Below are 57,671 nucleotides of genomic sequence, written 5' to 3'. Positions count from 1 at the left end.
CTCCCGACAAGGTTGAGGTTATTGCTGAAATAGACGACCATATTAAAATTCCTCAAGGAGCTGTGTTCAGCATCGCTGCGGACGGCATCATGGGCGAAAAATACGTGAACGTAGCGCCGCCGCAAAAAATGGGGCAGGGCTTTATTGCCGAAGGCAGTACGATTAAAGGTCTGCCCGGCGGCGGTATGGACGAGTTCTTTGCTAATTCCGGCGATTTAGTCGGCCGTCTGGAAAATATCGCTGTCGCGTTTGAAAATATCTTCGGCGATAAGGAAGTACAGGAGTCCATGAAGGACGGCTTTAGAAATATGCGCGATATCAGCGAGAATATGAATACCTTTACTAAGGTAATGGCCGACGTCGCCGTGGCTAACCAGCAGGATATCAGCCGCATGATACAGCAGATGAGCGAGTTAAGCCAGCATATGAACGGCACGGTTTCGCATATTGAAAGCATTATGGACGGCGTGGATAATAACGGTCAGACAGGGCGTAATATAGCCGCGATTGTCGCTAATATAGAGCAGACCAGCGAACGCATGGAAAACATTGTGCAGATGCTGGAATCTGTTGCGCAGGACCCGGTAACACAGCAGTCCTTAAAGGACACGTTGGTTAACGTCAAGGAAACCAGCGCTAAGGCTAATAAAATTTTAGGTACGCTGACGGAGGCAGAAGTTTCGGCAGATGCAGGCTATGCGGCCAAGGGCGGCGATTGGCGCGGGAATTTAGGCGTAACGCTGCGGCCCAGCGACGAGGCCTTTTTGTATATGGGCGGCTATGATATCGGCGACGCTAATAAATTTGACTTTATTGTCGGACGGCAGCTGGGCCATGCCGGAGTAAGCATGGGCGCTATGCAGGGGGAGTTCGGCGTGGGCCTGAGCTACGACTTGAGCCGCGATTTTAAGCTGTATTCCCAGCTTTACGATTTTGACGACGCCAAGGTGCGCGTGGGCGGCGAGCTGCGCTTGACAGACAGCTTTTCCCTGTACGGCGAGACCATGGATGTGCGCGGCAGCAAGCGCGATACCTATATGGGCGTAAGAACTTATTTTTAAGCTTGCAGCAGTAGAGGCGCATACTGTGGAGGTTTACAGAAATTTCATTTGACATTTTAGAAGAAAAAAAATATAATTTCTTTATACTGACTGGTTGGTCAGAATGAAATGGAGGTTTATCGATGAGTGGACATAAATTAAGTAAACGATTGCTGACTCTGTCGGCTGCCGTATCTTTGCTGCTGTGCCAATCAGCTTTTGCCGGTGAAACCGTGGAGCTGAATTTGCAGGACGCCATGGAGCGCGCCTTTAATACCAACCCCGCGATTACTATCTCCGGGTATGAACGCGACAGCGCACGCGCTAATTACAACGCCGCCCGCCAAAGCCGCGGTATTACCATCAGCGCTAATCACAGTACTCAGCGCAGCGGTTACGACGATAATGTTGTAAGAAAAACGAACCCCGACGGCTTTTGGACAGGTGAATATTATAAAGCCATTGGCAATACTCATTCTAATAGCTTGACGGCTTCTATTCCTATTTACACTGGCGGCAAGTTGAGCGGTACAGTTAAACAGGCTAAGGCTAACTACCTGTATACGGTAGAAGGCGTGCAAAAGGCTTACAACGATATGCGTTCTACCGTAACCAACGGTTATTTCGATATGCTGCAGGCCGGCAATATGCAGGACTTGGGACGCGAGTCCGTGGAGCAGCTGGCCGACCATCTGAAAAACGTCGAAGCGCAATATGAAGTCGGCGTTGTCGCTAAGGTCGACGTGCTGCGCAGCCAGGTAGAGCTGGCCAACGCCAAGCAGACCTTGATTCAGTACGAAAATAATTATCAAATCGCCGAAGCTAATCTGAATAAAATCGTGGGCTTGCCCATGGATACCCAGCTCAAGCTGGATAATATTTTAGTCTATACGCCTTACGATAAGGATTTGGAGGCTTGCTTGAATTATGCGTCCGAACACCGTCCGGAGCTGGAGCAGGCTAAGCAGAATGTAGAAGCCGCTAAAGGCGCGCTGCGCGTAGCCATTTCCGGTCATATGCCGCAAGTTACAGCCAGCGCCAGCCAAAACTGGAACAATACTAATTGGCCTGGTGATGAAAACGGTAACTGGGACGTTAGACTGAATGTCAACTGGAATTTATTCGATACCGGCGTGACCAATTCCAGGATTCACGGTGCAGAGGCTGATTTGGCTAAGGCTCATGAAACCTATCGCGATAAAGTTGATTCTGTAAATTTGGACGTGCGTACTAATTATTTAAGCCTGCGCGAAGCTGAAAAGCGTATCGACGCTACGCATCTGGCAGTTGACCAGGCTGATGAGGATTACCGTATCGCTCAGCTGCGTTACATGAACGGCGTGGGCACCAACACCGACGTGCTGGACGCGCAGGTGGCTTTGACCACGGCTAAGACAAACTATTTGCAGGCCTTGTATGATTACAATACCTCCAAGACCTCTCTGGAAACCGCTATCGGCGTACCTATGGCGTTCCCGACAAAAATCAGCGTAGAGGCTCCTAAGACTGAGCAAGCTGAAGCAGGCGCTGAAAAGGCGGCAGAATAAATATCTTTGAATATGCAACTGATAACCGGCAAGGAAGCTGCTTTGCCGGTTATTTTTTTGCGTTTATTCGCCTATTTGTGAAATAATTGGAAATAAAGAGGAAGAATAGCCGTAATGTCGAAATAATAAAAGTCTAGCTATAGGCTTAGCGAAAATTTTGCTTACGTTCAGGCAGGCTGTACAGTGGTTGTCTGAAACGGTACTTTTGGAGGATTTACGGCTGGTGAAGTATAGATGAAAAAATATTTCAGATTCCTAGGTTTTTTAATAGTGCTGCTCAGCGCAGGCTATATTTTTCTGGTGCATACGGTTATGCCCTCCTATTTGCGGCAGCTGGTGCCGCAGGCGGAGGCTATGGCCGACGATTATATCAACGGCAGCGTGTCCATCGGCGAGCTGACCTGGAACGGCGGCCTGAGCGCAGAGATAGACAATGTTGTGATAAGGGACGCTAACGGCAGCACGGTAGCCGAGCTGCCGCGTACCATTGTGCATTTGCGCCCATGGCTGGCGCTGGATAAGGGCGCGCGAGCCGTAAGCAAAATAGAGCTGATGCGTCCGAAGGCTTATTTGGCGATGAATGACAACGAGCAATGGAATATGCAGCATTTGCTCAAGCCTTCTGATTCCGACGAAACGCCCTTTTATGGCCTATTGGAAATTACCGGCGGCAGCCTGCGGGTAGCGACGCCTGAGGGTCAATGGGATTTTGGCGTGGAGGGCACGCTGAACGGCGGCGCTAATCCGAAATTTGGCGTTGATATGCAGCTGACCAGCGGTACGGACAGGTTGGGCGTTAGCGGTTTGCTGACTTCCAAGGGCGAAGGCCGCTTGCAGGTGAAGGGCGATAAGCTGGCGCTGGCGGCTTATGGCGCTTTGGCGAAACGCTACGCCGGGTTGGATAATTTGCAGGGCGGACTGGGCAAGCTAGCCGTTTTGTATGTCAATGAAAACGGCGGGCAGAGCTTTTCTGGCGAGGTGGCTTTAGCTGGGCTGCAAGCCGAAATACTGGCGGCGAACGAAAAGCATAAGGTAGCGCTGAACGGTTTGCTGCGCGCTCGTGATAATGTGGTGCAGGTCAATGGCCTTGACGTGGGCGTGGACGGGCAAAAGCTGCGCCTGGAGGGTGAGGCCGACCTGAGCGATATCGAAGCGCCTCGGGGCGAGGGCGTAGTGACGGCGGACAGCTTGGCTTATGGCAGCTACGAGGCTGCTAAGCTGCGCTTGCCCTTCCGCGCCGATAAAGAAAATATTATTTTAGACGGCTTCCAAGCGGAATATGGCGGCGGCAGCATAAGGGCTAACGGCGCTTACAGCATTAAGGAGCAGGTGCTGACAGCCGACGTTCAGCTGCAAAATGTAACCCATCATCTGCCTGACCGGCCTGCGGACGACGTTCACGTCAACGCCAAGCTGGCGGTGCTGGGCAAGGCTTTGCAGGATAAGGTGGAGCTGCACGCTGCGGCGGATACCTTTGATTTGCGTTGGCGCAGTCTGACGATTAACAAAATGGCTTTGGACGGCGCGCTGGACGAAGCCGGTTTAAAAATAGACCATTTCAGCGCTTTTGCCGGCAATAACGGCAGTCTGGCGGTCAGCGGCAGCGTGGCGAAGGACGGCACGGTGGCTTTGCAGGGACGCATGGCCGATTTCCCCATAAATCCTTTGCTGGATATCGCGGCGGGGCAGGAAGCCAGCGGCCTGTGCTCCACGGGCTTTGCCATCGGCGGCAAGCTGACGGCTCCGGAATTTTCCGGTATGGTACAGCTAACGCAGGCTGAATTTTTGAAGCAGAAGATTGACGAGGCTCACGGCTTTATCAGCTTGAAGGACAATGTGCTGACGATTAAAAATCTGGTGGCAAATATGGAACAGGGCAAGCATTTCCTGGACGGCAGCATAGATTTGCGCGGCGAGGAGCCTGCCTTCGAGCTGTCCTTGGAAACTCAGGGCGTGCGCATCGAGCCCATTATGCAGCTTTTGGCGCCGGATGCTTCGGTAACGGGCAATTTGGATAATATTATGCAGCTCAGCGGCACGGTCAGCCATCCGTCCGTGTATGGCGAGGTTCACGCTACGGACGGCAGTGCGGCCAAGCAGCTGTTTAACAGCGTATCGGGGCGCTATATTTATGAGGACGGCAGGCTGGAGCTGCACAATTTCCTTATCCAGGCCTTCCTGGCCAGCATTAAGCTGGATGGCGTAATGACGGCAGATCAGCGTCTGGATTTTAATATGGACGCTAAGAATGTGGATTTGGCCCATTTGCCCATTAAAGATGAAACTGTGGATTTAGACGGCTTGCTGGACGCCAAGGGCCATTTAGGCGGCGTGCTGAACAGTCCTACCTTTAACGGCGATATTGCCAGCGAAAAAATTTACATTAACGGCGAGGTGCTGTCCGAGCTGCAAGGTACGCTGGACAGCAACGCTAAAGAAAAAAATATTTTTCAGGTATCCTTTAAGCAGCCTTATAAGGACGACCCGCTTAACTATGGCATTTACAGCGCCGATATCAATATCGATACTGTGCAGCGCTTTGTACAGGGTAAGGTGCTGATGGCATGGGGCGATATTGGCGGTTTGCTGCGTATGGCGCGGCAGGATTATGATATTAACGGCCAGATGCAGGGCGAGCTGAGCTTTAACCCGCAGGGCAAGGGCAGCGGTATTACCATTGCCGTTAATGCCGACGACGTTAAAATACATGAGCTGAATTATGCCCATATGAATTTTAACGGCCATCTGCAAAATGGTATTGTAAGTTTTGATAACGTCAAGCTGCAGGAGCAAAAGGATGTCAGCGACCGTGGCCTGATTGTTGCCGACGGACGCATAGATTTGCGCAAGAAAGGCATGGATATGGCGTTGTCCTCCGTCAAGGCTAACCCGGCGATTGTGACGGCGGTAATGAAGGACCCGCCGGAGATTAAGGGCGAAATGGATATGACGGTGAAGCTGGGCGGCACTATCGACGAGCCTCAGGGAACAGGCTCTTTGGAAATCGCCGACGGCTCTGTGGCCGGAGTCAGCATAGACCGGTTAACCGCTATGCTGTCGCTGAATAATGATAATATCCATTTGCAGCAATTTTCTGCCGTTAAGGACGCCTACGGCGTTAAGGCCGAGGGCGATATTCCTTTGGATTTGTTCCGCTCGCGGGAGCAGCGCCGCAATCCTCACGCGCAGATGAATATTATTGCGGATTTGAACGAGGCGCGTATGGGAATTTTACCGGCCATGACCAAAATGGTGGAATGGGGCGTGGGCGATACCCAGGGACAGGTACGTTTAGCCGGTACCTTGGAGGAGCCCTTGCTCTTTGGCTCTTTGAAGATTACCGAAGGCGCGGTAAAACTGAAATATATAGATACGGTGCTGGAAAATATTAACCTGGACGTTGATTTTAACGGTAATACGGTGCTGCTGCGCGACCTTTCCACTAAATTAGGCAAGGGTACGCTGGCTGCCGAGGGCAGCTACGCGCTGAATACGTCCATGGATACAGGCTACAGCCTGCATATTATGGCTAAGAATGCGGAAATTGCCTCCCAGATATTTACCGGAAGCATTAACAGCGACGTGACTATCGAGCCGCAAAAATACCGCGACTTTAGTAAGCCGCGCAGCAATAACGCGCCGCCTCCCATGGCTTATCGTCCTTTGGTTAAGGGCAGCGTGCTTTTGGACGACGTGTTGGTAAATATGCCGACTATTCCGGAGCTGGGCGAGGGCGAAAGCAATATCGGACTTGATATGCGCGTGGATTTAGGGCGCAGAATTCATTTGTATAACAGCTATTTATACGATATTTGGCTGGGCGGCGGCATTCAGATTAAAGGCAGCAGCAAGTATCCGCTAATCGACGGAACGATTCGGGCGGAGAAGGGCAGCGTTACTTATCTGCGTACCGACTTTAAGCTGAATAAGGCAAGCCTGAACTGGATTGAACCGGGAAGCTTCCTGCCCAATGTTAATCTGGAAAGCACGGCTCGCTTCAGCCGTTATAATATCTTTATGAAGATTAACGGACCTGTGGAAAATATGGATTTGCAGCTGCAGAGCGATCCGCCCATGGAGCGCAATACCATTATCAGAATGCTGACGCTGCAGCGCGATACGGCAGGCAGCAACGAGGTCACGTCCGAGGACATGAATAACCTGATGACCGTGGGCCTGCAAATGACGGTGCTGGGCGACGTGGAAACATGGGTTAAGCAAACGCTGGGCTTGGACCAGTTCCGCATTTATACGGGCAAGGTGCGTTCCGGTATCGGCTTTGAAAGCTCTAAAGACCGCAATCAGGAGCTTACGCCGGACGAGCGCAACCAGTACAATGTATTGGTAAGTAAATATCTGAACGATAAATTGATGATAGGTTACACAACCAGCTTTGACGCTCTTGACAGAAGTGTTTTCGGGCAGTACGATATTAGCAGGCATTTTAATATTACTTACTCCCGCAGCTACGATATGTCGGATACGGAAGATTGGTACGGCTTGGAATATAAAATCAGCTTTTAATTTTGCTTGATAACCAGTAAGAGGGGAGGTGGAAGCATGCTGCAAAGCTATTTGGATGAGCTGCGCAAAACGCCGCTGCTGGAGCCGCAGGAGGAACGCGCTTTGTGGGAGCGTTCAGCGGCGGGCGATTTTGCGGCGCACCAGCGCTTGATGACGGCTTATCAGCCGTTGGTTTTTAAGCTGGCTGTCGGCTTTAAGCTGCCGGAGGCAGAAACGCTGGAGCTTATCCAGGAAGGTATGGTTGGCCTGCTGGAGGCAGCGGAAAATTACGATTATAAGCGTCAGGTAGCCTTCAGCCTGTTTGCTACCTACCGTATTAAAGGCAGTATGGTGGATTATCTGCGCCGCAGCTCGGACAAGGGACTGCTGTATCTGGACAGCGATATCGGTCAGGGCTTTACTTTAAGCGACGCGCTGCCGTCGGCGCTGGCTTCGCCTACGGAGCTGGCTGAGCGTAAGCTGCTGCAGGAAAAAGTGGCTCAGGCTATGGACCGCCTGCCTGCTAAGGAACAGCAGGTGCTGCAGGGTATGTATCTGGAGGACAGGCCCGCGCAGGCCGTGGCCGAGGCTATAGATGTCAGTCTGGGGCATGTGTACCGTCTGCAGAAGCAGGGAGTGCGCCGTATTCGCGGCATGCTTTCCCGTTTTATGCACGATTTTAATAAGGAATAATTTATTTATAAGTGCATTTATTGAGTAAACAGAAGTATTTCAGCGTAAATCGCTTTAAAACAGGAAAAATCTGCGAAAACGAGCCGTAAAAATATAAGCGGCGCAGATGATTATTGTAAGTATAGTTATTTAGCTTATTTTATTCCGGCAGAAAGGGGTTTTACTATGGAGCGCTCAAGCCGTTCGCTGTTTCAGCGTATCCGCTGCGTTAAAAGCAGCTTGGATAATGCGGAACGCAGCTTTTTGGACAATAAGGATATTCGCGGCGAGCTTGACCTGATGCTGGCGGAAGCCGAGCTGAAAAACCTGCGCCGGAAAAAGGACGTTCCCTGGAGCTGGAACCGCCATCTTTTGGCGGCCTGTGCCGCAGTGCTGCTAGTGCTGACGGGCTTCGGCGGCTGGTATTGCGCCAAGGACCATTATTTACAGCGCAGAGCCGTGGCGGCTCCGGCAGAAGCACATACGGCAGCTTCTGCGGTTGTGCCGGTACGGCAGGCAGCGCCTGTCAAGGCGGTTGTTGTGGAAAAAATAGTTAAGCAGGATATTCCTGCTCAGGCGGCAGCGTCTGAAAAGCAGCAGGTTAATATATCTAAAGCCGATATGCACAGACTGGTACAGTCGGCACGATTAGAGTTGAGCAACTCTAAATGAAGCGCAAGGAGGATAATCCATTGATGAAAAGAACCCTACGGCAGCCTTTGAGGGTGGGCTTGGCAGCAATGCTGCTGGGCTTGCCGGTTTATGCTGATGATATACAAATTGCGGAGGCTGCGACTCCGCCAGCCGTGCTGGAGTCTGCTGCAGAAACGGACTCCGTGGAAACAGCCTACGCTGCTGCGGCGCGTGAAAACGCTGCCCAGACTGCGGCTGCAGCCGGCGCTCAGAAGGATACAGCGCCTGCCGACGCAGCTGCGGCAGCTCCCGCAGACGAGCCCGAGGCTGCTGCCGTGTCGGCGGAATCTGACGCGCAAAAGGCGCAGGAGCCTGAGAAGCAAGCAGAGCCTGCAGCCGAAGCTGTGCAGGAGCCTGCGGCAGAAGCAGCTGCCGTTCAGGAGCAGAAGCAAGAAGAAAACAGGCTGGAGCCGTATGTGGGCAAAACCATTACCAAGCAGATAATCGAAGGCAACGCTACCGTTCCCGAAGAGGAGGTTTTAGCGGTGCTGAAGACTAAACCCGGTATGGAATTTACGGAAGCCGGACTGACGGAGGACTTGAGCGCCATTTACGATATGGGCTGGTTCTACGATCTGCATCCGGAATTTAAAGCTGTGCCGGAGGGCGTGCAGGTTATTTACCATGTGCTGGAAAACCCCGTGTATAAGTCCGTTAAGGTGCAGGGCAATACGGTTATCGACAGCAAAAAGGTGGACGCCTGCTTTGACCTGGAGCAGGGCAAGGTCGCCAATTTGAAGCAAATCAATAAAAGCGTGCAGAGGCTGGAGGAGGAATACCGTTCCAACGGCTATATTCTGGCGCGCGTAACGGACGTGCATATGGAGCAGGACGGTACGCTGAACGTGACTGTCAACGAGGGCATTGTTGAGGACTTCAAGGTAAAGGGCAATGTAAAATGTAAGGATTACGTCATTACCCGCGAAATGAAGCTGAAAAAGGGTAAGCCCTTTAACGCCAAGGATGCTCGCCGCAGTATGCAGCGCGTGTACAACCTGGGCTATTTTGAAGACGTTAATATTAAGCTGAACCCCGGCCGCGAGCCTAATTCCGTAGAGGTAGAAATTTCGGTAGTGGAAATGAATACCGGTACTTTCGGCATTGGCGCAGGCTACAGCAACGCCGACGGCTTTGTCGGTATGATTTCCATTGGCGATAAGAACTTCCGCGGCACCGGCGATAAAATCAATATCCGTTGGGAGTTTGGCGGCGAGGATAACAAGAACTATGATTTCAGCTATACCCGTCCGTGGATTGACAATAAGGAAACCAGCGCTACGCTGAATTTGTACGATATTACTAACGAATACGCCGACTATGATATTCATGGCGACGAAATTGCGCGTTATGATAAAAAGCGCCGCGGCCAGGAAATTACTTTCAGCCGCAAAACCAATAACGAGTATGTAAGCAATTACGTTACTCTGAAAAACCGCGAGGATATTTATAAGGGCGAAGCTGACGGCTACGAAGACGATAAAGACCAATATTATGAGGACCAGTTTAACGAAAGCGGTAAATTCGAAGAAAGCTGGATGCCGCCAACTGCCGAAGAACGCCGTAAGGAAAACTTCGGTACGACGCGCAGTATTACGCTGGGGCGCGTTTTCGATTCCCGCGATAATATTTACGACCCCCACGAGGGCAAACGTATCGGCTACAGCTTAGAGTGGGCCGGCGGTCTGGGCGGCGATTTTGACTTTACTAAATTTACCGCCGACTACCGCTACTATTACCGTGCTGGCGGCGAAAGCGTTTGGGCTTTGAACCTGGGCGCAGGCTATGCCGACGGCGATATGCCGCTGAGCCAGCGCTTCTCCATGGGCGGCAGCGATACCCTGCGCGGCTACGAGGACGATCAGTTCCGCGGCAACAGCATGGTTAAGGCCACGCTGGAATACCGCTTCCCCATTGTCAAAAAGGTACAGGGCGTACTCTTTACCGATAACGGTTACGCTTGGGATAAACGCCATGAGGATGAATTTGATTTCGGCCTGATTAAGAACAGCTACGGCGTGGGCCTGCGCATCAATTCTCCTTTGGGCCCTGTTAAACTGGATTATGGCTACGGTGAGGACGGCGGCAAGTTCCACTTTAGCTTTGGCGGACAGTTCTAAGCTGTGGGGCGATGGCTGTAATGAAGCTGAATACAATTTTAATCCTTGCTGCAATGACATGCTTGCCATTGCAGCAAGCTTTTTCTGCGCAAATTGAAAATGTCAGCGTGCAGGTGGTGGACGTTAACGGCGGCACCAGCCAGATCCTGCTGGATAAAATGAGCGGCAGTATGCAGGTGGTCGCCGACCAGCTTTTTTTGGACAAGGACGTTGCTAAAGTAGCCGCCGCCGGAGAGGATTATAAACGCTTGCTGACGGAAATAGGCGACCGTGTTTTTACGGGCTACGAGCTGAGCGAGGTGCGGCTGCAGCCGGGCGCGCATACTGAGATTGTGCTTTATGCCAGGCCCTGGAACAGGATTATCAGCCAGCCGACAGTGGATCTGCAGTTTTCCGGCGTGGAGCCGCAGACAGCGGAGCTGCTGCAGCAGCGGATACCGTCGCTCAAGCGGGAGCTGGAGCAGGCCATCAGCGGCGCGTCCGAGGACGCAGGCGATTGGGCCGGCGGCGTGCTGCGTAAAATGGCGCGGCAGCAGGTAGAAGAACGGCTGCCGGAATTTAAGGCGGCTGTGGACGTGGTGCAGGATAGGCAAAGTACCGTAGTGCAGGTGGTTATTTATCCCGTAGGGCAGCTGGTGAGCAATATTAAATACGAGCTGCGCAGCGAAGCCATTCCTAATATTCTGCTTATGGAGCTGAAATATAAGTACCTGTCTGAATGCGACAGGCTGCGGGGGCTGCCGGTAGCTTATGTGCAGGCCCACAAGGCCGAGCTGGAGCAAATGCTGACGGATAAGCTGCTGGCGGAAACGGCAGTGCAGAAATTTCATTTACAGCCGTCGGTACGGCTCACGCCGGGCGCTAATCTTGGCGTGAATATTATGATTAATTCGGACGATTATAAGCTGTGGTTCGAGGGTTACGGCGATATTGGCCGCGATAGCGATAACCTTTCCGGCAAGGCGCATATAGGCAAGTTTATTTCGCCGCGGGACGAGGCTTTCGGCGAAGCGGAGGTTATTCTGGACGACGTAGAGTGGCGCTTCGGCGCAGGCTATGCCCGCTATTGGGGTAAAAGCGTGTGGAGCTATATGCGGCGGATGCCCATAGGCGATAACGATTACCGGCTGGAATATAATTTAAGCCCCAAGTGGCGCTTGCGTGCTGAGCATTTTTCGGGAGACGACCGCAATGAATTTGGTGTGCGGTACCGCATTCACGAATTCCTGAGCGCCGAGTACGTCTATGGCGGCGATGAATTTTATTTACGAATTATAGGAAATCTGTAGCAATTCTTGAAAGAATGGTTGCAGACTGCTATAATAAACTATATATGTGTATCTATCTAAATTTTTATTAAAGAAAGTAGGGATTCTGATTATGATGCAGCAATTGCGTAATCCTAAAAATGTAAAACTGGTGTCTCTCTTTGTAGCGGCCATCTTTGTTTTAGGCTGCTTTGCTTTGTCCTTGACTCAAAGCGGCTTTGGCAAAACTGCTTCCGCAGCGTCCAGCGAATCGGCTATCGGCGTGGTAAATTATCAGATGCTGATTTCGCAAAGCCCCGACCTGAAAGGCGTGGACGACGCTATGAAGACGGAAATCGAGAATGCGCAAAAGGATTTTGACGAAAAAAGCAAGGAAATGAACGAGGCCGAAAAGAGACGCTATTATACCCAGATTCAGGAGCGTTTGCAAAATAAGCAGAAGGAGCTTATGGACCCGGTGATTAAAAGCATCGAAGCAACGATTAAAAAAGTAGCCGATAAGAAGGGCTTGTCCGTTGTTGTGGAAAAGAGTACCGTAGTTTACGGCGGCGTGGATATTACGGATGAGGTAGCCAAGGCTTTGCAGTCCGGTAAATAAGGCTTTAGCGCCTTATAAAGATGTTTCTATTTGAGCCGTAGGGCAGATTATCGTGTTGTCGGCATGAGGAGGTTGTCATGGTTGGGAAACGGCTGGGGAAGATAGCCGCTGTAGCAGCAGCGGCCCTGCTGATTTCAGCTTGCGGCGTCAGTAGTTTGGGACAGCAGGATAAGATCGCCGTGGTTAACTGGGAGAGAGCTTTCAGCGAGCATCCGCAATACGGCAAGCTTAAGCAGGGCGAGGGCGTGCTCAAGGATTTGCTGGGAAAACGGCAGGGACAGGAAAAGCTGGCGCAGGCGCAAATGGGCAGCTTGAATAAGCTGCGCAATTTGCGGCAGCTCAGCGAGCACAGCTATTTGACTGCTGACTTTAATACCAGGATGGTAGAGCAGCGGGAAATAGAAAATAAAAAGCTGCAAAGCTTTATCGCCGCAGCCGAGAAGGAAGCGGCAGAGCAGCTGGCTCCGCGGAAAAAGGAAATCGAGGACAGCTATCAGCTGAAAATTTTTAATCTGCGGGCCCTGCTGGAATCCATCAGGCTCAAGCGCGACGAGCGTCAGGCGTTGGAAAAGGAGCTGCAGGAAATGCAGCTGGAACGCGGCCGCCGTATTATGGAGCTGGAGCGGGAACAGCGCGCTTTGGTGGACGCTAAGGTGCGGCCTTACGTGGCGCAGATGCAGCAGCGTATGGCGCAGGCTGCAGAAGCTTACCGCAGCAAAATGCAGTCGCAGCTGTCGGATAAGGACGCCCGGGACAAGGAGCTGATGAGCGCCGCTCCCAAAGCGCTGCAGAACGCATTGGCGATTATGGACCGCGAGATTGCCAAGCAGCAGGATAAGAACGACCGGCTCAAGCAGCAGATTAATAAGGATATTGAAAGTCAGGCTGTGCGTTTGGCCCACGAACGCGGCTATACCATAGTATTTAATCAATATAAGGTTAATCTCAAGGCCGAAGATATAACGGACCTTGTGATCAGAAATCTGAATAAACAATAAAGCAAAGAATATGATAAGCGAGGTTTTGAACATGAAAAAAATAATTGCAGGCTTGCTGGTTGCAGTCTCTATGCTGACCTTTGGCTGCAGCGGCCGCAACGCGGAATTTGGCGTGGTTGATATGAAGCAGGTGGAAACGGAAGCTCCCGTAGTTAAAAACACTAAGGAAGACGTAACCAAGCAGATGACCGACTTAAAGGCGCAAATGGATAAGGATATGGAAGGCAAGAACGGCGAAGAAGCCGCCAAGATTGCCGAGGATTACGGCGCTAAGGCCAAGCTGATTCAAAGCGAGGCACAGAATAAGCTGAAGGCCAGCCTGGATACCGCTCTTAATCAGGTAGCTAAGGAAAAGAATTTAGGCGCTATTATGATTAAAGAAGCCGTTCCTCAAGGCGGCACCGACGTTACTAAAGAAGTCATTGCCAAAATGCAATAAAGCGCACCCTGAGCGGGCGGGTTGGCCCGTCCGCTTTTCGTGTTCAGTAAAATATTTTGCTGGCGCGATGTATTTGATGGAGGTTTGAAATGGAGAAGAGTGTACAAGAATTAGCAAAATTTTTACATGGCACAGTGGAGCATGATAATCCGGAGCTGAAGATTACCGGCGTAAACGGTTTGGTAGAAGCCGGCCCGCAGGATATATCTTTTGCCGTACCGCCCCATGTGGAGCATTGCCATTTAAGCAAGGCCGGCGTTATGGTGCTCAGTCCTGCTGACCCGGAACTGGACGGGCGTCCTGTTATTCGCGTGGAAAATCCCCGCGCCGCTTTTGCCGCACTGCTGGAACTGTTCCGCCCGCAGGAGGATGTGGAGCGCGTAATCAGCCCTTTGGCCTATGTTTCTCCGAAGGCTAAGATCGGCAGCAACGTGGCTGTGCAGCCCTTTGCCGTCGTAGAGGACGGAGCTGAGATTGGCGACGGCTGTGTGCTTTATCCTCACGCCTATGTGGGCAAGCGCGTAAAAATGGGCAAGGATTGTACGCTTTATCCTAATACCACTGTGCGTGAGGACTGCGTGCTGGGCGACCGCGTAATTTTGCAGTCCGGCGCCGTTATCGGCGGCGACGGCTTTGGCTATATTACCCAAAACGGCAAGCACAGCAAGGTGCTGCAGACCGGTAACGTAATTTTGCAGGACGATGTGGAAATCGGCAGCAATACCTGTATTGACCGGGCTACGGTGGACAGCACTATCGTAGGCAAGGGCACTAAAATCGATAATCTGGTACACTTGGGGCACAACGATATTCTGGGCGAGAATTGCCTGGTAGTGGCTCACGTGGGCATTTCCGGCAGCGTAACCGTGGGCAATAATGTTACCTTCGCCGGACAGGTCGGTACGGTTGGACATATTACCATCGGCAATAACTGCGTCTTTGGCGGCAGAACGGGCATTACCAACGACGTGCCCGATAATTCCGTGATGGGAGGCTTCCCTGCCATGCCCATGAAGGAATGGCTGCGCCAGGAGGCCAATGTGCGCAAGGTGGGAGATATGTTCAAGCGCCTTAAAGCTCTGGAAAAGGAATTGGCGCAATTGAAAAAATAAACGATGGCCGGCGCGCAAGCAAGTGCCAGGAGCATAGCAGCAGTGCGCGCCGAGCGTGAGGTAAAGTGTTTGGTTATTATACTGTAAAATTTTTCAGCAAATTGATGTGTATTCTGCCTGCCTGCCTGCGGAATTTATTCGCAGCCTTTCTGGGCAGGGTGGCCGTTTTGGTGGTGCCCTGCTGGCGTTTGCAGATGGCGGCTGCCAACGTGCAGGAATGCTTGGGCGTGGACGCTAAAAGAGCGCGGCAGATAGCCGAGGACAGCCTGCATCGTTTTGGGCGTATGGTGGTCGAGGTGCTGCGTTTTCCATTGCTCAATAAAGACAATATTCATGAGCTGGTGCAGGTTGAAGGGCTGGAATATCTGGAACGGGCCTACGCCGAGGATAAGGGCGTTATTATGTGTACGGGCCATTACGGCAACTGGGAGCTTTTGGGCGCTACGGTAGCGCTGCACGGCTATCCCATGCTGTCCATTACCCGCAAGCAGAACAATAGCTATATGGATAAGGCTATTAACGAGTTCCGCCAGATGGTGGGACAGAAGGTAACGTATAACCGCGGCGGTCACGGCTTGCTGGCTATCAGCAGAATGCTTAAGGAAAAGCATCTGTTGGGCGTGCTGTACGATCAGGATACTAACGACGACGGCGTGGAAATCGAGCTGTTCGGCAAGCGCTCCATTATACCCTTGGGAGCTGCGGCTTTGTCCCGTATTTACGGCTCGCCGATTTTGCCTATCTTTTTGCATAATAACGACGACGGTACCTGCACGGCTAAAATCTATCCGCCGCTGTACACGCCGCGGACTAAGGATAAGCAGCAGGATTTTTACGATGTTACTAAAAAGCTGGTGGACGTTTTAGAGCAGGAGATCACAGCCCATCCGGAAATGTGGTTTTGGGTGCATGATCGCTGGAAGGACGGCAAGCAGCGATTTGGCAGGAAAAAATAAATGATAATAAGGAGGATGAAGATGTCCGAGCAAAATAAAGCAAGGCAGCATACCATCGCCAAAGAGGTTTCCTATTCGGGAATCGGGCTTCATTCCGGCAAGGATGTGCTGATGACCTTTAAGCCGGCTGCCGCCGGTGCAGGCATTATTTTTGTGCGCACCGACCTTCCGGGGCGTCCGGAAATCAAAGCGCTTGCAGAAAACGTCAGCTCCACGGTGAAGGCTACCACTTTGAGCGCTAACGGCGCCGAGGTTTTTACGGTCGAGCATTTGATGAGCGCCTTAGCCATGATGGCTATCGATAATATTTATATTGAAATGTCTTCCCCTGAACCGCCGGTAACGGACGGCAGCGCCAAGGTTTTCTGCGAGCTGCTGGAGAAGGCCGGCCTGCAGGAGCAGGAGGCGGAGCGCGAGGTTTATGCCGTAGATAAAGCGTTTACAGTATACGACGGGGACCGTTACATCGCCGTGCTGCCCTATGACGGCTACAGAATTTCCTTTACCTCTATTAATAAGCATCCTATGCTGGGCACCCAGTATTTTGATATTCTTTTGGATAAGGAAAGCTATAAAAAGGAAATTATGCCTGCCCGCACAGTGGCCTTTACCCATGAGCTGGAAATGCTGCGCAAAATGGGCTTGGGCCTGGGTGGTTCCTTGGAAAATGTGGTTGTTTTTGACGAGAATAAGATTCTTTCCGTGCCGCGTTTTGAGGACGAGCTGATTCGTCATAAAATCCTTGATGTGATTGGCGACCTGTATCTTTTAGGCCCCATTAAGGCGCATGTTATCGCCGTAAAAACTGGGCACGCCTTTAATTCGCAAATCGCTAAGCAGATTCAGGCTTATAGAACAAAGGAGGAGTAAATCATGACCGTTCTGGATATTAACGAAATAAAAAAGATTCTGCCCCATCGTTATCCTATGCTGCTGGTGGACCGTATTTTGGAGATAGAGCCGATGAAACGCGCTGTAGGTATCAAAAATATTACGGCTAACGAAATGCAGTTTTTAGGTCATTTCCCCAATGAGCCCATTATGCCCGGCGTATTGCTGATTGAAGCTATGGCGCAGGTTGGCGGCGTAGCTATGCTGTATCCCGAAGAAAACCGCGGCAAAATCGCCGTTTTTGCTAAAATTGATAATGTGCGCTTCCGCAAGCAGGTAGTGCCCGGCGATCAGGTTGTAACTACCGCCGAGGTAACGAAGATTATGCGCGGGAATATGGGCATTATCCATTGCGAGGGTAAGGTGGACGGCAAGGTGGCCTGCGAATGCGACTGCACTTTTGCTATCATGGACCCGAAAAATTAAAACGCGAGAAAATTATCAAACAAGCAGAAATAAGTAGTATAAACGAGCTAGACGGCTTATTTCAGATTAAATTAAGGATAAATGCTGTTTTTACCCTGTGAAAAAAGTTTGTCGGCTGTGATTATAGTATTATATTTGAATTTAATTGTTTGATTAATTTTTTGGGAGTGAAGATAATGAGTTCGATAATAATGCCTGAGAGCGGAATCCATGAAACAGCAATTATCCATCCGAATGCAGTTATTGGGAAGGACGTAAAGGTAGGACCTTATGCCGTTATAGATGAGGATACCGTTATTGGCGACGGATGTGTGATTGGCGCTCATGTTACGATTCATAAATATACTACCGTGGGTAAAAACAACAGATTTTTCCCCGGCTGCTCGATTGGCGCCGTACCGCAGGATTTGAAATTTGTCGGCGAGCAAACGCGGACGATTATTGGCGACGGCGGTACCTTCCGTGAATGCTGTACCGTCAACAGAGCCTGCGGCGAAGGCAACGAAACGCGCATCGGCAATAATATTCTGATGATGGCTTATACTCATGTGGCTCATAACTGCATCGTTGGCAATAACGTAATTATGTCCAACGTAGCTACGCTGGCAGGCCACGTTATTGTGGAGGATCGCGCCGTTATCGGCGGTTTGGCGGCTGTGCACCAGTTCTGCAAAATCGGCCGCAACGCTATGGTAGGCGGCATGGCTCGCGCCTCCCAGGATATTCCGCCGTTTATGATTGTAGCCGGCGACCCGGCCTTTGTTTCCGGTTTGAACAGCGTGGGTCTGGCCCGCGCAGGTATGCCGCAGGAGGAACGCAGCGAGCTGAAAAAGGCTTTCCGCATTCTGTACCGCAGCGGCCTGCCCTTGCAGGAGGCTATTGCTACCATGGAAGCGGAGCTTAACAGCTGCGAGCCGATAGAGCATTTGATGCGCTTCCTGCGCACTGTGGAGCGCGGTATTATCCGCACCCGCAAGGGCTGATGGTCATGGAAGTTTTAGGCGTACTTTCCGGCATTGGGCATCTGCCGGTGGAGGTGGCGCGGTCTGCCAAGAGCCTGGGCTATGAGGTTGTAGCCGTAGGCGTGGTTCCCGGCATCGACGAGGAGCTGGCGGATAGCGTTGACTTTTATTACGATATCAATATCGGTAAAATAGGTAAAATTATTTCCACGCTGAAAAAGCATAAAGTTACCCGCGTGACCATGATCGGCAAGGTGACGAAGGAGGTTCTGTATAAGGCAGGCGCTATCGTTCCCGATCTGCGGGCTATTAAAATTTTAGCCAGCGTGCCCGACCGCAAGGACGATACTATTATGAACGCTATCGTTAAGGAGCTGGAGGGCGAGGGCATCGAGGTTATGGATCAGACAGTGCTGATCAAGCCGCTGCTGCCGCAGCCCGGCGTGCTGACTAAGCGCAAGCCTACGGAGGCAGAGCTGGCCGATATGGAATTCGGCTTTGAAATGGCAAAGGCTATCGGCGGGCTGGACATTGGTCAGACTGTGGTGGTTAAAAACCGCGCAGTGATGGCGGTGGAGGCTATCGAAGGCACGGATGCCTGCATTCTGCGCGGCGGCTATTTAGGCAAGGGCGGCGTTATTGTGGCTAAGGCTGCTAAGCCGTCCCAGGATCAGCGCTTCGATATTCCCGGATTCGGCACCAAAACCATGGAGTCCATGATTTACGCGGGAGCTACCGGCATTGTCATTGAAGCCGGCAATACTCTGGTTGTGGAGCGTGAAAAGGTCATTTCTTTGGCTGATAAGCACAATATTACTATTCTGGTTAAATAAATATCGTAAAAATTTCGCATTTCTTAGCGGTTGGCAGCTTATGTCAGCCGCTTTTTGTGTTATAATATATACTGAATATGTGTAGGTTGTAACGAGGAGTTATTATGGCGAAAATTCTCATATCCGCCGGTGAAGCCTCCGGCGATATTCATGCAGCGGCAGTTACCGCTGCCATAAAAAGTATAGACAGCGAAGCGCAGATCTTTGGCATGGGCGGCGACGCTTTGCGTGCAGCGGGCGGCGAGGTGCTGTTCGACATTAAGGACCACGGCGTCATGGGCTTTGTGGAGGTTATCCGCAAGCTGCCGGATTTGTTCAAGCTGCGCAGCGACTTCGGCAGGGTTATGGACGAGTGCAAGCCAGATTGTCTTGTGATAGTCGATTACCCCGGCTTTAATATGAAGCTGGCGAAGCTGGCCCACGATAAGGGCATACCGGTAGTATCTTATATCGCGCCCTCGGCCTGGGCCTGGAATAAGGGCCGCGCCAAGAACGTAGCTAAGCTCGTGGATAAGGTGGCTTGTATTTTTCCCTTTGAATACGACGTATATAAAGAAGCCGGAGCGCCCGTGGAATTTGTCGGGCATCCGCTGCTGGATATAGTGCAGCCTGCTATGACGCGGGAGGAAGCGGCGGCCTGGGCCGGGAAGGAGCCGGGCAAAAGGTTGGTGCTGCTCATGCCGGGCAGCAGGCTGATGGAGATTGAAAAAATGCTGCCTACGCTGCTGGCAGGAGCTAGGATTTTGCAGAAGCAAATGCCGGAGGTACAGTTTGCTATGCCGCGGGCCGGAACAATTCCTTTGGAGCTGCTGCAGAGTAAGATTAAGGAATCCGGTTTGGAGGTTAAAATAACGGAAGGGCATAACTACGATTTATTCAGCGTTGCCGATTTGGCGCTGGCAACCAGCGGTACCGTTACCTTGGAGGCGGCCTTGTGCGGCCTGCCCAGCGTTATTGTCTACCGCACTTCGGCGCTGAACGCGTTTATCGCCCGTTTGGTCATCAACATACCCAATATCGGTTTGCCCAATATTGTGGCAGGCAGGCAGATTCTGCCGGAGCTGCTGCAGGATGATTTTACGCCCGCTAAGCTGGCGGCAGCGGCAGCAGAGCTGCTGGCGCCGGGACGCCGACCGCAGCTGGACGCTGATTTAGCCTATATGAAGCGGCGCTTAGGCGAGCCCGGCGCTGTAGGACGCGTAGCCCAACTAATTTTAAGAATAGCTGAGGAGAAGAAATGAATTTATATTTTCGCGCATTGCAATATATACGCCCCTATATATTCCGCGGCTTGTGCGCCGCTGTCTGCACCGCTATCGCGGCGGGCGGCACGGCATATTTGCCATGGATTATTAAAGATATGGTCGACCAGGTGCTTAAGGAAAAAAACACCGAGATGCTCAATTATATCGTGGTCAGCATTATCGTGGTCTTTGTTATCCGCGGCTTCGCCTATTATGGGCAAAGCTATTTGATGAACTACGTAGGCCAGCGTGTGATTATCGATATCCGTAAAGCTGTTTTTGAAAAATTACAGCGCTTGAGCCTGACCTTTTACGATAAAAACAAAACCGGTACCATTATGAGCTATGTAACCAACGACGTTAGCGCTTTACAGTCCGCTATGGTGGAAAACGTGGTGGAAATGGTAACGGAAAGCGTTATTCTTATTGCGTCCATCGTGATGATGGTTTATCTGGACTGGCGCTTGTTTTTAGTTACCTTCAGTACCTTTCCTGTCGTGCTGCTGTTTATCGATTGGTTTGGTAAAAGGATACGTAAATCGGGCAGCCGCATCCAGGAGGCCACGGCGGATATTACGTCAGTCCTGCAGGAAACGGTTTCTTCGGCCAGAGTTATTAAGTCCTTTGTTCGTGAAAGTTACGAAGTGGGGCGTTTTGAACGCGAAAACCTCAATAACTTCCGCGCTAATATGAAATATGCGCAGTTGTCGGCCACGCTGACGCCGACCATCGAGTTTGTGGCGGCTGTAGGCGTAACCATTATTTTGTGGTACGGCGGCAACAGCGTTATTGACGGCAAGATTACGGCAGGCAGCCTAGTTGCCTTTTTGACTTACGCTGTTAATATTTCCAATCCGATTAAGCGCTTGAGCCGCGTTATCGGCAATATCCAAAAAGCGCTGGCCGCAGCGCAGCGCGTTTTTGACGTGCTGGATTTGCCGGAAACTATTAAAAACGCGCCGGACGCTAAGGCGCTGCCCATGGTAAAGGGTAACGTAAGCTTTAACGATGTTACCTTCGCTTATAATCCCGGCGAGGTAGTATTGAAACATGTCAGCTTTGACGTAAAGCCGGGCGAAATGATTGCGTTTGTCGGTCCTTCGGGCGCAGGCAAGTCTACGGTTGCCAGCCTGCTGCCGCGTTTTTACGATGTAACGGAAGGCAGTATTACTATAGACGGGCACGATATCCGCAGTGTGACGCTCAGTTCCCTGCGCGAGCAGGTAGGCATTGTGCCGCAGGAAACGGTGCTGTTTAACGGCAGTGTGTACGATAATATTTTATACGGACGCCTGGACGCTACTAAGGAAGAAATTGAGGCTGCGGCCAAGGCGGCTAACGCTCATAATTTTATTATGGAATTGCCGGACGGGTATGAAACTATGCTGGGCGACCGCGGCGTCAATATTTCCGGCGGGCAGCGCCAGCGTATTTCCATCGCGCGGGCTATTTTGAAAAACCCGCAAATCCTTATTTTGGACGAAGCAACCTCCGCCTTGGATACGGAAAGCGAGCGCGTAGTGCAGGAGGCGCTGGACAGGCTGATGGTGGGTAGGACATCCTTCGTTATCGCTCATCGTTTGTCCACGATAAAGAACGCCGATAAAATTATGGTTTTGGAAAAAGGCTGCCTGGCGGAAGTGGGCACGCACGACGAGCTCATGGCTAAGGACGGCTTGTACGCCCATCTTTATAAAATCCAGTATCGCAGCAAAGAAGCCGATTAAGGCGAAAAGAGGTTAGTACATGTATCTTCTGTATAATATTCTTATTTTAATAGTGCTGGTAATTTTTGTAATACCTTACTATACCTATCGCCTGTTTACGGAAAAGGGCTTTGCGCTGCGCTTCAAGCAGCAGGTCTTTGGCCGCATCAATAGCGAGGAGATAGCCAAGGTAATGCGCAAGGACTGCGTGTGGATTCACGGCGCGTCCGTAGGAGAAATTGTCGCTACCAGCCCCTTGGTTAAGCAAATACGCAAGGAAATGCCGGACAGGCCGGTTTTAGTATCCGCTTTTACTGTGGGCGGCTATAATATGGCTAAGCAAATCATTCCCGAAGCGGACGCTATTATTTACTTCCCCTTGGATTTGCCCTTTGTGGCCGAATCCTTGGTGAAGCGTATTCATCCCGGTGTATTTATGCCGGTAGAAACGGAGCTGTGGCCTAATTTCCTGCGGGCTATCCGTGAGCGTCACATTCCTGTAATGATGGTCAACGGACGTATTTCGGAAAAATCCGTGAAAAACTACAGATATCTTTACGGCATTTGGGACGATATGCTGAACACTGTCAGCCGTTTCTGCATGCAGTCCAGCATTGACGCCGATTATATCGCGCATTTGGGCGCAGACCGCAAAAAAATCTTCGTTACCGGCAATACAAAATTTGACCAGACCTATGCGGAGGTAACTCCTGAGGATTTGGAAAAATATCGTTTGGAGTTGGGGCTGAAAGAGGATTATCCTGTGATTGTGGCAGGCTCTACTCACCCTGGTGAGGAGAAGGTTCTGCTGGAATCCTTTAAGGCTGTGCGTGAAACCTATCCCCATGCCCGTCTGGTAATCGCCCCACGTAAAACGGCTCGCGCCGACGAAATTGCCAAGCTGGCGGCGCATTACGGCTATGAAGCAGGCTATCGCTCTAAAATGCTGGAGCAGCAGGGCGAGCGAGCAGAATATCCGCTGCTGCTTATCGATACTATCGGCGAGCTGGGTCGCATTTATGCCGTGGGCGATGTGATCTTTGTCGGCGGCTCCTTCAGTAACACCGGCGGTCATAACGTGCTGGAGCCTGCGGCTCATGCCAAGCCGATTTTGGTAGGCCCCAGTATGCAAAACTTTAAGGATTCCTACGCTTTGCTCAGCAAGGTAAAGGCCTGCAAAATGGTGCACAGTCAGGCGGAGTTGACCAGCGAAATGCTGGATATTCTGCAGAACGGCGAGCGCCGGGCGCAAATGGGTGCGGCCTCCCTGCAGGTCATCAAAGAAAACCGCGGCGCTGATGTGCGCAGCATCCGCTACTTAAAGGAGCTGCTGGACCTGACGGCCGTGCCGGCGCGGGAATACGCCGTTTATCCTGTCAATACCCGCAATCTTACGGACGAGGGCGGCGCGCGGCTGCGTCACGGCGATGCGGTAATCCAATATATTTATCAGATTGCTTACGGGCCGGAAACGCCTTTCATGGGCTGGCTGCTGCTGGCCGTGCTGCGGGGCATGTCTTATTTGTATGAATTCGGCGTGTGCTGTAAGCTGAATATGTATGAATCCGGCTTATTAAAGAGGGAAAAGCTGAACTGCTGCGTAATTTCCATTGGTAATATTACTGTCGGCGGTACGGGCAAAACCCCCACGGCGCAGAAGGTTGCGGCGCTTATTAAGGACATGGGCTACCGCGTTGTTATCCTGAACCGTGGCTATCGTTCTCACTGGGGCAAGGAGCTGGGCGTCGTATCCGACGGCAATAAAATATTTATGACGGCTTATGAGGCAGGCGACGAGGCCTACCTGATGGCGAAAACATTGCCGGGTATTCCGGTTATTATCGGTAAAAACCGCGCCGTTACCGGCCGTTACGCCGTGAATAAGCTGAAGGCCGAGGTTATCATCATGGACGACGGCTATCAGCATTGGCAGCTGGAGCGCAATCTTGATATGGTATTAGTGGACACTTTGAATATGTTCGGTAACGGCTGCGTACTGCCGCGCGGCACCTTGCGTGAGCCTTTGCAAAACTTAGCTCGCGGCGACCTGTTCCTGCTGACTAAGACGGACCAGAGCAGCAAGCTGAGCCGCATACAGCTGCGCAATATTATCGCCAAGTACAACGCCGAGGCTCCGGTAGTAGAGAGCGTGCATCATCCGAAAAACTTTGTGGAAATCGCCGATTGGTATAAGGGCATTTCCGAAAATATTAAGGATTTGGACGAGCTGCGCGGCAAGGATGTTATGGTCTTTTCCGCTATCGGCAATCCGTCCTCCTTTGAACAAACGCTGTCCAGCATCGGCCTGAATATTTTGGAGTCGGTGCGTTATCCCGACCACCACGATTACGGTATGCTGGAAATGCAGTACATTAACGAACGCGCCAGCAGCTTGAAAGCTGTGGCCATGATTGCTACGGCGAAGGACGCCGTTAAGATTCCTACCGAATTTATTTATTCAACCCGCGAAATACCGCTGTATATCCTGAACATGGATATCTGCATTACCGAGGGTATGGATAAGTTCAAAGAATATATTAATAATGCCATTAAAAAGGAGCTTGATAAATAATGAAGGTGTTATGTGTCATTCCCGCCCGTTACGCTTCGACCCGGCTGCCGGGCAAGCCCTTGTCTTTGATTGCCGGTAAGCCGATGATTCAGCGCGTTTATGAGCGCGCTTGTCAGGCCACGCTGCCGGACGAGGTAGTGGTGGCTACGGATAACGAGCTGGTGCAAAAGGCTGTGGAAAGCTTCGGCGGTAAGGTTATGATGACCTCTCCCGACCATCCAAGCGGTACCGACCGTTTGGCCGAGGTGGTGCTGAGCTATCCTGACGCCGACGTTATCGTTAATGTACAGGGTGACGAGCCCATGCTGCCGCCGGAGGTCATCGACCGTTTAGCGGAAGCTTTTGCTGATGAAAATTTGCAGATGGCAACCTTGAAAACTGTTATGCGCGAGGAGGAATATGATAATCCGGCCGCCGTTAAGGTTGTTACCGATTTAAACGGCTATGCGCTGTATTTTTCTCGCAGCCTGCTGCCCTATCCCCGCAAAAAGCCGGAGGATTTCAAGGTCTTTAAGCATGTGGGCGTTTACGCCTACCGCCGCAGCTTTTTGCTGAAATATGCCGCCTTGACGCCGACGCCGCTGGAAAGAGCGGAAAGCCTGGAGCAGCTGCGCGCGTTGGAAAACGGTTATAAAATTAAGGTTTTGGAAAGCGATTTTCAAGGTATCGGCGTAGATACGCCGGAGGATTTGGCGGCAGTCAACGAGCTGTTTGCTAAAATGAATAAATAAAGGAGGCTGACTATGCAGATAGTTAAAGTTGGAAATTATGAGGTAGGACAGGGTCATCCTCTGATGCTGATGGCCGGCCCCTGCGTTTTGGAGGGCTACGAGCGCAGCCTGACGATTGGCCGGCGCACGAAGGCTATTTGTGCTAAGCTGGGGATTCCCTATGTGTTTAAGGCTTCATTTGATAAAGCCAACCGTTCTTCCTATGCCTCCTTTCGCGGGCCCGGCATTGACGAAGGCTTGAAAATTTTAGCGCAGATTAAGGCAGATTTGGGCGTACCTGTGGTTACGGATATCCACGAGCCCTGGCAGGCAGAAAAGGCCGCCGAGGTGGCTGATATTCTGCAAATTCCGGCTTTCCTGTGCCGTCAGACCGATTTGGTATGGGCCGCTGCGAAAACCGGCAGAACAATCAACGTAAAAAAGGGGCAGTTCCTTGCGCCTTGGGATATGAAGAATGTCGTAAAAAAGGTGGAGGAAGCAGGCAATCGTAATTTGCTGCTGACGGAACGCGGCGCCAGCTTCGGCTATAATACGCTGGTGACGGATATGCGCGGTCTGGCAATTATGCGCGAGCTGGGCTATCCTGTAGTAATGGACGCTACCCATAGCGTACAAATTCCCGGCGGCCAGGGCACGTCCAGCGGCGGTCAGAGCCAGTATGTGCCCCATATGGCGCGGGCCGCTGCGGCAGTTGGCATCGATGCGCTGTTCCTGGAGGTACACGATAATCCGGCGGAGGCTTTGTCCGACGGACCCAATATGGTGCGTTTGGACGCTTTGGAAAAGCTGCTGGCCGACGTTCTCGCTATTGATAAAATTGTGCGCGGTTAAGCTGTAGAAAGGTGGCGGCAGATATGGAAGCAATGCTGGAGCATGCGCAGGAGGTTCTGCGCATGGAAGCGGAGGCCGTGCTGGAGCTAGTGCCTCGGATAGATAAAAACTTTGCAGCGGCAGTAAGCCTGATTTTGGAGTGTCAGGGCCGCACGGTAATTACCGGTATGGGCAAAAGCGGCTTGATTGGCCGCAAGATGGCGGCTACGCTGGCCAGCACCGGCACGCCGTCCTTTTACCTGCACCCTGCCGAAGGCATTCACGGCGATTTGGGCATGGTAACCTGTCACGATGTGGTTATCGCTCTGTCCAACAGCGGCGAGACGGGCGAGGTGCTTAATATTCTGCCGTCCCTGCGCCGTATTGGCGCGAAAATCATCGCTATGGTGGGCAATGCCAATTCCACGTTGGGACGCAATGCGGACGTTATTTTAAATGTGGGCGTTACTAAAGAGGCCTGCCCCTTAGGGTTGGCGCCTACCAGCAGCACGACGGCGGCGCTGGCCTATGGCGACGCTTTAGCCTTGGCGCTGCTGCAAAAGCATAATTTTACGGCCAGCCAGTTTGCTATTTTCCATCCGGGCGGCAGCCTGGGACGCAAGCTGCTGCTGACCGTAGGCAATATTATGCATAAGGGTGAAGAAAACCCCACGGTTTTGGCCGATACGAAGGTGCAGGACGCGCTCTTTGTCATTACGGACAAGGGCTTGGGCGCTGTGTCCGTGGTGGACGAAAACGGTATTATGCAGGGCGTGCTGACGGACGGAGATATCCGCCGCGGGCTCAGCAAGGGCGTGGGCTTCTTGCAGCGTCCGGTTAAGGAGCTGATGACGGCTAATCCTAAAACTATTACGCAGGATAAGCTGGCGGCGCAGGCGTTGCATCTTATGGAAAGCAACCGCCCCAAGCCGATTACGGTGCTGCCGGTTATCGACGAGCAGCGTAAGGTTATCGGTCTGCTGCATATGACCGACCTGGTAAGGCAGGGAGTGGTATAATGGCTGAGCAGGCACAACGGCAGGCTTGGTATCAGGATGGGCTGGGCGCAGAGCATGATTATTTGGCGACATTGAAGCCGCGGCTGGCAAAGCTGCGGCTGCTGGCTCTGGACGTGGACGGCGTACTGACCGACGGTACTATCAATATAGGAGCTAATGGCGAAGTCTTTAAAGGCTTTAACGCCAAGGATGGTCTGGGCATCAGCTGCGCGCTGCGCAGCGGCCTGCAGGTAGCTATTGTTACTGGACGAAAAAGTGAAATTATTCACCGCCGCGCAGAGGAGCTGGGCATTACACTGCTATGCGAGGGCGTGAAGGATAAGTATGCAGCTTTAAGCCAGCTGCGGCAATTCTTGAACCTGCGGCAGGAGCAGGTCGCTTATATGGGGGACGATTTGAACGATTTGCCGGCTTTTAAAGCGGCAGGGCTGAGCCTTGCTCCCCATGACGGCGTTAACGAGGTTTGCGCTGCCGCCGACTATATTACATTGGCTTTTGGCGGCAACGGCGCAGTTCGTGAAGCGGCAGAGCTGATTCTGCGGGCGCAGGGGAAATGGCAATCTTTGGTGGCGGCTTATCTGCATGCCGGACAAGGAGATCGACAATAATGTGGTTGTATTATTTACTGAAAACGATAAGTACGGTAGTGTCCTGGCTGCCCTATAAAGCGGTAGTGGTAATTGGCAAGGGTATGGGCCATTTGTACCATAAGATTGCGAAAAAGCAGCGGCTGCGCGCGGAAGCGACGATTCGCGAATGTCTGGGCTACAGCGAGGAGCAGTCCCAGACCACGATTAAGTCATTGTTCATCAAGCTGGGCATTACCTTTATGGAAATTTTATATATGCCGGCTCTGAATCGTGATAATATCCGTGGCTTAGTAACATTTGACCGGCCTGAGGTGCTGTGGGATGCAGTGCATGAGGGGCACGGCGTGGTTATGCTGGCCTGCCATATGGATAACTGGGAATGGCTGGGAGCAGGCCTGGCGCTGAACGGCTTTCCGCTGAGCGCGGTGGAAAAGCCCCAGCCCAACAGAGTGTACAGCGATTTTATGAACGAGCTGCGCACCGGTGTGGGGCAGGAAATTTTTTCACGCGGTACCAGCGAAATACTGGGCTGTGCCCGCGCTATGAAAAAGGGCCGCATGCTGGGGCTGATTGCCGACCAGGACGGCGGCTACGACGGAATTTTCGTACCCTTTTTGGGCAAGATGGCTTCTACGCCTACGGGCCCCGCTTATTTTGCCCGCAAGTTTAAAGCGCCGATTATTCCTATCTTTATTATTCGTAAGCCTGACGGCTATGGGCATCAGGCTATCGTCCGCGACCCGATTCGCTATAAATTTACCGGCGACCAAAAGGCCGACGATTATAACGTAACCTTGAAGATGACCCAGGAGGTCGAAAAAATCATTAAGGAATACCCCGATAACTGGATTTGGTTCCAGCACCGCTGGAATACGCCGTATACGCCGCCGGAGGAGGAAAAGGAAGCAGATGAAAAATAAAAAGATAGTCCTGTCCATTGCTGCAGGCATCCTCATCGCCGGTGCTGTAATCGCCTGGCTGATGCTGGGCGGCGAAAAGCCCGTGAGCGTTAAGGTGGGCGACGGCGTTAGCGCGCAGCTGAACGCTTCTTTGAAAAACAGCGTCCTGCAGCGGGAAAAGGACGGCAAAAAGCTGTGGCAGTTTACGGTAGAAGAGGTAGTCAACGATAAGCAAAAAAATATGGCGTACCTTAAAGGCATCAAGGGCAAGGTTTTCCGCAGTGACGGTAGCTATTTGGACATTGCAGCGGAAAAGGGCTATGCCGAAATCAATAAAAATGATTTTGCTTTGGAGGGAAATGTTAAGGCCGTGCTGAATACTGGCGGCGAGCTTTACGCAGATAAAATTGTCTGGAGACAGTCGCAGGAGCTGATAACCGGCGAAGGGCATGTAAAAATGCTGAAGGATGCTTGGACTGCTACTGCGGATAAGGCGGTAACTACCAGTGCGTTTAAAAGTGTAAAGCTTAAAGGAAATGCTAAAGTTGTGAAAGGCGGCGAATAAGATGAATTATACTAAGAAAATTTTGCTGACGGCTGCTGCCGCGCTGTTGACGCTGGGGCTGAGCGCTACCTGCCTGGCTGCTGCGGATAATTTCAGCGTGCAGGCCGACGAGCTGGAATATAATTTGCAGACCGGCGAGGGCGAGGCCAAGGGTCATGTGGTTTTACTGCAAAACGGCGGCAAGGCTACGGCTGATTATGCTAAATTTAACAGTAAAACGAAAAGCGGCACATTGATAGGCAACGTTATTGCCGACCGTGAGGATGCGCATATTGTCTGCAATGAATTTATCGCTCATAATGAAAACGATCTTTCCGCTGTAGGCGGCGCAGTTATTACTAAAGCGGGCAAGAGCCTCAGCGCCGATAGAGTGGATTATTATAAGGAGCGTCAGTTTGCGGAAACTATTGGCAGCTGGGCGCGCTTGACCGATGTTGACGGTAGCGTAATGAATGCGGCTAAAATAGATTACGATATGGCGCAGGGCGTAGCCAACGCTTACGGCGGCGTTGATATTGACAGCCCGGCCCGCGACCTGAAGGCTTCTTCTGACAGTGCAGTTTATAAAACGGATAACAGCGGTTATGTGGAGCTTATTGGCAACGCCAAGGCTATGCAGAACGGTAATTCTGTAGCCGGAGATAAGCTGCGTCTGACCAATACCAATGTAGCCGTTGCCGACGGCAATGTAAAAATTCATTACATTCCGGAAAAGCAGCCTGCTGTTCCCGGTAAGGAGCAGCAGGGCGAGCAGGCCACAGCTTAATTAACGGAGGGCACAAGCTTGGTTATTAAAACAGATAATCTTGTCAAGATATATTCAGGACGCCATGTAGTTGACGGCGTCAGCATAAGCGTGGAGCAGGGCAGCGTAGTGGGGCTTTTAGGGCCTAACGGCGCGGGCAAGACGACGACCTTCTACATGATTGTCGGTATTGAAAAGCCTGATTCCGGTAAAGTTACCCTGGACGGCAGGGATATTTCCGGTATGCCCATGTATGAGCGGGCTCGCAACGGTATTGGTTATTTGCCTCAGGAAGCTTCTATTTTCAGCAAAATGACGGTAGAAGACAATATTATGGCGATTTTGGAAACCACATCCCTGGCTGCGGCCGAGCGTGAGGAAAAGATGAACGCTTTGCTGGACGAATTTCGTTTAAACCATGTGCGTAAAAGCGAGGGTAAAGCGCTGTCAGGCGGCGAGCGCCGCCGCGTGGAAATTGCCCGCGCTTTGGCTACCGATCCGGCCTTTATTTTGCTGGACGAGCCTTTCGCCGGTATCGACCCCATCGCGGTTGCCGATATTCAGGGCATGATCGCTCATTTAGCGCAGCGCGGCATTGGCGTATTAATTACGGATCATAATGTGCGCGAAACGCTGAGCATTGTCAATAAGGCCTATATTCTGGCAGAAGGCAAGATTTTGCTGCACGGCGACAGTAAAACTATCGCCAACGATCCTATTGCCAGAAAGTATTACCTTGGCGATAATTTTAGTATGTAGGAGGAAGAAAAGTGGGTTTACGTTTATTAGACCGTTATGTATTAAGGGAACTGCTGTATCCCTTCGTTTTCGGTATCGCCGCTTTCTCCAGTATTTTTATTGCCAGCACCATGCTGTTTAAAATTACTCAGTACATGACTCGTTACGGCGCTTCTCTGGAAACCGTAGGGCGTTTATTCATGTATAATTTGCCGGAGATTATCAATTATACCTTCCCGATGTCCATGCTGCTGGCTGCGCTGATGGCTTTTGGCAAGCTGTCCGGCAGCAGTGAGATTGTGGCTATGAAGGCCGGCGGCGTCAGCTATTACCGCATTGTAGCGCCGGTGCTGGTGGTTGGCTTTATCGTCAGCATGTTTTCTATGGTGTGGGCGGAAAAGGTAGTGCCTGCCTCTAAGGCGGAGGCTTCGAGAATACTTAATGAAGAAATCAGGCATAACAGCAGACCGTCTACCCAAAGCCATATCGTCATCAAAACTATCAGCGGAGATACGCAGCGCGTTACCTACGCCAATAAATTTGACGAAAAGCTTGGCAAAATGACCGATATCACTATCGAAGAATTCAATAAGGGAAGAATATCCCGCATTCAAACGGCCAGAGAGGGCTATTGGGAAAACGGAACCTGGCGCATTGTCAACGGCAATGTTTTCGCTTTAGACGACGAGGAAGGCGTGCAAAGCACGGCGAAGTTTAAGGAGCAAATCATTCCGCTGAACTTTTCTCCCAAGCAGATATCCTGGGAGCAAAAGGACCCGGAGGAGATGACTATTCGCGAGCTGCGGGAATATATTGGCATGCTGGAAAAGCAGCAGACGCCTACCAACAGGCAATGGTGCGAAATATTTATGCGTATCAATATTCCGTTGGCCAGCTTCTTTTTCGCGATGATTGGCGCGTGCTTAGGCACGCAGAAGCAGCGTACCAGCTCGTCCATTGGTTTGGGCATCAGTATCATCGTAATTTTTATTTATTACGCGATCATGACCTTTACCACCGGCTTGGGGAAGGGCGGAGCAATGCCGCCGCTGCTGGCCTGTGCGCTGCCTAATATTTTGTGCCTGTTTACGGGACTGTACTTGATGAAAAAGAAAAACGTATAAGCGAAAGCTGTGCGATAATTTTAGGGAGGCGGTTATTTGGTAGGCATCAGAATGATTATTATTATGGCCATCGTCGGCGGGTTGATCGCGTATATTGCAGATAAAATGGGCAGTAAAATCGGCAAAAAGAAAATGTCCGTTTTTGGCCTGCGTCCCAAATATACTTCTATTTTGCTGACGGTAATCAGCGGTACCATGATTGCCGTGCTGACCATCGGCGTAATGACCATCGCTTCGCAAAGCGCGCGTACCGCGTTGTTCGGTATGGAAAAGCTGCAGCAGGAATTAAAGCTGTTGAACGAAGAAAAGGCCGATGCGGCCGATGCGCTGTCTGAGGCGAAAAATAAAGTGGATGAACAAAATCAGCAGATCAGTATTCTGGACGCGAAGATTAAGGAAAGCACCAGAGAAAACGACGCAATGGACGCTAAACTGGCGCAAATGAATGAGATGTACAGTCAGGCTCAGGCGGAGGTAGCAAGCTTAACTGACGCTAAAGTGCAGCTTACCGGCGAAATAGAAAATCTGGAAAAGACTACCGACGCTTTGCGCAAGGGTATTATCAATATGCGCGAGGGGCAGGTTTATTATCGTGCCGGCGAGATAGTTTACGCCGGGGTAATGCGCGGCGGCCTGAAGCACGAGGAAAATGTGGCGCAAGTTAATTGGTTGCTGCAAAATGCTAATGAGATAGCCTTGCAACGCTTGGGCGTGCAGCAGGAGGAACAGCCTTTGCAGGCTATCTGGATTTCTAAAAATATAGTAACGGACGCTATCAACGCTTTGGACCAAAGCAAGGGCAATCTGTTTTTCCGGATACGCACAGTAGCGAATATCATTGTGGGCGAATTAGTCGTTTGTGAAATTGAAATTTTTGAGAATCAATTTATTTATCCCGACGGCTCTTTGATTTTAAGCCAGGAGTATGCAGATGCTGTTCCGGAGAGCTACGAAAATATTATTATGGCTTTCCTGACTCAGGTAAATCATCGTGCTGTGGAAGCAGGCGTGTTGCCGGATCCGTTGACCGGCAAGGTTGGCAACATGGATGCGGCGACGATGATTGAAACCAGCAACGCTATGCGGCGTACTAACGGTAAATTTACGCTCAGAGCTTATGCCAAGGGAGATATTACTACGGCCGGGCCAGTAAGGGTGCGGCTGGAGGTGCTGCCCGATAATGAATAAGTATTTGGGAATCGACCCAGGACGCAGCAAAACAGGCTTGGCTTTGGTGGCAGCTGACGGCAGTATTCTGGCGCTGCGCATTGCAGTTACGGATAGCATTGCCAGCGAACTGCGCATTTTTGCTGGTCAGGAGCAGCCGGCGCAGATTATTATGGGCGACGGCACTAATAGTAAGGCCATCGGCGTAGCGGTGCAGAAGGTTTTTCCCAATACGGTTTTAGCGCTAGTTGGCGAAGCGCATAGTACGGAGGAAGCGCGCAGCTTGTATTGGCAGGAAAATCCGCCTAAGGGTTGGCGGAGGCTTTTGCCCTTAGGCCTGCAGGTTCCGCCTGAGCCGCTGGACGCTTATGCGGCGGTGGTACAGGTGCGGCGCTGGCTGGCGCAAAATAAGAGTTAGTAGTTTACGGCTATGCAGACGTGAGCAGAAGGCTTGCGCTGCATAGCCGTTTGTACAGAAAAGAGGTAAAATATGCAGAATCTGACCGAAATGAGCAGCAAAATTTTTTTGACGGCTTTGGCTTCGGCAGCGCCCACTCCGGGGGGCGGCGGCCCTGCCGCTATGGCCGGGGCTTTGGCGGCGGCGCTGGCTTCCATGGTGGGTAATCTCACTGTGGGGAAGGAGCGCTTTGCCGCGCAGGAAGCGGAGGTTAAGGAGCTTTTGTCGCAGGCCGAAGCCGCGCGCTCGGAGCTTTTGCAGCTGGCAGAGGACGACGCTAAGGCCTTTGAAAGCTTTATGGCGTGTTACAGGCTGCCGAAAGCGACGGAGGAGGAAAAGGCAGCGCGGACGCAGGCTGTGCGCATGGCAGCAAAGCGGGCGGCGGCGGTGCCGTTAGCCATTGCCCGCACGGCTTTGCTGGCGCTGCAGCTGGCAGACAGGCTGGTGGCGGTTGGCAATCCGGGCGTAATCACCGATGGTGCGTGCAGCGCTTTGCTGGCGCGTGCGGCTTTGCGCTGCGCCGATTATAATGTGCGCATCAATTTACAGCTGACGAAGGACGCGGAGTATAACAAAGCGGTGAGCAGGGAGCTGACGGCTATGCTGGAACAGGCGGCGCTGTTGGAGGCAAGGACGTTGCAGGCCACGGACGCAGCTTTAGCGTAAAAGGCTTGACGGAAGGACGCTTTTAACGTATAATTACATTTATATGGAAAGGTGGCCGAGCGGTTTAAGGCTCTAGTCTTGAAAACTAGCGAGGGCGCAAGCCTTCCGTGGGTTCGAATCCCACCCTTTCCGCCAAATAAAAAATTGTGCAGAAGCTCTTGCCAAAAAGTAAAACTTCTGTTATACTAATATAGTAGTCTAATGGAGTGGTACTCAAGCTGGCTGAAGAGGACGGTTTGCTAAATCGTTAGACGGTTTACCCCGTGCGTGGGTTCGAATCCCACCCACTCCGCCAACACAATAAACGACGGCTTTGTAGAGATAATCTACGAAGCCGTTTTTATTTGCCTAGCAAAAGAAAAGATGGAGTATTAGCTGTATAACTGAGAGTAATTTGTATTAAGTTTTATACACGTGGGGCTTATGATAAAAAATCCATTATCTTAGAAATAACGCAAGGAATATCAATTTGGCGATTCTGTATGGATGCTCTCTTAACTCTTAGAGTTTTGAGCTTTCTTACACAAAGCATCTACATTAGTATTGCTTTTGTACTTACAAATATGTATAATAAAGAAAAAGAAGCTAACAGGTAGAGGAGTTGATAATATGGCAAGCAAAACTGCAAATCTTTATGCTCGAATTGAGCCAGATGTGAAAAAACAAGCTGAAGAAATTTTATCGACTTTAGGGACTCCTGTATCGAACGCCATTAATATGTTTTATAAGCAAATTATCCTGCAAAGAGGAATTCCTTTTGATGTTAAAATACCATATAGGCATCCGCTGGATATGAGTAAAATGACAGAAGCCGAACTTGATGAAGCTTTGGAAAAGGGATATCAGGATGTGCTCGCAGGTAGAGTAAAGCCTGCTTCTGAAGTTTTCGCTAATTTGGAAAAGGAATTAGGCTTATGAGTTATTTAGTCAAGAGTTTTGAATATCGTATTGTCAAAGACTTTTCTCTTGCTGGTAATGTGAAGTAAGTGTATAATTATTATAGAAATAGGTCTGCAAGGAGGAAATTGCTATGAAACGTAGTGAGTTAGATATTGTTTTAAAAGAGCTGACCGAGCAGATTTATGATCTTTTGGGTGATAAGCTCGACAAAGTAGTTTTGTATGGTTCCTATGCTCGCGGCGATAATACCGAGGAGTCTGATGTGGATGTATTGGTGTTAACGAATATGGAGCCAGAAGAGAACAGGAAAATACTTTGGACATTAAATAAAATCTTCAGCCGTGTAGGATTGGAACACGATATTTTGTTGTCAATGTTTCTTTTGGATAAGAAGGCATTCCATGCTAGAAAACCTATTTTACCTTTTTACCAAAATATCGAGAAGGATGGTGTAGTGGTTTATGCTGCATGATGAGGAGAAGCGGAGTCTTGCTAGCCTTAGATTAGAGCAGGCGCACCAATGCCTTAAGGCAGCAAATGCACTGCTTGCCATAGGAGATAGTCGTGGGGCTGTCAATAGGGCTTATTATGCTGTGTTTCATGCTATGCGTTCTGTTTTAGCTACTGATGGGAAAGATTTTTCTAAGCATTCTGGTGTGATATCGTATTTCAGAATGCACTATGTTAAGAATGGTGTTTTTGGGAAGGATTTGTCTGATACAATTTCTAATCTATTTGCAAGTCGCTCAATGAGTGATTACGATGACTATTTTGAGCTATCTGAAGAAGATGTGCTGAAATTAGTAGATGAAGCCAATGGATTCGTTGCGGCGGTAAAATCTTTTCATGAAAAAGAAGCTATTGAGGATGGTATCTCTTAAGATAGGTGATTTAGGGGGCTTATCTTCGACGAATATGTGTAAAATATAGAATTAATTTATAATATATCTAAACCAGTTGAAAATATGGAAATAAAAGAGTGCCTAGAAGCAATGCAATGGGCAGGCGTGAGTTGCTAAATCGTTAGACGGTTTACCCCGTGCGTGGGTTCGAATCCCACCCACTCCGCCAACCATGCGGTTTTAGAGCCTTTGGAGAAATCCGAAGGCTCTTATTTTTTGGGTCTTTGCTATATGCGTAATTGACTATCCACTGCATCTGTAATACAATATTAATGGATTTAATTTATAAAGAATATTCATACTTAATTTAGAAAGGATTAATGCTTATCATGTATGATGCTTATATCTATGTTGCCATTGCGTTTTATATTTTGTCATATGGTTATTATTTTGCAATTTCCCATGGCCTTGGAAATAAAGCAACCTATCTGCAGATGCGCCGTTTTGTGCCCTGCGCTATTTTGGCGCTGCTGCCTGCGGCTGTCACACAGCTGCCGCTGTCTTCACCACTATTTGTTATTCCCACTATTATTTGCTGGCTGTGGATATTAACATATCCAACTCTGTATTATATCAGCAATCATAAGGTGTCTTCGGATTTTGAATTTCATTTTGAGGCTGTTTTTGGTTTGTATATTATCAGCTGGATATCGTCTTTGGGGATTTTGGCACGGCAAATTTCTGCGTTGGCACTGCCTGCAGCTGTTGTTATAACTGTGCTGGAAATAATTTTCTTATTGATACCCTTGGCGCAGTTAGGTTATTTCGCTTTGTATAAAGCCTGCATCAACGAAAACGGTATGCAGATGCTGCAAGAAACGCATTACAATGAGATCATCGAATATTTTAAATCCCTGCCTTTGGCGTACAATATTTTTTCGGTGTTAGGCGTTGTCTTAATGATAGGCGTGTGCAGCTGGGCAAATTACGGCGCGTTGACGCAAACGCAGCCGTTGTCTTTATATTCTGTGGCAATTTTAGCGGCTATCGTAGCTTTTTTGTCTTGCTACTTGTGGAAGAAAAAGCACGGCGTATTTATTCGTACCGCCATCGTGGAATTTTATTTGGACGTCAAAACCTATTTGGAAACTAATAAATTATACAAATCTAATATGCGGGAGCGCATTAAAAATTTAACGGTGCAGCCGTTAGCGGAAAAGTTTGCCAAGCCGTCGACCATTTTGCTGGTGATTGGCGAATCGGCATCGCGCGATTATATGCAAGCTGTCAACCCGGCGTATCCGCACAACACGACGCCGTGGCTGAATAAACTCAACGAAATGTCGAATTGCATTATTTTCCCTAACGCTTATTCCATCGGCGCCAATACAGTTTTGGCCGTATCAAATGCGTTGACGGAAATCAATCAGTATAACGATAAAAAATTTTATGAAGCCTGCTCCATCATAGATGTAGTGCGTGCACTGGGGGGGGTACAGGATTCACTGGTATAGTAATCAGGGCCATTTGGGCTCGGCAGATACGCCGGTAACTTTAATTGCCGATACCGCCGACGTGGCGAAGTGGACGAAGCAGCAATTAAATACTGTGCAGTATGATGAATCGCTCTTGGATTTTTTAGACGAGGTAGACCCGCAGAGCAACAATTTCGTCGTTATCCATCTTAAAGGCAGCCACTTTAATTTTCTCAATCGTTATCCAGAAGCATTTACTAAATTCGGTACGCCCGGCAAATATGAATTAGAATTAAATTACGCCAATTCCATTGCGTATACGGATTATGTTTTGAGCAAAATTTTCGCTTACGCCCAGGAAAAATTAAACCTGCAGGCGATGGTTTATTTTTCCGACCACGCCACGGTTCCGGACGGACGGCGCTCGCCTAATTTCGACGGCATGGGCAGTGTGCGCATTCCGCTAGTGACTTATTTTTCTGACGAATACATCGCTAAAAATAAAAACGTGGTGGAAACGCTGCGCCAACACCAAAATTTATATTGGACCAACGATTTAGCGTATGAATTATTGTGCAGCGTTTTTAACGTGCAGTCCAATAAATTTGACGAAACCAATTCGCTGGCTTCGCCGAATTTTAAATACCGCCGGGAGGATTTATTAACCAATGCCGGGCATACGCATATTTAATAAATAAGATAAAAGCAGGGCGCTATGGTGATTATATTTTTAACATAGCGTCCTGCTTTTTATTCTTTTTTTATGCTCAATTAACTCTCTTTTCCTTGATAATCAACTATATTTATATTATACTAGAGTCAAGTAAAGGTGTAAAGAACGACGCGCTGGCGCAAGCGGCTAAGGGTATTTGGCCGTACCGTAATACCGGCTTTAGAAAAATATTAAACGCTTTGGAAGCTAACGGATCGCCTAAGCCGCTTTTTGAAACGGACGACGATAGACTTTCTTTTACGTCTACCATTTTTATTCATCCTGCATTTTTAGAATCAAGTGAGACTAAAAGTGAAAATGAGACTGAAAATGATAGCTTGAATGATGTAGAAAAAGCAGTTTTGCAATATTTTAAGAGGCATCCTCAAAGTACAATTTTGAAGTTGTGCAATGATATAAACCTTAGCCGAAGCCACGTCACGAGAGCTATACGTTCATTAAAGATGCAAAAGCTATTGGAACGTCAGGGGTCCGACCGTAAAGGCGAATGGATAGTGCATATAAAAACTTTCAAAGAGCTGTGAATATTATAATTAAAAAAGCTTATAAGGTGACAAAACATGACGATAGAGGAAATTCTTGCAGGCGAATCTAAGAATGTTGAATTTAAAGAAAGCCTGCCAGCTAAAAGTAGCAAATACATGAAAACTATCATTGCTTTCGCTAATGGGCAAGGTGGTAAGCTGGTCATCGGTGTTGAGGACGAGACGAGAAGAATTGTCGGCGTCGATAAAAATGATGCCTTTAATATTATGGATTCTGTAGCTAATGCTATATCTGACAGTTGTAAGCCTGCGATTATTCCTGATATTTATATGCAGACGATTGATGGCGCAACTATTATCATTGTTGATATAGAACCAGGTCGGCAAAGGCCTTATTATCTTGCGGCAGAAGGCTTGCCATACGGTGTATATGTGCGTGTGGCAGGTACTACTAGAGCGGCAGATGAATATATGGTGAAAGAATTGCTTTTTGAAGGAAATAACCGCTTCTTCGATAAAACTATTTGTTTGGGGTTGCAGGTTAGCGAAGCGGATATTGAAAATCTTTGTCGGCGTATGAAAGAAGTAGCTTTGTGCAATTGCAGCAGCAAGGAAGAACAAGCGCTGGTGAAGGATGTTTCTGCTAAACAATTGCTGTCATGGGGTGTTTTGGTGGAGCAAGAAGGGAAAATGCTTCCGACCAACGCTTATGCGATTCTTACTGGGTCAGCTATTTTGCATTGTACTTTTCAATGTGCAGTTTTTAAGGATAATGAACGCGTTATTTTTGTTGACAGACGTGAATTTACAGGGCCGGTACAGGATATAATCGAAAATGCTTATCATTTTGTATTGCGTAACATTCATCTTGGTGCAGTAATTGAAGGTCTGTATAGGCAGGATGTCTATGAAATTCCTCCTGCTGCTATCCGCGAGTTGATTATAAATGCAGCTGTGCATCGTAGTTATTTGGATAACGGGAATATTCAAGTGGCGATTTTTGATAATCGATTAGAGATAACTTCTCCAGGCAAATTGCCTATTGGACAGACTATCCAAAAAATGCGTGAAGGCTATTCCAAAGTGCGCAATGAAGCATTAGCTATGGCATTTAGCTATATGCATTTAATCGAACGCTGGGGTACGGGGATGTTACGTGTTGCAAAGATGATTAAAGATGCTGGCTTAGAAAAACTGGAAATTTTGGGCGGAGAGACGGAACTGCGGTTCAATATTTATCGGAATTTGGACGCGGGACAAACGCAAGAAATAGCGAAGCAGCCGGGACAAACTGTGGGACAAACTCAAGAGATAACGAAAGAACCGGGACAAAATGCGGGACAAAATGGAGAAATAGGAGAAAAACCGGGACAAAATGCGGGACAAATTAAGGTGGTAGAAGAAAAACGGTTACTAGATATTTTATTAAATGACCCAAGAGTAAGTGTTAGAGAAGTTGCTCAACAACTTGGTTTAAGTAAATCAGCAGTATCTAGGTTGATGCGAAAGCTGAAAGATAAAAATATTATTGAACGTCAGGGGTCCGACCGTAAAGGCGAATGGATAGTGCATATAAACTCTTAAGAGCAAAGGATAACATTTATGTCAAAATTAAGCGTTGTGATACTAACTAAAAATGAAGAAGCGAATATAGCCGACGTAGTGCAAAACGCGCGGCAGCTTACAGATTGCGTGCTAGTAGTCGATTCCGGCAGTACGGATAAGACTGTGCCCCTAGCGGAAGCAAACGGAGCGCGCGTTATCTATCGCGCTTGGGATGATGATTTTTCTGCGCAGCGTAACTTTGCTTTGCAGCATATCGCTACGGAATGGGTATTGTATTTAGATGCTGATGAAAGGCTTAATCAAGAACTTTGTTCTGCTATAAAAGCTGCTGCTGCAAATCACAAAATAAAACAATATAGTATGATGCGAAAAATTCATGCCTTTGGATTTACATATATGCATGGCATTTTTAAACCTGACGAAGTATTAAGACTGTTTCCCTCTGATAAAGTGCATTGGGTAAATAAAGTACATGAGCATCCGGTTTGTGATTTGCCAAAAGAAAAATTAAAAGGCTTCATTGAGCATTATACTTATACTTGTTGGCAGCAATGGTGGGATAAAGCTGGCAATTATACGACGATTTGGGCGCAGGATAATTACGAACGCGGCAAAAAAACTTCGTTGGCCGCATGTTTTGGGCATGCGGCGTATGGCTTTTTGAGAGCGTATTTTTTGCAGCTGGGATTTGTGGATGGCTGGAGCGGATTATATTCCAGCTTACAGCATTTTATTTATACGATGATGAAGTATTTGAAACTGTATGAGCTGCAAAATAAATAGCTTGCAGAAAGGAAAATATAAAGTGGACTTATTTAGAAAACATAGAACATTTTTTATCGTTTTAGTTTCGACATATTTGCTGCTGGTTGCTGCATATTATTTTACAGCCGTGGGTATCAGAAACAGTACTTTCTTTTTACAAATGCGCAGATATTTACCTTGTGCTGTAGCGGTGGCGTTAGCTTGCGATTTGTGGCGGCGTGCTGGTTATAATTATAAAATGTTGCTGCCGCATGCGATCGTAAGCTTTTTGTGGATTTGGGTATATCCGGTTTGTTATTGGATTACTTACCATAATACTTTTACGTTTATTGATAAGCATTTTGACCAGGCTTTTGGCGCGTATTTTTTTGCCTTTTCCGTATGCTTGCGCTTAATTTTATTGCGGCGCGGAAAAGGGCAGGATACTGCCGTTTGCCAGCGGGGGTTTGCTTTTTTGCATACAGCGGCGTTAATTATACCTGTCGTGCAAATAATTTATTTTGCCTATTATAAATATCCCGTTACTGAAGATGCATCCCTCGCTTTACTGCAAACTAATCCCGGCGAGGCCAAAGAGTATTTGCTGCTCAATTTTGGCTTTACTGGTTTGGCTGGCATTGTAATTTTTTTCATAGCGTTGTTTATGACGATGTATAAGCTTAATAGTTTGCAGGAAATTACGGCAGATAAGATTAAAATCAGTTCTTTTGGGAAAAAATCTGTAGCTGTTTTGTCGGTGGTAATTTTGGCAACCGTAGGCTATGGTGCTAAAATGTTTAAGGATACCGGTGTGATGAAAACTTATGTAGCAGCGGGAGATTATTTTACGCGGGCTAATAATTTTACAGTTTATCACAAGGAGAATTTTAATAATTTAACTGTTACGCCTTCTGCACCTGTTTTTGCTAAGCCGTCAACTATTATCATAGTAATTGGCGAATCTGCTTCTTCTTATTATATGAGCGCGTACAGTGATACGCAGAATGATAATACGCCTTGGCTGCGCAATATGAAGAAGAACGATAATTTTGTCGTTTTTACTCACGCATATACAAGCAAGTGCCAGACCGTTCCTGCTTTGGAAAGAGCATTGACAGAAAAAAATCAATATAATGATAAGGAATTTAATCAAAGCTTGACAGTTATCGATATAGCTAAAAAAGCGGGCTATAAAACTTATTGGTTCAGCAATCAGGGATATATAGGCGGCGCGGATACGCCTATTACCTTAGTTGCCAAAACGGCGGATCATGCGGAATGGTTGAGTGAAAATAAAGAGCTTAATGGCAAATATCAGTATGACGGTGATCTATTAAAATGCTTGGAGCAGGTAAATCCTGAGGAAAATAATTTTGTCGTTTTGCATTTTATGGGCAGTCATGAGGACTGCATCAATAGATATCCGCCGGAGTTTACTAAATTTGGCGAGCCGCATAAATTTGATACGGTTTTAAACTATGATAATAGCTTGGCCTATACAGATTATGTTTTGCAGCAGGTACATCAGTATGCCATTAATAAATTAAACCTGCAGGCAATGCTGTATTTTTCAGATCATGGCGGCGACCCTTACAGAAAGCGCCATCCTGATGTAGCTGGCTTTAAATCCTTGCAGGTACCGATGTTTGTCTATGTTTCCGACGAATATAAAAATCTGTTTAAAGAGTCTGTTGAAGTTTTTAAAAAGCAGAAAAACGCTTATTTTACTAATGATATGATTTATGAGGTTGTTTGCAATTTATTACAGATTCAATCTAATCATTACGACGAGAGTAACAGTCTGCTAAACAGTAAGTATAAATTTACTCGTGAAACGCTGACTACAAATTTAGGAACCAGAAAATTGACTGAGGATAAGGAACCGCGTAAAGATGATTGATGAAAGTATTAATATTGTTTTAGCCACTGATAAAAATTACGCGCAGCATGCAACCGTTGCCATGACTTCGGTTTTATGCAATACTGCAAGACCGGAAGCAGTACATTTTTTTGTGATTGACGATGGCATAGACGAGGCCAATAAAGCGAAGATGCGGCAGTCTGTTGCCCAATTTAGCGCCCAAATTGATTTTGTGTGCGCAGATACGCAGGCTTTCAGCAATGTTTTTGTAAGCGGGAATTTAACCAGAGCGGCTTATTTGCGCTTGGATATTCCCAATATAGTGCCTGAAGCTATTAAAAAGGTAATATATTTAGACTGCGATTTGCTGGTTTTGGCCGATATTGCAGAGCTTTGGCGTTTTGATATGCAGAGTAAACCTTTGGCGGCCGCTGAGGATTTTGGCATTTTATCCTCTAAAGGAAAATGCGCTGAAAAAGCCAAAAATTTAGGCTGGCAGCCGCAATATTCTTATTTTAATTCGGGTGTCTTATTAATGGATTTGCAGCAGTGGCGGCAGGAAAATATTTCAGCCAAATTAGTGCAGCTCATTGCAGAAAAAAAATTCAGGCACCATGACCAGGACGCTTTAAATTATTTATTTATGAACCGATGGGCGGCGTTGCCTTTGCGTTGGAATGTTATTCCTCCTGTTTTTAATATGATGTTGAGAATAGTATGGAATAAGACATTACGCCGGAAAGCTTTGGTGGCTTTGGCTGATATTGCCATACTGCATTACGCAGGAGGCTATAAGCCTTGGGAGTATGCGGTTTATAAAGGATTTAACGACAAGTATTATGAATATTTGTCGTTGACAGAATATCGGGACGCCGTTATGCCGCAGCCTAATTTGAAAAAAAAGAAACATTCTATCAGCAGGCAGCTGTGGCGCTTGAAGTGGGCTGATTTGGTGAAGAAAATATTTTGAAAAAGCTGTTTAATTGGGGGATGGTATTATGCAGATTTCCGTTATTTATTTATATGATAGGATAGCGTCGGAGATTGCGTTTTCTGAATATCTAATTGATAGATTAAAAACTGATAATGAACTGCATGTTGTAACAGGAAAGAATTTTCCTGATAGTTTCATGTGCGGGATACAAGCCAAAAAAGTATGGAGCGATAGTTTGCCTGTTAATAAAATAGATAAGAAGAAAACAGTAAGCTTGCTTAATGCAATTCATGCAGAGCTGAGTGCTGGTAATTTAGGAAAGTCTGTAATAGTTCCGCTGCATAACTGGGAGCTTTTGAAAAATATTAAACAAAGTTATTTGCAGTTATCTGCTAAGCATGTTCTTTTTTGCGTAGACAACGTAGCCACTAAAGATATGCAGGAATTTATCAAGCTGGTAGAGTATTTGGATAGATTCCGCAATATACATGTTGGAATTTATGAGGATGTTGCAGATGCAGAAAAGATTAGCAAAATATATAATCTGCATTTATTGCAGCAGGAAAATTTAGAAGATATTTTAGTTTTGCATTTGAACAACAGAAGAAAATATATCGGTTGGCGTTATCATCTGAATGAATTGCGGCAGAAAATAAAATTTCATAAAGATTTGATTAAGCATTGGCTGAAAAATAAATTTAGCAAAAAATATAAGCAAAAATTTTCTGGCGAGGGTTATATTCCCAAGGTTATACACTATTGCTGGTTTGGTAATCCCAATATGCCAGAGTCGGTAAAAAAATTTGTTGATAGCTGGGAAAAGGCTTTGCCGGGCTACACCATAAAATTATGGAATGAAAATAATTTCCCCATAGAAAAATACAGATTTGCTCAGGAGGCTTTGGCGAATAAAAAGTGGGCTTTTATTGCCGACATAGCGAGACTGCATGCTTTATATTATGAAGGCGGCATTTATTTAGATACTGATGTAGAGGTTTTAAAAAATTTTGATGATTTTTTGCAGGAAGACGCCTTCGCTACGTATGGTCCTTGCAATCACATTTGTATTAGCACCGTAGGCGCTAAAAAATTTCATCCATGGATTGCCGAATTATTATTATGGTATGATTGCGTGCATTGTGATGAAGATTATACGGAAATAGCCAACGCTAAGATTGTCAGCAAAATCACACGCATACATTATGGTGTAAAATTAGATGGCGGTCATACATATTTATCTTGTGAGGGGGTACATGTTTATCCGAAAGAATATTTTTCACCGGAATTGGAAAAAGACCATTATTTAGTTACCGGAAAGACACATTGTGTGCACCACTTTTCCGGCTTATGGTAAGGTTGGGATAGAGCAATGATGAATTTGAAGAGTATAGATACTGATTATTATAAAGCCGCAGCACTTTTTGTGATAGGAACAGGAGTAGCCACATCTACGGGAGGCTGTTATGCTGCTGCGTTGCCTTTTGCTATTTACGCTTTTTATAAAGATAAGCACAGACTAGCTAATGTGCGCAGCTCTTATTTCAATAAAACGCTGCTCTTATTTCTGTTAAATATGATAGTATTAGCATTGTGCGCAGTTTTTCAGGATAATTTTGGCGCGATGAAGTACATCGTGCGCGATTTTGAAAAAATTATTCCTCTATTGATAATTTATTTTTTTATCAACAATCCCAAAAAAAGCTTTTTATTTGCGCTTTTGGGAATGGCCGCAGGATTATTTGTTAACGATATTTTTGTCATGCATGACTTATTAACTCATGTAGCTAAGTATGGTAAACGGGTAGGAGGGTTATTTGGACATCCCAATGCTTTAGGTTCTAGTATGGAGATTATGGTGCCTGTATTTGCATATGCAGTTTATAAATACAGAGATAATAAAAAACTTTCCTTAATATTTTCCATTACGTTGTTAGGCGTACTTTTTTGTGTCGTATCTTCCGGTAGCAGGGGCGCTATGTTGGCTATAATTGCTGAAGTAATAGTTTTTAGTAAATAAGTGCAAGATGGCGTTGAATAAGATGGCCATATTGTCTTTTGCTGCTCTATTTATTGTTTCACTATTAATTTTTTATAAGTTTAATGTGCGTAGTTATGATAGCGAAAGGTTGTTACTATGGGAATCTGCCATTAAGATGTTTTTTGACTATCCTGTATTGGGTGTGGGGTTACATAGATGGTCTGAATATTATATATCTGGCTATATAAGTCCGTTGGCTAAAGAGCCAGGATTGCCTCATCCCCATAATTTGTATTTATTTTTGTTGTCAGAGCGCGGCCTTGTAGGCTTTGTGTCATATTTGGCTTTAATATTATGGCAGCTTAAAGTATGTTGCAAAAATGTTTTGCGCAACATGAACGTATTGTGGACGTATGAAAATGTCTATACTGCTATTATTATAGGTATGTTAGTGCATGAACTTGTAGATGTTAACGCTACTTTAAGATATCATATGCTTATTTATTTCTTCTTGTGGGGCATTTTATGCTTACAACAAAATTTTCAACCTGAAAAATGACGGAGATTATAAGATGCTGAACTTACATGGCAATAAGAAAATATTGATACTAGTACCGCATGAGGACGATGAAATTAATTTAATGGGAGGTTTGTTGCCGTTATTAGTGGAGTTGGGAGCTGAAGTACAGGTGTGCTTTTTGACTAACGGAGATTTTGCAGCTCATGCCGCTGTGCGTCTGCAAGAGGCATTGGCTTCCTTGGAATGTTTGGGCATAGATAGACGACAAGTATATTTTTTAGGCTATCCTGACGCCAGCGATGTAGTTGATCATTCTATTTATCATGCTAGTGAGCCAGTATTAGGTAAAAATGGCTATTATACCTATGGCTGTACGATGAAGCAAGAATACAGAATGGAGAAATCAAAGCGTCACAGCTTAACTAATTATGCCGGTTTATGTGAAGATCTTACAGAGCTTATTATTGACATCAAGCCGGAGATAATTTTTTGTACGGATATTGACGGACATCATGACCATCGGCTTTGTTCGCTTACTTTTGAGGAATGTATTGAGAATATTTTGCAAAACAATGATTTAAATACCTCCCCAAATTATTTATAAGGGATTTGCATATTCTACAACCTACGAAGGTCAAAATGATTTTTTTTAAGATTTGAATTTGCTGCCTGTATATAAACCCGATAAAAGCCAATTAGCTTATAATGCTGCAACGGAATTAGATAATCCCTGTTTTTCTTGGAATGCGCGTGTACGCTTTCCTGTTTCAGAAAGGTGCTGCAAAAGAAATTTGTGGAATAATATTTTAATTGATGCAATTTGCCAGCATAAATCGCAGTATTTACGCGAAAGAATTGGCAGGATCGTTAATTCCGACGTTGTATTTTGGAGAATGCCTGTCATTAACGGGAAAGTCAGCTTATTTGCTTTAGAAAATATTGCGGAATTACATGCTCCTTTAAATTTTCGATTTTATAATGAAACTGCGTATTTTAATGAGAATGTAGATGCTAATGATATAAGTATATGTAAAATATTGATAAATGATAATTTTGCTTACGGCGAATATTATATCGGTAAAGAAACCGTGCTGCCCGTTAGTATTTACAAATATAATTTTTCTGAAGCGGCCAGCATTTTTCTTAAAGACAATAATGTTGTTTGGGAAAAAGATCGCTTAAAAATACCTGAAGCCGTCAAGCAGGTTGAACTGGAGCTGCGCGATGAGAAAAATAATATTATTGAGAAGATTTGCATTAAAAGAATATCTTGGATGGTGAAAGTGCAAAAATTGTTGAGTTTAAAAATTCAGTAAGGACTTAATTATATATTTTATAAGATATATAGAATGGGAAGGAGTTTAGCAAATGGAAAATAAGATAGACATGGTATATTTATGGTGTGATGGTGAACATTGTAGATTAAAACAAATGAGGAATAGAAAATGAAAATATTATTGATAAATTTGTGGCCGGTTATTGATTCCAAAGGAGGAACAGAAAAGGTGTTCTTTAATATGGCCAATGCTTTATCCGAAAAGGGGAATGAGGTAGTAGCGCTAGCCTGTGAGAACAAAATAGGAAAGCCTTTTTTTGATGTATCGGATAAAGTTTTATTTATAAATGTAGGCTTAGGGTATGAACCTAAATTTACTGTTTATCAAAATATATGGGGGAAGATATGTGGAAATAGGAATACTAGACACTCTTATAGAGAGAATATTGTTGATAAACAAAAAGCTGCATTGATAGCACCTGTGGTTGATAGAGAAAAACCAGATGTTATTATTTCATATAATGTAGGAGCTACAAGATTATTAAAAAGACATTTAAAGATAAGTTGTCCTATCGTTACAATGTTTCATTTTAACCCTGAACATATATTAGAAGGTTGTACTGAAGATACAAAAAAAGCATTAGAAGAAAGCGATTGTATTCAAGTGCTATTGCCTAGCTTCATAGAAAAGACTAAAGAATATATTCATAATACGGATGTAGTATATATACCCAATTGTGTCCCACAATACGAAGATGATTGTGGGTATGATAGGGATAACATCATTATCAATGTTAGTCGTGTAGATAGTTTGCAAAAACGACAGGATTTATTGATAAAAGCTTTTTGTAAGATTGCTAAAAAATATTCTTCATGGAAGGTTGAATTTTGGGGAGATGTAGAGCTTGGTGATGAAAAATATTATAGTTATTGTAATAAATTAATTTTTGAAAATAACTTGCAGGATAGAATAAAGTTTTGTGGAACTTCTGATGACATAAAAGGTAAATTGTTGAGAGCTAAAATTTTTGCTTTCCCAAGTAGTTTTGAAGGATTTTCTTTAGCATTAACTGAGGCAATGAGCGCAGGATTACCAAGTGTGGGGTATAAAAACGCAATCTCAGTTAATGAACTTATTGAAGATGGAAAAACTGGAATTTTGTGTGATTATGGCGTAGATTCATTAGCGAGTGCATTAAGCATTTTGATTGAAAATGATGATAAACGCATAGAGATGGGAAAAGCTGCCAAAAAAAGTATGAAGCAATATGCTCCTGAAAATATTTGGAATGAATGGGAAAAACTTATATTTAAAGTCGTAAATGATAACTAATGAATAGTTATTTGCCATATATTGATAAAAATAATATAAAATATGAAGTGAGGGATTCTAAATGAAGTATGGATTATTGTGTTATGAATATGGTAGATTAAAAAATACAGAATCAGTTAATTTGGGCGATGAAATTCAAAGTATTGCAGCAAGTTGCTTCTTACCTAGAATTGATTGTTATATTGATAGAGAAAACATTAAATCATTTGCCCCCACGATAAACATTAATAATGATAAAATAAAGATGATTATGAATGCATGGTATCAACATGATGCTAAGCAGGGGCCTCCTTGTGATGTTATAACTCCGTTATTGATTTCTATACATATAAATCCATCCAATAAAGAATTTGTCGACAATTTATTTTATAGTAAAAATATAGAATATTTAAAACAGTATCAGCCTATAGGAGCGCGAGATTTAAATACAATGCAGTTGTTAGAAAAGCATGGTATAAAGGCCTATTTTTCAGGTTGCCTAACTTTAACTCTTCCAAAAAATGATAGAATTGTGAAGCAAGATTATATATTATGTGTGGATGTTAGCGATGAATTGATAGCAGTATTACGAAAAAACACTAGAAAAAAGATTTATTGCATTAGTCCGCAACTTCCTAACAATTGCTTTTTTGATATCCAATATAAATATAATTTGGCATTTAAATTGTTAGACGCATATCAGTCTGCTTCTTGTATTATTACTAGCAGATTACATTGTGCAATGCCTTCTTTGGCCTTAGAAACGCCTGTTTTGTTAATAAATGATAATAAAAATGAATATCGTTTTGGTGGGCTGGAAAATTTTGTAAGGCACATGAGCACGCAGGAGTATCTGAAAAATCTTGATTTTTTTAATATTAATAATCCTACAGAAAATAGTGATTTATATAAATCTTTTAGAGATAAATTAATTTTAAGTTGTGAAGAATTTACTGGATACAAGCATAGAGATATATCTCCTTTACGTGATTATTCTATGGAAGAAGCTAATATATTGCAATTTATTGGCTTGAGTAAATTAGTTGAGAAAACTGAAACAAAAAATTATTTGTCTTGGTATTGGAAAAGAAAAATAGATAAACTAAAGAGATAGAGCAGAATGATATAGAACTATTGTCAGTGCATGGCAATAAAAAGTATAGAGATATAATAATATTTTGCATAATACTATTCAACATACTAGAGGTGTTATCTTGACAAGAGAGCTTACGAAAAAGGAATAGCAGTTTTTCTGATGATTATGGAGCATTCTTTCGGTTTCCCTCAATGGTATATTGAAAGTATTTCCTATCCATATTTGCGGCCATATGCTGATATTATTGATTTATTTGCTGGCTTCGCCGTAGTCGCAGTTTTTGCATTTTTAACCGGCTGGACTTATTACAGGTTTAGCATATTATGTATGTGATTATAAATTTACTGCAGTTGATTTAATAAAAGAAATGTTTTCGGCTGAGAGAAAGATAATGATTTTTTCTTGGTACGTTATTTTGTATGTAATTTTCACGCCGAGAGCTACACGTGCACGGCGTTTTTAGGGTACTGTCAATAGTTTTGCGCAAATTTTTATCCGCATCCCCCACTCACTCTCACACACTCTTGAATTTCCTAGATATGGAATCCATGTATACTTTATTATAAAAATAGGCATAGAACTTACCTTTGTTTTGCAATTAAGCTATTACGCAAAACATGATGGAAGTCGAGCTCTATGCCTGAAATAGTATACAATAAATAATAAAGCACTAAAATCAACGCTTAAATGAGCTTTTATCTCGTTTGGCGTTGCTTTTTTTCTTTAAAGTGATTATAATTGAAATAAGGAGTGATTGAGATGTTGATGCAATTCCGTTTTAAAAATTTTAAATCCTTTAAAGATGATACGATTTTAGACCTTTCTGCAACCAAGATTACAGAATATGTTGATAGGATTGTTTGTGTTGGTAATGAAAAAATATTACCAACGGCAGCTATTTTTGGTGCTAATGCCAGTGGTAAATCAAATGTTATAAAAGCTTTTCGTTTTATGATGAATTATGTTGTTAATTCATTTGCTTTTGGTGGAAGCTTAGAGGATAAAAAATCAAATAGCCCGGGAATTCAACAGACTCCATTTTTGTTTGATATTCAAAGTAAAGAAGAGGTTTCTTCTTTTGAAGTTTATTTTGTAGATCATAAAAGTAATAGCTGCAAATCTTATAATTATGGATTTACTTTAGGCAAAAAAGGTATTGTAGAAGAATGGTTAAATTCTAAGGCTAAAACGGCGAGAGCATATAAAAGAATTTTTTATCGTTCTCCTGAAGAACTGGATTTATCTGGTATTCCAAGTAAAGTAAAAGAGAATATAGAAATTGCTTTGGAAAAGGAAACGCTGGTTGTATCTCTTGGTGCTAAACTAAAAATAGCTAAATTAAAAATGATTAGAGATTGGTTTTATAATAATGAAGTTGTTGACTTTGGCAATCCTTATGAAAATGCAGTATTATCAACATTTATACCCAAAAAATTTGTAGAGAATGAAGAACTTCAGCGAGAGGTTGTTTCGTATCTTTCGACTTTTGATCCTTCAATTATTAGGATTAATGTAGAGGTTATGAAGGATAATGAAGAAGATATCAAACATATTAAAATAGATGCTGTGCATCGTACTCTTGATGGCGGAACGGCAACTATTCCATTAAAAGAAGAATCGGATGGCACGTTGAAGATGTTTTCTCTTTATCCGGCTTTGCGCTCTACATTGGATATAGGTGGAGTTTTATTCGTTGATGAGCTTAATGCTAGACTGCATCCGCTGCTTGTGCGCAATTTCATAATAACTTTTTTGAATCCTGAAATTAATAAAAATCATGCGCAGCTTATATTTACTACGCATGATTCTTGGCAGTTATCTAATAATTTGCTTCGTAGGGATGAAATTTGGTTTACGGAAAAAGATAATAATGGTATTTCTTCTCTATATTCATTAGCAGATTTCATAGATGATGATGGCAGTAAAATTCGTAAGGATGCAAGTTATGAAAAAAATTATTTGCTAGGCAAGTATGGCGCTATTCCTTTCTTGAAATCTATAAATATGTTGGGAGAAAAGTGACAATGGCTAAAGAAGATAGAACTGGAAATCGAAGATGTAGGATTTGCTAGAAGAACTCCAAGTCTAGGCCATTATTTTATTGTGACAGATACTCAAGAAACAGAGAAGAATTACTTGTATGGCTTAAGAGATTCTTTATCGCAGGAAGTGCAAGGCCGTATAGTTATAAGTGTGTCTAAAGCTAAAACTAAAGAATTAGTAGATGTTTGTCAACGAATGTCAGCGCTTGAGCCTCAGTATGCTGAACCATGGATTGTATTTGATAGAGATCAAGTAGTGGATTTTGATAAAATTATTCAATATGCCGAGCAGCAAAAAATTAATGTTGGGTGGTCAAATCCATGTATAGAGATATGGTTTGATGCGTATTTTGGCATAATGCATAATTATCATGATTCTGTTAGTTGCTGTCGTGAATTTGCTAAAACCTTTGAGAAACAAACAGGTGTGAAATATAAAAAAGCAAATCCGAAAATTTATAGTTTGTTAAATTCTCATGGTAATGAGAAGAGTGCTATTCAAATAGCTAAAATTAAATTAGATTTGTTTAATAAGGAAAATATAGTAGTACCGTCGCAAATGTGTCCTTGTACGACTCTGCATAAGTTGGTGGAGGAAATTCACAGCAGAGTAGATAACGCGTTGACAAAATGATAGAAATGGGGATTTGAGAAATGCAGCTAACAAACAAATATGAAAGAAAATATAAAGAGGCACAACCGGTGCTTGCCATATGCTATGATTTTGATAAAACATTATCGCCGGATGATATGCAGGCCCAAGGATACATTCAGTCGGTGGGATATGAAATAGCAGAGTTTTGGAAAAAATCTAATTCGTTGGCAAAAGATAATGAAATGGATCAAAATCTTGCTTATATGCTTTGTATGAAAGAGGAAGCTGAAGGAAAAGTACTGTTCACTAAAGCTAAATTGGCTGAGTATGGAGCTAAAGTACAATTGTTTCCAGGGGTTGAAGACTGGTTTGAACGAATAAGAGGATACGGCAGACAAAAGGGCATTATAGTGGAGCATTATATTATTTCTTCTGGACTCAAGGAGATGATAGAAGGAACGATTGTTGCTAAATCAGGTGCTTTTGAGAGAATTTATGCAAGTTCATTTTATTATAATGAAAAGATGAGTATAACCAACAGAAGATTTGGAGGCTTATATTGAATGAAAAGAAAGATTATGGACAAATTAGAAGCATGGCGTACTTCTGGTAAAAACCGATTGCCATTACTTTTATATGGAGCCAGACAAGTAGAAAAACCTATATTTTGCAGCAATTTGGACAAGAATATTTTGCCAATGTGGTATATATAAATTTTGAAGAAGACAGAATTTTGGCGTCTTATTTGGATATGCGTATCAATCCAGATTTTATAATTCAAACTATTGAAGAATTGTATAACGTACAGATAAAGGCAGAAGAAACGCTTTTGATTTTTGATGAAATTCAAAGCTGTGAACGAGCGCTGACTTCTTTGAAATATTTTGCTGAGCAAGCGCCTCAGTACTGTGTTGTAGCGGCAGGAAGTTTATTGGGAGTAGCTATTAACCGGCAAAATTTTTCTTTCCCTGTAGGTAAAGTGCAAATTATGCGTCTTTATCCCTTGGATATGGAAGAGTTTTTATGGGCGAAAGGAAAGAAAATGCTGTGTCAAATGATTCAGTATTGCTTTATAAACAATGCCCCATTACCTAAATCAATACATCAGGAGGCTATGCTGCTTTATCAGGAATATTTATTGACTGGTGGAATGCCGGCCGTAGTTAGCGCGTATTTAGAGGGACGTAATGCTGATGAATTGAAGCGTTTTATTTATAATTCATATGTAGCTGATATGGCTAAATATGCCGGTATGGCGGAAAGCGTTAAGATTGCAGAAGCTTATGATTCTTTGCCAGCGCAATTGGCAAAGGAAAATAAGAAGTTTCAATATAAGCTTATTCGGATGAGGGCCAGGGCGTCTTTGTATGGCACGGCTATAGATTGGCTGGTACAAAGCGGCATTGTATTGAAATGTACGAAATGTGAGCAAGGGTTGATGCCATTGGCTGCGTATGAGGATTTGAGCAGTTTTAAATTATATTTTAGCGATACGGGAATTTTTTCTGTAAGAATACAGCTGACGAAACAAAGCTTTGCTTTAGCCAGTCAATTTCTGGGGAGCTTAACAGAAAATTATGTAGCCGTACAATTAAAGGCTAACGGCTATAATTTAAATTATTGGGAAAGCAACAGCACTGCGGAAATTGATTTTGTTATCATCAAAAATGGTGTGGTTGTGCCGGTGGAATGCAAGACTAATATAAATGTTCGCTCCAAAAGCCTGCAATCTTTTGTTAAGAGATATAATATTAAGGAGAGCATTCGCCTGTCAGGCAGAAATTTTGGCTTGGATAATGGAATAAAATCAGTGCCGTTATATGCTGCTTGGTGCGTATAGCATTGTGGCGATAAGCTTAAACCAGTTATAAAATAGAGAGACTGTGAAAAACTATTTGGAACGGATAGATTCGCTAAAATTTTACGTGGAAGTTTAGATTTTATTCAAAAGTTTTCTCTTTTTATTTGAGAATTTCTGTTTCGCGGCGTGTTTTAGCTGACATAATATTTGATAACAAAATAAAAGGCTTGATATGAATTAGAATTTGAACTATATTTTTGTGATAGAAGGAGTATCATCGATGGATACGGTAAAAATAAATGGATGGAGGCATTTGTTTCAAAAGCATATTTTAAGTCGAGGTTTTTCGTATTGTTTATTGGATTATGTGCGTAATATTACAAGAACGGCATTGGGATATACTTCGGTGGTTAGTGGAACAGAAGATTATACGGTTAATATAGTATTGCGTAATGAAAAAGTTGTACAAATGAGTTGTGAGTGTCCTTATGCAGAAGATGGTAATAACTGCAAGCATATGGCGGCAGTTTTATATAAATTGACAGGGGAGCAAGATGATTTATCCGTACAAAAACGTAAAGATGAGCGGTTTAAGAAAGCTCAGGAATTAAGTGTTATCATAGAGCGGATGACGGAAACAGAGCTGCGAGAGTTTTTATTAAAATTAGCTTTGGATAACAGCGATGTAAGGAAGGATTTACTGCTTAAATATGCTAAGTTTGTTGGTGGGCCGCATATACAGGAATTGAAAGGCAAAATTTACGATATAGCTGATTTATATGAGTATGAAGACGGCTTTATCGATTGGAATCATGCATATGACTATATTTGTTCGCTAAGCGCTTACCTTGAGGATACTGTGAAAAAGCTGTTGGAAAGTAATTTTTGTATACAAGCTTTTGAGTTGGTGTACGAGGGGATTTTCTGTGCCAGTGAGCAGGAAATGGACGATTCAAGCGGCGGTTTGACAATGTTAGGGGATACTTGTTCTGAATTGTGGCGGCTGATATTGAAGCAGAGCGATAGCCAGCAAAAAAGAAAAATTTTTGCTGCGGCTAAGAGATATTTGCAGGAGTTCAAAGAAAGTGATTTTATTTATGAGTATTTGTATAATTTACTGATACAGGAATTTCATGAGGAAGATTTCTTGCAAGAAAAGCTGAAAATGCTTGATGAAGATATTACCGGCATGATAGCAGATAGCGATAGACATTCAATAGCACGGTATTATATTGAAGATAAATTGTTGAATCGCATACAGATTATGCGGCAGCTAAAATATGCTGACAAAGAAATTTTGGCTTATCAAAATAAGTATCGCAATTTTCCTAGGGTAAGACTTGCGCTGGCTGATACTTATATGCGAATGAATAAAGTGCAGGCTGCGGTACAGTTATTAATTGAAGGTAAACAAGCAGATGCTAAATCGTTAGGTATAGTTGACGATTATATCCGGCGTTTATTGGAGATTTATCGTGAGAGTAATCAGTTTGAGGCATACAAGCAAGAATTAATAAATTACATATTTAGCATTAGACAAGATAATTTGCAGTATGTTTTTATGCTTAAAGAACTGGTGTTACCTAATGAATGGTCAAATTATCGTGAAAAAATTCTAGCTGCCAGAACCTGTTATTGGATTAGGTATAATCTGTTAGTACAGGAAAATATGCATGAGCGCTTGTTGGAAGAAATATTACAGTCTGGGATAATTCATGATTTAGATAGTTATGAAAAGGTTTTAAGGGAAAGATATCCTGAGCAAGTGCGGAATCAATATATTCAGTATGTTACACAGGAAGTAAAGATTGCTACGCAGCGTAGCGCTTATCAAAAGTTGATGAAGTATTTAAAGAAAATAAAAAGATATCCTGATGGTATTGAGTTAACAAAAGCAATTGCTTCAGAATGGCGTGATATCTACCGCCGCAGGCCAGCAATGTTGGATGAACTACATAAAGCAGGATTTTAGTGATACAAGGAATATTGCTGTTGTAATATCAACAAACTACTCCTTTAGATGTATAATATAGGCGAATGGAGATGGTGCGTATATGATTAGGAAGCTTTATCATGGTTCTTTAAATATAATTGAGAAGCCTGTTTTTGGATATGGCAAGCGCTACAATGACTATGGTCTAGGTTTTTATTGTACTGATAGTATCGATATGGCTAAGGAGTGGGGCGTGAGCAAGGATCAGGATGGTTATGCCAATTGTTATGAGCTTGAATGCGATGGAATGAAAATACTTGACTTGAATGCTTCGCAATATTGTATTTTACATTGGCTTACAATATTGCTGCAAAATCGCGAGTTTGACGTACCTTCTGGTTTGGCTTTGGAAGCTAAGGAATATTTGCTTGCTAATTTTGCTGCTCCTTATGAAGATTATGATGCGATAATCGGTCATCGTGCTGATGACAGCTATTTTTCTTTTGCGCAGGATTTCATCAATGGTACCATATCTTATCGGCAGCTTAATAACGCTATGCATTTAGGAAAGTTAGGTCAGCAGTTTGTGCTTAAGAGCAAGAAAGCTTTTGAACGTATCAAATTTACCGGCAGTGAGCTTGCTGAAAGTAAAGAATGGTATGTAAAAAAGCTTTTGCGTGATCAAACTGCGCGTCGAGAATATTTTAATGTGGAGCGTAATAGGCGGCGACGTGGAGATCTGTATATTATACAGATTATGGATGAGGAGATGAAGCCCGATGATTTACGCTTACGATAAGGTTTATTTGGATAAAGCCCGTACTGCGCTCGGACGCATGCTGGATTTTGCTGTGTACGATCTTAAATACGATTTGGAAAAGTTTTTTGATTTATTTATGAAATCTGGTGTGGCAGACAGATTCGCCAGCGGTGATTTTTCTGTTATTGTAGGTATGTCCGGTGTGGAGCTGGCTTATGAAGTATTGGATAAGGCTGGGGCTTCTTACGAGCGTATCAAGCCTAAATATTCTGTGGCTCGCAGTGCAGAATACTGGCTGGGATGGGCTTTGGCCTATTATCAGTGGGTTACTGCCATGAGCTTTGCAGAGATAGTGCGGTATGTGGCTGTTAAAGATATGCTTGGCCTTTATTATCCTTTTCATGAAATGGATATCCGGCAATTCGTGGATAAAATGAATGCTTTGTATAAAGCCGCGAAGCCGGAAACTAATCTTAAGCTTTTGCGGCGTAGGGCTGGGTTAAGCCAGCGGGAGCTTGCCGAGTTATCCGGAGTTCCGCTGCGTACTATTCAGCAGTATGAACAGCGGAAGAAAAATATCAATAAAGCTCAAGCAGAATATTTGATAATGCTTGCACGACTCCTTTGCTGTGATGTTATAGATTTAATAGAAAAAGTGCAATGAGCTTAATTTAAGGGTCTTTGCCAAAAGCTGTGGTCGGCGCTCTAACGTTTGTGTGGTGGGCGCTTT

General features: G+C 45.6%; 53 protein-coding genes, 2 tRNA genes and 1 pseudogene (1 of these 56 running past the window's edge). All 56 read left to right on the top strand.

Annotated elements, in window-relative coordinates; all coding sequences use genetic code 11:
- Positions 1 to 1,061, top strand: partial view of an MlaD family protein gene (locus QZ105_RS00950; protein WP_293727974.1) — the 3' portion only. 208 nt of this gene lie to the left of the window's left edge; only the last 1,061 of its 1,269 coding nucleotides appear in the window; its start codon lies beyond the left edge, outside the window; it ends in the stop codon at positions 1,059 to 1,061.
- A 122-nt stretch (positions 1,062 to 1,183) separates the two neighbouring features.
- A complete protein-coding gene (locus QZ105_RS00945; RefSeq protein WP_293727973.1) occupies positions 1,184 to 2,587 on the top strand; it encodes a TolC family protein in 1,404 nt (467 codons plus the stop codon).
- A gap of 234 nt (positions 2,588 to 2,821) precedes the next feature.
- Positions 2,822 to 7,111: a translocation/assembly module TamB domain-containing protein gene (locus QZ105_RS00940; RefSeq protein WP_293727972.1), complete on the top strand. Its 4,290-nt coding sequence runs from the start codon at positions 2,822 to 2,824 to the stop codon at positions 7,109 to 7,111.
- A gap of 36 nt (positions 7,112 to 7,147) precedes the next feature.
- A complete protein-coding gene (locus QZ105_RS00935; protein ID WP_293727971.1) occupies positions 7,148 to 7,783 on the top strand; it encodes a sigma-70 family RNA polymerase sigma factor in 636 nt (211 codons plus the stop codon).
- 165 nt (positions 7,784 to 7,948) lie between these two features.
- Positions 7,949 to 8,434, top strand: coding sequence for a hypothetical protein (locus QZ105_RS00930; protein WP_293727970.1), 486 nt, complete (start codon positions 7,949 to 7,951; stop codon positions 8,432 to 8,434).
- Between the two features lie 23 nt (positions 8,435 to 8,457).
- Positions 8,458 to 10,572, top strand: a complete 2,115-nt coding sequence (locus tag QZ105_RS00925) for a BamA/TamA family outer membrane protein (RefSeq protein ID WP_293727991.1) — start codon at positions 8,458 to 8,460, stop codon at positions 10,570 to 10,572.
- A 20-nt stretch (positions 10,573 to 10,592) separates the two neighbouring features.
- The gene (locus QZ105_RS00920; protein WP_293727969.1) at positions 10,593 to 11,861 is read left to right on the top strand and encodes a hypothetical protein; all 1,269 of its coding nucleotides are present in this window, start codon (positions 10,593 to 10,595) and stop codon (positions 11,859 to 11,861) included.
- Between the two features lie 94 nt (positions 11,862 to 11,955).
- Positions 11,956 to 12,438, top strand: a complete 483-nt coding sequence (locus QZ105_RS00915; protein ID WP_366935941.1) for an OmpH family outer membrane protein — start codon at positions 11,956 to 11,958, stop codon at positions 12,436 to 12,438.
- A 77-nt stretch (positions 12,439 to 12,515) separates the two neighbouring features.
- The gene (locus QZ105_RS00910; RefSeq protein WP_293727967.1) at positions 12,516 to 13,436 is read left to right on the top strand and encodes a hypothetical protein; all 921 of its coding nucleotides are present in this window, start codon (positions 12,516 to 12,518) and stop codon (positions 13,434 to 13,436) included.
- A 31-nt stretch (positions 13,437 to 13,467) separates the two neighbouring features.
- Complete coding sequence (locus tag QZ105_RS00905; RefSeq protein WP_293727966.1) at positions 13,468 to 13,875, top strand: OmpH family outer membrane protein; 408 nt, start codon at positions 13,468 to 13,470, stop codon at positions 13,873 to 13,875.
- 89 nt (positions 13,876 to 13,964) lie between these two features.
- Entirely contained in the window at positions 13,965 to 14,987 is a 1,023-nt protein-coding gene (lpxD, locus tag QZ105_RS00900; protein ID WP_293727965.1) for a UDP-3-O-(3-hydroxymyristoyl)glucosamine N-acyltransferase, read from the top strand.
- 65 nt (positions 14,988 to 15,052) lie between these two features.
- Positions 15,053 to 15,943: a lysophospholipid acyltransferase family protein gene (locus tag QZ105_RS00895; protein WP_293727964.1), complete on the top strand. Its 891-nt coding sequence runs from the start codon at positions 15,053 to 15,055 to the stop codon at positions 15,941 to 15,943.
- A 21-nt stretch (positions 15,944 to 15,964) separates the two neighbouring features.
- The gene (gene lpxC / locus QZ105_RS00890; protein WP_293727963.1) at positions 15,965 to 16,813 is read left to right on the top strand and encodes a UDP-3-O-acyl-N-acetylglucosamine deacetylase; all 849 of its coding nucleotides are present in this window, start codon (positions 15,965 to 15,967) and stop codon (positions 16,811 to 16,813) included.
- 3 nt (positions 16,814 to 16,816) lie between these two features.
- Positions 16,817 to 17,260: a 3-hydroxyacyl-ACP dehydratase FabZ gene (gene fabZ, locus QZ105_RS00885; protein WP_293553956.1), complete on the top strand. Its 444-nt coding sequence runs from the start codon at positions 16,817 to 16,819 to the stop codon at positions 17,258 to 17,260.
- Between the two features lie 176 nt (positions 17,261 to 17,436).
- Entirely contained in the window at positions 17,437 to 18,243 is an 807-nt protein-coding gene (gene lpxA / locus QZ105_RS00880) for an acyl-ACP--UDP-N-acetylglucosamine O-acyltransferase (RefSeq protein WP_293727962.1), read from the top strand.
- Between the two features lie 5 nt (positions 18,244 to 18,248).
- The gene (lpxI, locus tag QZ105_RS00875; RefSeq protein ID WP_293727961.1) at positions 18,249 to 19,055 is read left to right on the top strand and encodes a UDP-2,3-diacylglucosamine diphosphatase LpxI; all 807 of its coding nucleotides are present in this window, start codon (positions 18,249 to 18,251) and stop codon (positions 19,053 to 19,055) included.
- Between the two features lie 104 nt (positions 19,056 to 19,159).
- Entirely contained in the window at positions 19,160 to 20,296 is a 1,137-nt protein-coding gene (lpxB, locus tag QZ105_RS00870; RefSeq protein WP_293727960.1) for a lipid-A-disaccharide synthase, read from the top strand.
- The gene (locus QZ105_RS00865) at positions 20,293 to 22,026 is read left to right on the top strand and encodes an ABC transporter ATP-binding protein (RefSeq protein ID WP_293727959.1); all 1,734 of its coding nucleotides are present in this window, start codon (positions 20,293 to 20,295) and stop codon (positions 22,024 to 22,026) included. The genes lpxB and QZ105_RS00865 overlap by 4 nt, the downstream gene beginning before the upstream one ends.
- 19 nt (positions 22,027 to 22,045) lie before the next feature.
- Positions 22,046 to 24,577, top strand: coding sequence for a tetraacyldisaccharide 4'-kinase (gene lpxK, locus QZ105_RS00860; protein WP_293727958.1), 2,532 nt, complete (start codon positions 22,046 to 22,048; stop codon positions 24,575 to 24,577).
- Positions 24,577 to 25,308, top strand: coding sequence for a 3-deoxy-manno-octulosonate cytidylyltransferase (gene kdsB / locus QZ105_RS00855; protein ID WP_293727957.1), 732 nt, complete (start codon positions 24,577 to 24,579; stop codon positions 25,306 to 25,308). The genes lpxK and kdsB overlap by 1 nt, the downstream gene beginning before the upstream one ends.
- A 12-nt stretch (positions 25,309 to 25,320) precedes the next feature.
- Positions 25,321 to 26,139, top strand: coding sequence for a 3-deoxy-8-phosphooctulonate synthase (gene kdsA / locus QZ105_RS00850; protein ID WP_293727956.1), 819 nt, complete (start codon positions 25,321 to 25,323; stop codon positions 26,137 to 26,139).
- Positions 26,140 to 26,171: 32 nt separating this feature from the next.
- Complete coding sequence (locus QZ105_RS00845; protein ID WP_366935940.1) at positions 26,172 to 27,137, top strand: KpsF/GutQ family sugar-phosphate isomerase; 966 nt, start codon at positions 26,172 to 26,174, stop codon at positions 27,135 to 27,137.
- Positions 27,137 to 27,745 carry an HAD family hydrolase gene (locus QZ105_RS00840; protein ID WP_293727954.1) on the top strand — a complete coding sequence of 203 codons (609 nt, stop codon included), beginning with the start codon at positions 27,137 to 27,139 and terminating at the stop codon, positions 27,743 to 27,745. The genes QZ105_RS00845 and QZ105_RS00840 overlap by 1 nt, the downstream gene beginning before the upstream one ends.
- A complete protein-coding gene (locus QZ105_RS00835; RefSeq protein WP_293727953.1) occupies positions 27,745 to 28,647 on the top strand; it encodes a lysophospholipid acyltransferase family protein in 903 nt (300 codons plus the stop codon). Before QZ105_RS00840 ends, QZ105_RS00835 begins: the two co-directional genes overlap by 1 nt.
- Positions 28,637 to 29,191, top strand: a complete 555-nt coding sequence (gene lptC, locus QZ105_RS00830; protein WP_293727952.1) for an LPS export ABC transporter periplasmic protein LptC — start codon at positions 28,637 to 28,639, stop codon at positions 29,189 to 29,191. The genes QZ105_RS00835 and lptC overlap by 11 nt, the downstream gene beginning before the upstream one ends.
- A 1-nt stretch (position 29,192) precedes the next feature.
- Positions 29,193 to 29,957 carry an LptA/OstA family protein gene (locus QZ105_RS00825; RefSeq protein ID WP_293727951.1) on the top strand — a complete coding sequence of 255 codons (765 nt, stop codon included), beginning with the start codon at positions 29,193 to 29,195 and terminating at the stop codon, positions 29,955 to 29,957.
- An 18-nt stretch (positions 29,958 to 29,975) separates the two neighbouring features.
- A complete protein-coding gene (lptB, locus tag QZ105_RS00820; protein WP_293727950.1) occupies positions 29,976 to 30,695 on the top strand; it encodes an LPS export ABC transporter ATP-binding protein in 720 nt (239 codons plus the stop codon).
- 11 nt (positions 30,696 to 30,706) lie between these two features.
- A complete protein-coding gene (locus QZ105_RS00815; RefSeq protein ID WP_293727949.1) occupies positions 30,707 to 31,798 on the top strand; it encodes an LptF/LptG family permease in 1,092 nt (363 codons plus the stop codon).
- 36 nt (positions 31,799 to 31,834) lie between these two features.
- Positions 31,835 to 32,986, top strand: coding sequence for a DUF3084 domain-containing protein (locus QZ105_RS00810; RefSeq protein ID WP_293727948.1), 1,152 nt, complete (start codon positions 31,835 to 31,837; stop codon positions 32,984 to 32,986).
- Positions 32,979 to 33,383 (top strand): hypothetical protein, encoded by a 405-nt coding sequence (locus QZ105_RS00805; RefSeq protein ID WP_293727947.1) that lies wholly within the window; start codon positions 32,979 to 32,981, stop codon positions 33,381 to 33,383. The genes QZ105_RS00810 and QZ105_RS00805 overlap by 8 nt, the downstream gene beginning before the upstream one ends.
- A gap of 72 nt (positions 33,384 to 33,455) precedes the next feature.
- Positions 33,456 to 34,088: a cyclodeaminase/cyclohydrolase family protein gene (locus QZ105_RS00800; RefSeq protein WP_293727946.1), complete on the top strand. Its 633-nt coding sequence runs from the start codon at positions 33,456 to 33,458 to the stop codon at positions 34,086 to 34,088.
- Positions 34,089 to 34,133: 45 nt separating this feature from the next.
- Positions 34,134 to 34,223: transfer RNA gene (locus QZ105_RS00795), tRNA-Ser, on the top strand.
- Between the two features lie 68 nt (positions 34,224 to 34,291).
- Positions 34,292 to 34,383, top strand: a tRNA-Ser gene (locus QZ105_RS00790).
- A 314-nt stretch (positions 34,384 to 34,697) separates the two neighbouring features.
- On the top strand, positions 34,698 to 35,006 hold the full coding sequence (locus tag QZ105_RS00785) for a type II toxin-antitoxin system RelB/DinJ family antitoxin (RefSeq protein ID WP_293727945.1): 309 nt from the start codon (positions 34,698 to 34,700) through the stop codon (positions 35,004 to 35,006).
- A 112-nt stretch (positions 35,007 to 35,118) separates the two neighbouring features.
- A complete protein-coding gene (locus QZ105_RS00780; RefSeq protein ID WP_293727944.1) occupies positions 35,119 to 35,460 on the top strand; it encodes a nucleotidyltransferase domain-containing protein in 342 nt (113 codons plus the stop codon).
- Positions 35,450 to 35,869, top strand: coding sequence for a HEPN domain-containing protein (locus QZ105_RS00775; protein WP_293727943.1), 420 nt, complete (start codon positions 35,450 to 35,452; stop codon positions 35,867 to 35,869). The genes QZ105_RS00780 and QZ105_RS00775 overlap by 11 nt, the downstream gene beginning before the upstream one ends.
- Before the next feature lie 350 nt (positions 35,870 to 36,219).
- Entirely contained in the window at positions 36,220 to 37,344 is a 1,125-nt protein-coding gene (locus tag QZ105_RS00770; protein WP_293727942.1) for a sulfatase-like hydrolase/transferase, read from the top strand.
- Between the two features lie 13 nt (positions 37,345 to 37,357).
- Positions 37,358 to 37,996: a sulfatase-like hydrolase/transferase gene (locus tag QZ105_RS00765; protein WP_293727941.1), complete on the top strand. Its 639-nt coding sequence runs from the start codon at positions 37,358 to 37,360 to the stop codon at positions 37,994 to 37,996.
- A gap of 602 nt (positions 37,997 to 38,598) precedes the next feature.
- Entirely contained in the window at positions 38,599 to 40,107 is a 1,509-nt protein-coding gene (locus tag QZ105_RS00760; RefSeq protein ID WP_293727940.1) for an RNA-binding domain-containing protein, read from the top strand.
- 18 nt (positions 40,108 to 40,125) lie between these two features.
- Positions 40,126 to 40,872: a glycosyltransferase family 2 protein gene (locus tag QZ105_RS00755; protein ID WP_293727939.1), complete on the top strand. Its 747-nt coding sequence runs from the start codon at positions 40,126 to 40,128 to the stop codon at positions 40,870 to 40,872.
- A gap of 466 nt (positions 40,873 to 41,338) precedes the next feature.
- Positions 41,339 to 42,733 (top strand): sulfatase-like hydrolase/transferase, encoded by a 1,395-nt coding sequence (locus QZ105_RS00750; RefSeq protein ID WP_293727938.1) that lies wholly within the window; start codon positions 41,339 to 41,341, stop codon positions 42,731 to 42,733.
- Complete coding sequence (locus QZ105_RS00745) at positions 42,726 to 43,664, top strand: glycosyltransferase family 8 protein (RefSeq protein ID WP_293727937.1); 939 nt, start codon at positions 42,726 to 42,728, stop codon at positions 43,662 to 43,664. The genes QZ105_RS00750 and QZ105_RS00745 overlap by 8 nt, the downstream gene beginning before the upstream one ends.
- Before the next feature lie 28 nt (positions 43,665 to 43,692).
- A complete protein-coding gene (locus QZ105_RS00740) occupies positions 43,693 to 44,982 on the top strand; it encodes a glycosyltransferase (protein ID WP_293727936.1) in 1,290 nt (429 codons plus the stop codon).
- 15 nt (positions 44,983 to 44,997) lie between these two features.
- Positions 44,998 to 45,645 carry a hypothetical protein gene (locus QZ105_RS00735; protein ID WP_293727935.1) on the top strand — a complete coding sequence of 216 codons (648 nt, stop codon included), beginning with the start codon at positions 44,998 to 45,000 and terminating at the stop codon, positions 45,643 to 45,645.
- 22 nt (positions 45,646 to 45,667) lie between these two features.
- Positions 45,668 to 46,165 (top strand): O-antigen ligase, encoded by a 498-nt coding sequence (locus QZ105_RS00730; protein WP_293727934.1) that lies wholly within the window; start codon positions 45,668 to 45,670, stop codon positions 46,163 to 46,165.
- A 13-nt stretch (positions 46,166 to 46,178) separates the two neighbouring features.
- Positions 46,179 to 46,730, top strand: a complete 552-nt coding sequence (locus QZ105_RS00725; protein ID WP_293727933.1) for a PIG-L family deacetylase — start codon at positions 46,179 to 46,181, stop codon at positions 46,728 to 46,730.
- 52 nt (positions 46,731 to 46,782) lie between these two features.
- Positions 46,783 to 47,442 carry a hypothetical protein gene (locus QZ105_RS00720; protein ID WP_293727932.1) on the top strand — a complete coding sequence of 220 codons (660 nt, stop codon included), beginning with the start codon at positions 46,783 to 46,785 and terminating at the stop codon, positions 47,440 to 47,442.
- Between the two features lie 129 nt (positions 47,443 to 47,571).
- Positions 47,572 to 48,735, top strand: coding sequence for a glycosyltransferase (locus QZ105_RS00715; protein ID WP_293727931.1), 1,164 nt, complete (start codon positions 47,572 to 47,574; stop codon positions 48,733 to 48,735).
- Between the two features lie 61 nt (positions 48,736 to 48,796).
- Entirely contained in the window at positions 48,797 to 49,828 is a 1,032-nt protein-coding gene (locus QZ105_RS00710) for a polysaccharide pyruvyl transferase family protein (protein WP_293727930.1), read from the top strand.
- A gap of 741 nt (positions 49,829 to 50,569) precedes the next feature.
- Entirely contained in the window at positions 50,570 to 51,832 is a 1,263-nt protein-coding gene (locus QZ105_RS00705) for an ATP/GTP-binding protein (protein WP_293727929.1), read from the top strand.
- Positions 51,833 to 51,913: 81 nt separating this feature from the next.
- Entirely contained in the window at positions 51,914 to 52,486 is a 573-nt protein-coding gene (locus QZ105_RS00700) for an RloB family protein (RefSeq protein ID WP_293727928.1), read from the top strand.
- Positions 52,487 to 52,506: 20 nt separating this feature from the next.
- Positions 52,507 to 52,968 (top strand): annotated as a pseudogene (locus tag QZ105_RS00695) (haloacid dehalogenase-like hydrolase); the annotation flags it as partial.
- A 146-nt stretch (positions 52,969 to 53,114) separates the two neighbouring features.
- Positions 53,115 to 54,287: a DUF4143 domain-containing protein gene (locus QZ105_RS00690; protein WP_293727926.1), complete on the top strand. Its 1,173-nt coding sequence runs from the start codon at positions 53,115 to 53,117 to the stop codon at positions 54,285 to 54,287.
- A gap of 241 nt (positions 54,288 to 54,528) precedes the next feature.
- Complete coding sequence (locus QZ105_RS00685; protein ID WP_293727925.1) at positions 54,529 to 56,220, top strand: SWIM zinc finger family protein; 1,692 nt, start codon at positions 54,529 to 54,531, stop codon at positions 56,218 to 56,220.
- 82 nt (positions 56,221 to 56,302) lie between these two features.
- Positions 56,303 to 56,980 (top strand): DUF3990 domain-containing protein, encoded by a 678-nt coding sequence (locus QZ105_RS00680; RefSeq protein WP_293727924.1) that lies wholly within the window; start codon positions 56,303 to 56,305, stop codon positions 56,978 to 56,980.
- A 7-nt stretch (positions 56,981 to 56,987) separates the two neighbouring features.
- Entirely contained in the window at positions 56,988 to 57,605 is a 618-nt protein-coding gene (locus QZ105_RS00675) for a helix-turn-helix transcriptional regulator (protein WP_293727923.1), read from the top strand.
- Positions 57,606 to 57,671 lie beyond the last annotated feature (66 nt).

It is taken from the genome of uncultured Phascolarctobacterium sp. (assembly GCF_905212365.1).
In the GTDB taxonomy this organism is placed as follows: Bacteria; Bacillota; Negativicutes; order Acidaminococcales; family Acidaminococcaceae; genus Phascolarctobacterium_A.
This window is presented reverse-complemented; position numbering and strand designations above follow the sequence as displayed.

Bases quoted from the DNA above. Each gene is read 5' to 3' on its own strand.
- QZ105_RS00945 (WP_293727973.1), top strand. From the start codon at position 1,184: ATGAGTGGACATAAATTAAGTAAACGATTGCTGACTCTGTCGGCTGCC.
- QZ105_RS00940 (WP_293727972.1), top strand. From the start codon at position 2,822: ATGAAAAAATATTTCAGATTCCTAGGTTTTTTAATAGTGCTGCTCAGC.
- QZ105_RS00935 (WP_293727971.1), top strand. From the start codon at position 7,148: ATGCTGCAAAGCTATTTGGATGAGCTGCGCAAAACGCCGCTGCTGGAG.
- QZ105_RS00930 (WP_293727970.1), top strand. From the start codon at position 7,949: ATGGAGCGCTCAAGCCGTTCGCTGTTTCAGCGTATCCGCTGCGTTAAA.
- QZ105_RS00925 (WP_293727991.1), top strand. From the start codon at position 8,458: ATGAAAAGAACCCTACGGCAGCCTTTGAGGGTGGGCTTGGCAGCAATG.
- QZ105_RS00920 (WP_293727969.1), top strand. From the start codon at position 10,593: ATGAAGCTGAATACAATTTTAATCCTTGCTGCAATGACATGCTTGCCA.
- QZ105_RS00915 (WP_366935941.1), top strand. From the start codon at position 11,956: ATGCAGCAATTGCGTAATCCTAAAAATGTAAAACTGGTGTCTCTCTTT.
- QZ105_RS00910 (WP_293727967.1), top strand. From the start codon at position 12,516: ATGGTTGGGAAACGGCTGGGGAAGATAGCCGCTGTAGCAGCAGCGGCC.
- QZ105_RS00905 (WP_293727966.1), top strand. From the start codon at position 13,468: ATGAAAAAAATAATTGCAGGCTTGCTGGTTGCAGTCTCTATGCTGACC.
- lpxD (WP_293727965.1), top strand. From the start codon at position 13,965: ATGGAGAAGAGTGTACAAGAATTAGCAAAATTTTTACATGGCACAGTG.
- lpxC (WP_293727963.1), top strand. From the start codon at position 15,965: ATGTCCGAGCAAAATAAAGCAAGGCAGCATACCATCGCCAAAGAGGTT.
- fabZ (WP_293553956.1), top strand. From the start codon at position 16,817: ATGACCGTTCTGGATATTAACGAAATAAAAAAGATTCTGCCCCATCGT.
- lpxA (WP_293727962.1), top strand. From the start codon at position 17,437: ATGAGTTCGATAATAATGCCTGAGAGCGGAATCCATGAAACAGCAATT.
- lpxI (WP_293727961.1), top strand. From the start codon at position 18,249: ATGGAAGTTTTAGGCGTACTTTCCGGCATTGGGCATCTGCCGGTGGAG.
- lpxB (WP_293727960.1), top strand. From the start codon at position 19,160: ATGGCGAAAATTCTCATATCCGCCGGTGAAGCCTCCGGCGATATTCAT.
- QZ105_RS00865 (WP_293727959.1), top strand. From the start codon at position 20,293: ATGAATTTATATTTTCGCGCATTGCAATATATACGCCCCTATATATTC.
- lpxK (WP_293727958.1), top strand. From the start codon at position 22,046: ATGTATCTTCTGTATAATATTCTTATTTTAATAGTGCTGGTAATTTTT.
- kdsB (WP_293727957.1), top strand. From the start codon at position 24,577: ATGAAGGTGTTATGTGTCATTCCCGCCCGTTACGCTTCGACCCGGCTG.
- kdsA (WP_293727956.1), top strand. From the start codon at position 25,321: ATGCAGATAGTTAAAGTTGGAAATTATGAGGTAGGACAGGGTCATCCT.
- QZ105_RS00845 (WP_366935940.1), top strand. From the start codon at position 26,172: ATGCTGGAGCATGCGCAGGAGGTTCTGCGCATGGAAGCGGAGGCCGTG.
- QZ105_RS00840 (WP_293727954.1), top strand. From the start codon at position 27,137: ATGGCTGAGCAGGCACAACGGCAGGCTTGGTATCAGGATGGGCTGGGC.
- QZ105_RS00835 (WP_293727953.1), top strand. From the start codon at position 27,745: ATGTGGTTGTATTATTTACTGAAAACGATAAGTACGGTAGTGTCCTGG.
- lptC (WP_293727952.1), top strand. From the start codon at position 28,637: ATGAAAAATAAAAAGATAGTCCTGTCCATTGCTGCAGGCATCCTCATC.
- QZ105_RS00825 (WP_293727951.1), top strand. From the start codon at position 29,193: ATGAATTATACTAAGAAAATTTTGCTGACGGCTGCTGCCGCGCTGTTG.
- QZ105_RS00805 (WP_293727947.1), top strand. From the start codon at position 32,979: ATGAATAAGTATTTGGGAATCGACCCAGGACGCAGCAAAACAGGCTTG.
- QZ105_RS00800 (WP_293727946.1), top strand. From the start codon at position 33,456: ATGCAGAATCTGACCGAAATGAGCAGCAAAATTTTTTTGACGGCTTTG.
- QZ105_RS00785 (WP_293727945.1), top strand. From the start codon at position 34,698: ATGGCAAGCAAAACTGCAAATCTTTATGCTCGAATTGAGCCAGATGTG.
- QZ105_RS00780 (WP_293727944.1), top strand. From the start codon at position 35,119: ATGAAACGTAGTGAGTTAGATATTGTTTTAAAAGAGCTGACCGAGCAG.
- QZ105_RS00775 (WP_293727943.1), top strand. From the start codon at position 35,450: ATGCTGCATGATGAGGAGAAGCGGAGTCTTGCTAGCCTTAGATTAGAG.
- QZ105_RS00770 (WP_293727942.1), top strand. From the start codon at position 36,220: ATGTATGATGCTTATATCTATGTTGCCATTGCGTTTTATATTTTGTCA.
- QZ105_RS00760 (WP_293727940.1), top strand. From the start codon at position 38,599: ATGACGATAGAGGAAATTCTTGCAGGCGAATCTAAGAATGTTGAATTT.
- QZ105_RS00755 (WP_293727939.1), top strand. From the start codon at position 40,126: ATGTCAAAATTAAGCGTTGTGATACTAACTAAAAATGAAGAAGCGAAT.
- QZ105_RS00745 (WP_293727937.1), top strand. From the start codon at position 42,726: ATGATTGATGAAAGTATTAATATTGTTTTAGCCACTGATAAAAATTAC.
- QZ105_RS00740 (WP_293727936.1), top strand. From the start codon at position 43,693: ATGCAGATTTCCGTTATTTATTTATATGATAGGATAGCGTCGGAGATT.
- QZ105_RS00735 (WP_293727935.1), top strand. From the start codon at position 44,998: ATGATGAATTTGAAGAGTATAGATACTGATTATTATAAAGCCGCAGCA.
- QZ105_RS00730 (WP_293727934.1), top strand. From the start codon at position 45,668: ATGGCCATATTGTCTTTTGCTGCTCTATTTATTGTTTCACTATTAATT.
- QZ105_RS00725 (WP_293727933.1), top strand. From the start codon at position 46,179: ATGCTGAACTTACATGGCAATAAGAAAATATTGATACTAGTACCGCAT.
- QZ105_RS00715 (WP_293727931.1), top strand. From the start codon at position 47,572: ATGAAAATATTATTGATAAATTTGTGGCCGGTTATTGATTCCAAAGGA.
- QZ105_RS00710 (WP_293727930.1), top strand. From the start codon at position 48,797: ATGAAGTATGGATTATTGTGTTATGAATATGGTAGATTAAAAAATACA.
- QZ105_RS00705 (WP_293727929.1), top strand. From the start codon at position 50,570: ATGTTGATGCAATTCCGTTTTAAAAATTTTAAATCCTTTAAAGATGAT.
- QZ105_RS00685 (WP_293727925.1), top strand. From the start codon at position 54,529: ATGGATACGGTAAAAATAAATGGATGGAGGCATTTGTTTCAAAAGCAT.
- QZ105_RS00680 (WP_293727924.1), top strand. From the start codon at position 56,303: ATGATTAGGAAGCTTTATCATGGTTCTTTAAATATAATTGAGAAGCCT.